Genomic DNA, 53,135 nt, shown 5'->3' on the forward strand with positions numbered 1-53,135 from the left:
TGCCGCCAGGCCAGGCGGTGCCGCCGCCCGGCAACGTGCAGTCGCAGCCGTTGGCGCCGCCGCCCGGCTCCACGGTCGCTCCGCCCGGCGTTGCCGTGCAGCCGCCGCAGCCCGGCGGTCCCGCCGTTGCCAACACGCCGCCCGGCGCCAATCCATTGCCGCCGGGACAGCGGCCCAAGGGCGCGCCGCAAGCTGCACCACAGGGCGCCGCGCCGCAGACGCCGGCCGCGCTGCAGCCGGGTGACGAGGTGGTGCAGGAGCCGCCTTCGACCAAGATCACCAACAAGAAGGCGAGCTTCTCCGGCCTCGACAAGATCACCGGACGCATCATCAATTTCGACGAGGATATCGGCGAGACCGTGCAGTTCGGCGCGCTGCGGGTGAAGACCGATGCCTGCTACACCAGGCCGTCGACCGAAGCCGCCAACACCGACGCCTTTGTCGAGGTCGACGAGATCACCTTGCAGGGCGAGGTGAAGCGGATCTTCTCCGGCTGGATGTTCGCGGCGAGCCCCGGCCTGCATGGTGTCGAGCATCCGATCTACGACATCTGGCTGACCGACTGCAAAGGGCCGGACCAGACCATCGTGACCGCCGCGCCCGATCCGCCGAAGGCGCCGACGCCGCCTCCGCCGCCGGCCCAGAAGCGCGCGCCGCCAAAGCAGGCCGCGCCGCGTCCGCCGCCGCAGCCGCTGCCGCAATATCAGCAGCAGCCGCCACCTCCGCCGCCCCAGCAGCAGCGGCCGGGCGGGTTGTTCGGCGGCCTGTTCGGAAACTGATCGCGTCCTGCGACGACCGCGGGACGCTCATCCCGATCAAGGCATCCGATTGATCGGGGCGAGCTGTCCGGCATGGCAGAAGCCCGAGCCATCGCGCCCTTCGGTCGCCGCGACACGCACCCAGCTCGACTTGCTCTCAAGGACCGTCACCGTCGATCCGCGGCGCAGAGATTTGAGCACGTCGGACCCTGCCGACGGCTGCGCGAACAGGCCGGCTCCAGGCTGCTCCACGAACATGCGCGACTGATTGATCCTGGTGAGGTCGTCCGCGGCGATCCACGGCCCCGAGCGATCGAAGAAGCCGAGGCTGGCGGCGTCGGCTCGGACCAGATTGACGTCGAGTGCAACATTGCCGCACGGCAGCTCCAGCGCATGCTGATAGAGCGTCCAGCCGGCATTGTTGTAGAAGCTCCTTGTGTCGGCCCATCCGGTGGAGCCTGGCAGCCAGAACTGCGTGGCGAGGCCGCGCTGTCCGAGCTCGTTGCAGATCTTGCCGGAGCCGTAGACGCCGACGTGGAGCGTCCCGCGCTGCCGGAACGCGTCGTTGACCGCCTCGAAATAGCTCAGGACCTTCGCGACGCTGCGGGCGTCCGGCCAATCGCCATCGACGCCGAAATAGACCGTGGTTCGCGCAGGCTGGCCAATCCGGCCGGCCTCGTCGAGCGAGAACAGGGCGTCCGTTCTGCCGCGCTCGGCCGTGAACGTCTGAAGGCTGCTGTTGTTGTATTGATACGCGATGCCCAGCGCGAGGCCGGCACCCAGGATCGCATCGGCCTCCGGTTTCGTGATGCGTTTGGTGGGCAGGCTCGGCTGGTAGCCCGCTGCGTAGTATCTGACGATCGCCTTGACGCCGCTTTGCTTGATGGCGGGAAGGGCCCGGGTGACGTCCTCCGACGAGTCGGCGATGGCTGGAAGCTGAAGCTTCGCGGCCGCCGACGTTGCAGCGGTTGCGCGATGGCCGAATGCCGAGACGGCAAGGCATCCCAACAGCGCATCGCGGCGCGTGAGGGTCGATGGGCCTTCTGTACTGCGGCGCATGTGCGTCTCACTTTTCATAGGGGCTTCCGGGCAGCAGCACGTGGTTCTGCACGGTCAGCCCAGTGAGTTGCCAAACGTCCGCGTAGGCGACGATCAGCGAGGGATAGATCGGGATATGGATATTGCCAACCTTGCCGCCGCCCAGCTGAAGCGTCTGGCTGCAATCGAAGTGCAGGTGCGTGGACGTTCCGCGATGCACGCCGCCCATCCAGTTTGAAACCCGCCCGAGCACGGTCACGCCCTTCTGGACGCGCTTGCCGACGATCCCGGCGGGATCTGTTAGCGGCGGGCCGCGATGATCGCGAGCGCGTCAGCACCCTTGACCGGTTGCGTGGCGTCGAGCTTGTGGAAATCCGCCGGCGCGCCCGATATCGCCTTGTCGAGCAGCGCGCGATAGCGGCGGCGCGAGATTTCGACCGCGCCGAACGTCTTCAGGTGCTCGGTCACGTATTGTGTGTCGAGCAGTTCGAAGCCGCCGGCGATCAGCCGGGCCACCAGATGCACCAGCGCGACCTTCGAGGCGTCGCGCACGGTGTGAAACATGCTTTCGCCGAAGAAGGCGCGGCCGAGGCTGACGCCATAGAGGCCGCCGACCAGATTGTCGTCCTGCCAGACCTCGACGCTGTGGCAATGGCCCGACGTGTACAGCCCGAGATAGAGATCGCGGATGCGCTTGTTGATCCAGGTGTCGTCGCGGCCGGGCTGCGGCGCGGCGCAACCGGCGATCACGGCCTTGAACGCGGTGTCGACGGTGACCGTGAACACGTCCGAGCGCACCGTGCGCGCCAGGCGGGAGGAGACGCGGAAGCCGTCCAGCGGAATCACGCCGCGCAATTCCGGCTCGACCCAGAACAGGGTCGGATCATCGGCGCTTTCCGCCATCGGGAAGATGCCGCAGGCATAGGCGCGCAGCAGCACCTCGGGTGTGATCTCGGAGGAAGCGGAGTCGCGTGACGTCATGCCACAGAGGATAGCAAAGCGCGGGCGGTCTTGCGATGGGGGCTGCCGCGGGGGCGCGACGTGTTGACCAAACGCGCCAGTTCCTCCACAAGCCGCGCCATTCGGCCGCAGTCACCCGAGACGGACTGCGCGACCGTGCTACATTGCAACAAAAACATGGCGGCGCCGCCCGGGACTTGGTTGGGCACTTGGCGGCTCGCATGCCCGACAATCAGGACACATTGAGGGGGACGCTGCATGAAGTCGTCATGGCGGACGTTTGCGCCGTTGCTGGTCTGGCTGGTGATCTATCTGGTGCCGGTGCCATCAGGGCTGAACGCCAATCAGTGGCACTATTTTGCGGTGTTCGCCGCCGTCATCACCGGGTTGATCCTCGAATCGATGCCGGTCGGCGCGGTGGGCCTGATCGGCCTGACGGTCGCCGGCGTCGGTGGCTATGTCGAGCCCGATCCGAACAAGTCGCTGCGCTGGATGCTCGGCGGCTTTTCCGAGAGCACGGTGTGGCTGATTGTCGGGGCCTTCGTGTTCTCGATCGGCTACCGCAAGAGCGGGCTCGGCCGAAGGCTCGCGCTGCTGCTGGTTCGCGGGCTCGGCCGCCGCACCATCGGGCTCGGCTATGCGGTGGCGTTCTCCGATCTCGTGCTGGCGCCGGCGACGCCGTCCAACACCGCGCGCTCGGGTGGCACCATCTATCCGATCGTCAGCAACATCCCGCGCATCTATGGCTCCGAGCCCGGTCCGACCGCGGGCAAGATCGGCACCTTCGTGATGTGGACGGCGTTCGCGACCACGGCGGTGACCAGCTCGCTGTTCCTGACCGCGCTGGCGCCGAACGCCGCCGCGCTCTCGATCGCCAAGAAGCTCGTCAACATCGAGGTCGGCTGGTCGCAATGGTTCATCGGCTTCGCGCCGCTCGGTATCCTCTTGCTGCTGCTGGTGCCGCTCTTGAGCTATTTGGTCTGCCGGCCCGAGATCAAGGAGAGCCCGGAGATCGTGACCTGGAGCGAGGGCGAGCTCGCCAAGATGGGGGCGCCGTCACGGCAGGAATGGATCATGGCGGTGCTGGTGCTGCTCGCGATGTTCCTGTGGATCTGCGGCTCCAACCCCAATATCAGCGTGCCGCTGCTCGGCTCGAACTTCATCAACGCAACCACCGTGGTGTTCGTCGTGATCTCGCTGATGCTTCTCACCGGCGTGATCGCGTTCGAGGACATCGTCGCGGAGAAGAGTGCCTGGGAGGTATTCTTCTATTTCACTTCGCTGCTTACGCTGTCGTCAGGACTGAACGAGATCGGCTTCATCAAATGGGTGGCCGAGGGCTACGCCAAGCCGCTCTCCGGCACCTCGCCGCTGGTCGGGATGATCCTGCTCGTCACCTTCTTCTTCTGGATCCACTATTTCTTCTCGAGCATCACCTCGCATACTGCGGCCGTGCTGCCGGTGGTGCTCGCGGTCGGCTCCAGCATTCCCGGCCTGTCGGTGCAGACCCTGATGCTGCTGTGCGTCTATTCGCTCGGGCTGATGGGCGTGATCTCGCCCTACGCCACGGGACCGGCGCCGATGTATTACGGCAGCGGCTATATCGGCAAAGGCGACTTCTGGAAATTCGGGCTGATCTTCGGCCTGATCTACTTTGCCGGATTGTTGCTGATCGTGTTGCCCTGGTTACAGTCGATCGGGTAAAATAGCCACAATCCAGCGTGAAACAGCGCTCGGCCGGGAAGGAGGGGCCATCCTTTCCGATTCTTAACGCGCTTTGTCAGAGGGAAGCGTTCAAAATGCTTCCTCGAATGTGGCGCGCGCGGATTTCAGGGGACACATAGAGCCGCGCGAGCTCGTTCGTGTTTCTTCGTGGGCAAGTTTATGGACCAGCATATCAAAGACCCGTCGATCGTCGCACCTGGACCCGTCAGGCGAGCGTCGCGTTGGCCGGGGTTTCTGACCGGATGTGTGGTGCTGGCGATACTCGCCGGCATCGTCTGGTGGACGCGGCAGCAGGCCGCACCGCCGCAGGCCGGCGGCGGGCGCAATGCCGGTCCGATGTCGATCGTGCCGGAGACCATCGGCAAGGGCGATATCGGCGTCAGCCTCAATGCCCTCGGTACCGTGACATCGCTCGCGACCGTGACGATCAGAAGCCAGATCAGCGGCTACCTGATGAAGATCGATTTCAAGGAGGGCGACGAGGTCAAGAAGGGTGACTTGATCGCCGAGATCGATTCGCGACCCTATGAGGCGACGCTGGCGCAGGCCAAGGGCACGCTGGCGCGCGACGAGGCGCAACTGAAGGGCGCCCAGGTCGATCTCACGCGCTATCAGGGCCTCGCCACCCAGAACGCTGTGCCGCACCAGACGCTGGATACCCAGGTCGCGCTGGTCGCGCAGTATCAGGGCACGGTGGAGGCCGACCGCGCCGCGGTGAAGTCGGCCGAAGTGAACTTGGCGTATTGCCGCATCGTGTCGCCGATCAACGGGCGGGTCGGACTGCGCCAGGTCGATCTCGGCAACTACGTGACGCCGGGCGACACCAACGGCCTGGTCGTGATCACGCAGCTCGAGCCGATCAGCGTGCTGTTCACGTTGCCGGAGGACAATCTGCAGGCGGTCGCGAAGCGGTTGAAGGAGGGCGCGGTGCTGCCGACGGCGGCCTATGACCGCAGCGGCGCCAACAAGCTCGCCGAGGGATCGCTGCAGACCTTCGACAGCCAGATCGATGCGACCACCGGCACGATCAAGCTGCGCGCCCAGTTCGAGAACGACAAGCGCACGCTGTATCCGAACCAGTTCGTCAACATCCGCCTCCTGCTCGACACCCACAAGGATGCCACCACGATGTCGACCGCCGGCATCCAGCGCGGCGTACCCGGCACCTTCGTCTATCTCGTCAATGCCGACAGCACGGTCTCGGTGCGGCCGGTCAAGCTCGGCGTCACCGACGGCGACCGCGTCGAGGTGCTGTCGGGGCTTGTGGCCGGCGATCGCATCGTGATCGACGGCGCCGACAAGTTGCGCGAGGGCGCCAAGGTCGTCGTGCGCTCCGCCGCCGATGCTGCGAACCCGGCCGGCGCGGCCAAGGGGACGGTGAGTGGCGCGGCAAATGGGGCTGCGAAGGGCGATAGCAAGGGCGGCGCCGATCCCGACAAGGCGGGAGGCGGCCAGCACAAGCGGTCCGAGGACGGGCAGACCAAATGAACCCGTCGCGGCCATTCATCCTGCGGCCGGTGGCGACGACCCTGATGATGATCGCCATCATGCTGTCGGGCATGCTGGCGTTCAGATTCCTGCCCGTCGCGGCGCTGCCGGAGGTCGACTATCCGACCATCCAGGTGCAGACCTTCTATCCCGGCGCCAGCCCTGACGTGATGACGTCGTCGGTGACGGCGCCGCTCGAGGTTCAATTCGGCCAGATGCCGAATTTGAACCAGATGAGTTCGGTGAGCTCGGCCGGCTCGTCCGTCATCACGCTGCAATTCGGCCTGTCGATCTCGCTCGACGTCGCCGAGCAGGAGGTGCAAGCCGCGATCAATGCCGCGGGCAATCTGTTGCCGTCGGACCTGCCGGCGCCGCCGATCTACGCAAAGGTCAATCCGGCCGACGCGCCGATCCTGACGCTGGGGCTGACCTCGAAGACGATGCCGCTGACCCAGGTGCAGGACTTCGTCGACACAAGGCTGGCGCAGAAGATCTCGCAGCTGCCCGGCGTCGGCCTTGTCAGCATCAGCGGCGGCCAGCGGCCCGCGGTGCGCATCCAGGCCGACATCCGCAAGCTCGCGGCCTATGGCCTCAACATCGACGATCTCCGCACCACGCTCGGCAACGCCAACGTCAACACGCCGAAGGGCAATTTCGACGGCGCGATGCGCGCCTACACCATCAACGCCAACGACCAGATCCGCAATGCCAGCGACTACCGCTCGCTGATCATCGCTTACAAGAACGGCTCGCCGGTCCGCCTCAGCGACGTCGGCAACGTCGTCGACGGCGCGCAGAACGACAAGCTCGGCGCCTGGATGAACGAGACGCCGGCGATCATCCTCAACATCCAGCGCCAGCCCGGCGCCAACGTGATCTCGGTCGTGCAGGGCATCAAGGACCTGCTGCCGCAGTTGCAGGCGACGCTGCCGGCGGCGATCGACCTCAACATCCTGACCGACCGTACCGTGACGATCCGGGCCTCGGTGCGCGACGTCGAATACGAGCTGTCGCTCGCGGTAATCCTGGTCGTGCTTGTCATCTTCGTGTTCCTGCGCTCGACCCGCGCCACGCTGATCCCGAGCCTGTCGGTGCCGCTGTCGCTGGTCGGTACGCTCGGGGCGATGTATCTATTCGGCTTCAGCTTGAATAATCTGTCGCTGATGGCGCTGACGATCGCGACCGGCTTCGTGGTCGACGACGCCATCGTCGTGATCGAGAACATCTCGCGCTACATCGAGGAGGGCGAGTCGCCGCTGGAAGCCGCGTTGCGCGGCTCCGAGCAGATCGGCTTCACCATCATCTCGCTGACGGTATCGCTGATCGCGGTGCTGATCCCGCTGTTGTTCATGGGGGACGTCGTCGGCCGCCTGTTCCGCGAATTCGCCATCACGCTGTCGGTGACGATCCTGATCTCCGCCGTGGTGTCGCTGACGCTGGTGCCGATGGCCTGCGCGAAACTCCTGAAGCCGGAGGCCATGTCGCGCGAAAACACCTTCCAGCGGCTCAGCCGCGAAGGCTTCGACCTTGTCATCGCGATCTACGCCCGGATGCTCAACTGGGTGCTGGATCGCCAGACCTTCGTGCTGCTGATCGCGCTCGCCACCTTCGGGCTGACGGCGTTGCTCTACGTCGTCATCCCCAAGGGCTTCTTTCCGGTGCAGGACACCGGCGTGATCCAGGCGATCTCGGAGGCGCCGCAATCGGTATCCTATGCGGCGATGGCCGAACGGCAGCAGCGGCTCGCCAGCGCGATCCTCAGGGATCCCGACGTCGAAAGCCTGTCGTCCTTCATCGGCGTCGACGGCACCAACACCACGCTCAACAGCGGCCGCATCCTGATCAATCTGAAGCCGCACGAGCAGCGTAAGGCCGGTGTTGCGACAGTGATGAACCGGATCAAGGCCAGCACGGCTGATCTGACCGGTATCACGCTCTACATGCAGCCGGTGCAGGACCTCACCATCGAAGGCACGGTGAGCCGGACGCAGTACCAGTTCATCCTGCAGGATGCCGATCCCAACGAGCTTGCGGAATGGACGCCGAAGCTGGTCGACAAGTTGCGTGAGCTGCCTGAACTCAGCGACGTCTCCAGCGATATTTCCGCGCAGGGGCTTTCGGTGTTCGTCGACATCGACCGCGACCAGGCGGCGCGGTTCGGCATCACGCCGGCGACGATCGACAACGCACTGTACGATTCCTACGGCCAGCGCATCGTCTCCACCGTGTTCACCAATTCGAACCAGTACCGGGTTATCCTCGAGGCCGACCCGTCGTTGCAGAATTCGCTGGATTCGCTGTCGTCGATCTACTTGCCGTCATCGGTCGGCTCGACGCCGGTGCCGCTGTCGGTCATGGCCAAGATGCGGGTGGAAACCGCGCCGCTGCAGGTCTCGCATCTCGGCCAGTTCCCGTCGGCCACGGTCTCGTTCAACCTCGCGCCCGGCGCTTCGCTCGGCAGTGCAGTAACGGCGATCAAGCAGGCGCAGGCCGATATCAACCAGCCGCTCGGCATGATCACGAGCTTCCAGGGCGCGGCGCTGGCGTTCCAGTCCTCGCTGTCCAACCAGCTGTTCCTGATCCTGGCCGCGATCATCACGGTCTATATCGTGCTCGGCGTGCTGTATGAGAGCTTCATCCATCCGCTGACCATCCTCTCGACGCTGCCCTCGGCCGGCATCGGCGCGCTGCTGGCGCTGATGATGGCCGGGCAGGATCTGACCATCATCGCGATCATCGGCATCATCCTCTTGATCGGCATCGTGAAGAAGAACGCGATCATGATGATCGACTTCGCGCTCGACGCCGAACGCAACGAGGGCAAGCCGCCGCGCGAGGCGATCTACCAGGCCTGCCTGCTGCGGTTCCGGCCGATCATCATGACGACCATGGCAGCAGTACTTGGCGCGCTGCCGCTGATGCTCGGCAGCGGTGCCGGCTCGGAGCTGCGGCATCCGCTCGGCATCTCGATCGTCGGCGGCCTCCTGGTGAGCCAGCTGCTGACGCTGTTCACGACGCCGGTGATCTATCTGTGGTTCGATCGCCTGGCGCTGCGGTTTGCCGGGCGGGCGGACGAGGTCGGCGAGGCGAGCGGGTCGCGTTGAGCCATGGGTCCGTCGACGCCATTCATCCGCCGGCCGGTCGCAACCACGCTGTTGACCTTCGGACTTGCGGCGGCAGGCATCGTGGCGTTCTTCAAGCTGCCGGTGTCGCCGCTGCCGGCGGTGGATTTCCCGACCATCTCGGTACAGGCGACGCTGCCCGGCGCCAGCCCCGAGGACGTCGCGACCACGGTGGCAAGCCGCTGGAGCGGCATCTCGGCCAGATCGCCGATGTGAGCGAGATGACCTCGTCGAGCTCGGTCGGGCAGACCCGGATCACGCTGCAGTTCAACCTCAACCGTGACATCGACGGCGCCGCGCGCGACGTGCAGGCCGCGATCAACGCGGCGCGCGCCGATCTGCCGACCAGCCTGCGCAGCAATCCGACCTACCGCAAGGTCAATCCGGCCGACGCGCCGATCCTGATCCTGACGCTGACGTCGGATACGCTGACCCGCGGCGACCTCTACGATGCGGCGTCCACGGTGCTGGCGCAGAAGCTGTCGCAGGTCGAGGGCATCGGCCAGGTCGTGGTGGGCGGCAGCTCGCTGCCCGCCGTCCGCGTCGATCTGACCCCGCAGGCGCTCTACAAATACGGCATCGGCCTGGAGGACGTGCGCGCGGCGCTGTCGAACGCCAACGCCCACAGCCCCAAGGGCGGCATCGATGTCGGCGACCAGCGCTACCAAGTCTACGCCAACGACCAGGCCAACAAAGCCAACGATTACCGGTCGCTGATCGTGGCCTACCGCAACGGCGCGCCGGTCCATCTCTCCGACGTCGGCGAGGTGGCCGACGGCGTCGAGAATCTGCGCAACGCCGGGCTTGCCGATGGCAAGCCGGCCGTGCTGGTCATCCTCTACCGCCAGCCCAATGCCAATATCATCTCGACCGTCGACCTCGTGAAGGCATTGATGCCGCAGCTGAAGGCCTCGGTGTCGCCGGCGATCGATATCGGCCTTGCGGTCGACCGTTCGACCACGATCCGCACCTCGCTCAGGGATGTCGAGCGCACCCTGATCCTCGCGGTGCTGCTGGTGGTCTTCGTGGTGTTCGCGTTCCTGCGCAGCGCGCGCGCCACCTTCATCCCGGTGGTCGCGGTCTCGGTGTCGCTGGTCGCGACCTTCGGGGCGATGTACCTGTTTGGTTACAGCCTCGACAATCTGTCACTGATGGCGCTGACGGTGGCGACCGGGTTCGTGGTCGACGACGCCATCGTGGTGCTGGAGAACGTCACCCGCTACATCGAGGAGGGCATGAGCCCGCTCGAGGCGGCCCTGAAGGGCGCCAACGAGGTCGGCTTCACCGTGCTGTCGATGAGCATCTCGCTGATCGCGGTGTTCATCCCGATCCTGATGATGTCGGGCATCATCGGCCGCCTGTTCCGCGAATTCGCCGTGACGATCTCGATCTCGATCGTGATCTCGCTCGCAGTCTCGCTGGCGACGACGCCGATGATGTGCGCCGTGCTGCTGCGGCCGGATACCGGTGGTCACGGCAGGCTCTATCAGTTCAGCGAGCGCTTCTTCGATGCGATGCTGGGGTTCTATCGACGGACACTGACCGGTGCGCTCGAGCATCCCCTGAGCATCGTGCTGATCTTCTTCGTCACGATCGGCCTGACCGGCTATCTCTACGTCGTGATCCCGAAGGGCTTCTTCCCGCAACAGGACACCGGGCGGCTGGTCGGCTCGATCCAGGCCGACCAGAGCGTCTCGTTCCAGCTGATGCAGCAGAAGCTCGCGCAGTTTGTCGGCATCATCAAGCGCGATCCGGCGGTGGAGACCGTGGTCGGCTTCACCGGCGGCGGGCAGACCAATTCCGGCTTCGTGTTCGTCTCGCTGCGGCCGCTTGACCAGCGCAAGCTCGGCGCCGACGGCGTGATCGCGCGGCTGCGCCGCGAGATGGCGGTGGTGCCCGGCGCGAGCCTGTTCCTGCAGGCGGTGCAGGACATCAGGGTCGGGGGCAGGGCGTCGAACGCGCAGTATCAGTACACGCTGCAGGGCTCGACGCTGGAAGAGCTCAATGACTGGACGCCGAAGATCGCGGCGGCGCTGCAGCGCGATCCGAACCTCGCCGACGTCAACAGCGACCAGCAGAACAAGGGCCTGGAGTCCGACCTCGTGATCGACCGCGACGCCGCGGCCCGGCTCGGCATCACGGTGAGCCAGATCGACAACACCCTCTACGACGCCTTCGGCCAGCGCCAGGTGTCGACGATCTATGTCGCGCGCAACCAGTATCACGTCATCATGGAGGTCGCGCCGCGCTACTGGCAGAGTCCGGAGACGCTGAAGGACGTCTACATCAGCACCTCGGGCGCATCGGTCGGCGGATCGCAATCGACCAACGCGGTGGCGGGCACCGTGGTGGCGGCGGGAACCTCGAGCGCGGCGAGTTCTGCCAACGCCCAGGCCGCGCGCAACCAGGCCACCAATTCGATCGGCTCGACTGGGAAGGGCGCGGCCTCGACCGGATCGGCGGTCTCGACCAACAGCGAGACCATGATCCCCCTTTCGGCGGTGGCGGCGTTCAGGCAGGGCGCGACGCCGCTGGCGGTCAACCACCAGGGCCTCCTGGTCGCCAACACCATCTCGTTCAACCTGCCGCCCAACGTGTCGCTGAGCACCGCGGTCGCCAGCATCGAGGCGACCATGAACCGGATCGGCGTTCCGGCGACGATCCGGGGCACCTTCCAGGCTCCGCCAAGGCGTTCCAGGATTCGCTCAACAACCAACCGTTCCTGATCCTGGCCGCGATCATCACGATCTACATCGTGCTGGGCGTGCTCTATGAGAGCTACGTTCACCCGCTGACCATCTTGTCCACATTGCCCTCCGCAGGTGTGGGCGCCTTGCTGGCGCTGATGGCATTCAAGACCGAGTTCAGTATCATGGCGCTGATCGGCGTCATCCTGCTGATCGGCATTGTGAAGAAGAACGCCATCATGATGATCGACTTTGCGCTGGAGGCGGAACGCGGGCGCGGGCTGGAGCCGCTCGAGGCGATCAGGGAGGCCTGCCTGCTGCGCTTCCGTCCGATCATGATGACGACGATGGCCGCGCTGCTCGGCGCCGTGCCGTTGGCGGTCGGGATGGGCGACGGCGGCGAGTTGCGGCAGCCGCTCGGCATCGCCATCGTCGGCGGCCTGATCCTGAGCCAGGTTCTGACGCTCTACACGACGCCCGTGATCTACCTCTATCTCGACCGGTTCCGCCTATGGGCCCTGCGCGTCCGCCACGGCGGCGCGATGCGGATGCCGGGCTCCTCACTTCAGCCGGGCGAGTAAATGCCGACAGGTGCAGCGTTGCGAAGTCTTGAAATCATGCGAAAGCCGGTCCGATTCCTGCGTGGGGCGGCGTTCGGCGGCCTGAGCCTTGGTCTCGGCCTCGGCCTGTCCGGCTGCATCCCCGGGGCGGAGAAGCCCGAGCTCAGCCTCGAAGTGCCGGCGACCTATCGCGCCGCCGCCAAGGGCGACGCCGACGCCGCCGTTCCGGCGCTCGCCTGGTGGCGCGGCTTCCGCTCGCCCGAACTGACCGGGCTGATGGAGTCAGCGCAGCTCTACAATCTCGATATCGCGGTGGCGATCGCCCAAATCGTGCAGGCCGACGCGCAGGTCGGCGTGTCCGGCGCCGCGCTGCTGCCGTCCCTCTCCGGATCGGCGAATGCCGAGCGTCAGAAGGTGGCGACGGGATCGAGTTCGTTGCTCGGCGGCAGCAGCGGGACATTCTCGCAGTACAGCCTGGGACTGAGCGCAAGCTATATCGTGGACTTCTGGGGCAAGAACCGTGCGACGCTGGCGGCGTCGGAGGAGAGCGCCACCAGCGCCCGCTACAATCGCGAGGTGGTCGCGCTGAGCACGATGGCGACGGTTGCCAACACCTATTTCCAGGTGCTGGCGGCGCAGGACCAGATCAGGGTCACAAGGCGCAATCTGGCGGCGGCCGAGCGTATCCTCGCGCTGATCAAATCGCAGTTCGCCGGCGGCACCGCCTCGCAGCTCGATCTGTCGCAGCAGGAGGCACTGGTCGCGACGCAGCGCGCGGCGATCCCGCCGCTCGAGGTGACGGTCGGGCAGAACATGGCCGCGCTTGCCCTGCTGGTGGCGCGCGCGCCGGCCGATTTCCAGGTGCGCGGCGGCTCCACGACGCAGATCGCGGTGCCGCGCGTGACGCCCGGGATGCCGTCGGAATTGCTCTACCAGCGGCCCGACATTCGCCAGGCCGAGGCGCAACTGGCGTCCTCCAATTTCAGCGTCGATGCGGCGCGCGCGGCGTTCTTCCCTCAGATCCAGCTCACCGGCACCACGGGCTTCCAGAGCGCGGCGCTGGCCTCGCTGTTCGCGCCGGGCGCCTGGTACTACACGCTGGCCGCCGGGCTGACCCAGCCGCTGTTCGACGGCTTCCTGCTGGAGAGCCAGCTCAAGCTCGCCAAGGGCCAGCAATTGCAGAACCTGCAGGCCTATCGCAAGGCGGTGCTGTCGGCCTTTGCCGATGTCGAGAAGGCGCTGATCGCCCTGCAGAAGTATACGCTGCAGGAGCGCTTGCAGTCCGACGTGGTGGCTAGCTCGCGCAAGGCGTTCGAGGTCGCCGAGACGCAGCTGCGCGGCGGCACGGTCAACCTCATCACGGTGCTGCAGGCGCAGCAGACGCTGTTCACGGCCGAAAACAATCTGGTCACGGTGCGGCTCAACAAGCTCTTGGCGGCGAGTAGCCTGTTCCAGGCGCTCGGCGGCGGCTGGACGCCGGCCGGCACGCTTGCGGCAGCAGTGCAGTGAGGTCGATGATGCAGCGGTTCGCCACACTCTTCGTCGTTGCCCTTGTCGTCGCGCTGGGAGCGCCGGTCGGCATGGCCCGGGCGCAGCAGCGGCCGCCCAACAGCGTTCCGCTCGCCTTCGGCATGAACGCCGACCAGGCCAGCCAGTCGCTCGGCGTGCCTTTGAACTATTTGCGCGGCACACCGGGCAATGAACTGTTCGTCGCGCTGCCCAATGTCAGGGGCAGCGTGCTGTCGCGGCGCAGCGACGGGCTCTATCTGCAATTCGGCAAGGGCCGCCTGATCGCCTGGAAGGGCGACTGGGGGACCACTCCGCCATGAGGATCTCCGCCATGATCGCCAGCAGAGCATTGATCGCCTGCGCTGCCGTCGCGCTCGGCACGGCTGCCGTATCGGCTCAGGACCGGCCGCTGCGCTACGGCAGCACCGGCGGCGCGTATTTCGACGGCAGGAATGACGACCGCGATTTCCGCAGCAACGGCTCGTTCCCAGGCAGCTTCGCCGCCGATCCCTTCAGCGCGGGCTTCGGCGCGGCAGGTCTGTTCGGCTCGACGCCATATCACTCGGCGCGGCCGTATCCGTCGCAGGTGATCTTCGGTGCACCGTGCCGGGATTGCCGCCCGCATCATCAGCGGCGACTGCGCGATCGGCCCGATTGAGATGCTCGGGAAGGGCCTGCGCCGTTAGCCCTTGCGCAGGAGATCTTCGATGATGCGCGGCTTCATCCAGCCGGCCTTGTCGATAATCTCACGGCGCAGGGTGTCCCTTTCCATCTCATAGTGCTCGTGCGCGACGTCGCGGCCGCCACCGGCGGGGATTCCGAACGTCTTGAGCAGCGTGTCGTGCTGCGCCTTCCACCCGATCACATGCTCGGTCATGGCTTGCGTCACCGCCGGGAGAAAGCCCGGATGGCCGGCCAGGCCGCATGCCTCCGTGGTCTGCGGATCGCCCGCCAGCATCATCACGTTCCACTCGTCGAAGCCGATCAGACCCATCTGCGCGTAGAGAAACGCGCCGTGCGGCCCGTCCCAGATCTTCTGATCGATGACCAGGAACGGTACCGCTTGGCAATGGCCGTGGCGCGCCGTCATGTCGCGGTTGAAGGCATCGGTGCGCTGCTGCAGCCGCTGGTTGGCCGCAGCGAACACGGCAAGGCGATTGTCGGCGGTCGGCGCAATGCCGCGTTCGTCATCCGGCGCGAAACCCGCGTCGCGCAGCATCGAGCCGATCCTCGGATCATCCCACTGCTTCTTGTGAAAAGTGGGGGCTGCGCCATCGGCATCGGGAGCCGCACGCACGGCCTCCTTGAGCTCGCTCAAGGTCTCCTGCTTCTTTCCGAAAACCACCCTGCGCCCGAACATCGCGTGCCGATCCTGCCAAGCTGGGCGAAAAGCATGGCGAACAAAGCCCAGATTTGTCTTAACCGGTCAGAGCAGCCGGCTGCGATTGAACAACAGGGTGACGCGCGCGTTAAGGCCACCGCGAAAAGTCGATCAATCCGCCCGCGGCCGCAGCCTAACTGGCTGCGGCGCTTGTCGACTTCACCGGCGCCGGGCTGACGCGCGCGAACCGCACCACGAAGCGGGTGCCGTTGTGGGTGGGGTCGCGCTCGACGCTGGCATCGAGCTTGGCGGCCATCGCCGCGACGATGCGCTGGCCCATGCCGGTGCCGCGCGGATCGGCCTTGTCGGAGAACCCCACGCCTTCATCGCTGATCGCAAGCTGGAGGTCGTCTCCCTGCGGCTTGAGCTCGACATGGATCGGCCCGGCGCCATCGGGATAGGCGTACTTCACCGCGTTCATCACCAGCTCGTTGACGATGATGCCGATCGCGACGGCGCGGTCGGGATCGATCTCGACCGGCTCGGCCTTCAGCGTCAGCCGCGACATCTTGTTGCCTTCGGCCGATCGCCTGAGGTCCTCGAGCAGCGCCTCGAGATACTGGTTCAGCATCACGGTCTTGAAATCGTGCGAGGTATAGAGCCGGCGGTGCACCTGCGCGACGGCGGCGACGCGGCCCATGGCGTTGGTGAGCGCCGCCTTGACGTCCTGCTGGCTCGCGGAATTGGCCTGCAGATGCAGCAGCGATGCGATGATCTGCAACGAGTTGCCGACGCGATGGTTGACCTCGCGCAGCAGCACCTCGCGCTCGGCGGCGAGCGCGGCGTAGCGGTCGCGGGAGGCGTGCACCTCGGCCTCGGCTTCGTCGCGCGCTTTCTGGATCTCCGCCCGCCGCACCGCGCCATTCACCGCGACCTGGAGCAGGGGGATGAACTCGCCCCTGACATCCTTGACCAGATAGTCGGCTGCGCCGGCCTTCAGCGCGGTGACCGCAATCGCCGAGTCCTGCGAGGCGGTAACGAACACCACCGGAGGGGCGTCGGGTATCTTGAGGATCCGCTCCAGCGTCTCCAGCCCGTCTAGGCCGGGCATGTACTGGTCGAGCGCGATGACGTCGATGCCGCCCTGGGCGAGCCGGTCGAGGCCTTCCTGACCGCTCGCGGCGTGCACGACCTTGTAGCCGGCGCGCGTTAGGCCGCGTTCGACCAGGCGCGCCAGCGTCGCATCGTCGTCGATATAGAGCAGTGTCGGCGTTGCGCTGGTCATGCGGAGGCTGGCGGCACCTGAATCACGGAAAAGAACAGGCCAAGCTGGCGAATGGCGTTGGCGAAGCTTTCGTAGTTCACCGGCTTGGTGATGTAGACGTTGCAACCGAGTTCGTAGCAACGCTTGATCTCCTGGGAGTCATCCGTCGTGGTCAGCACGACCACCGGCGTCGACTTGAGATACTTGTTCTCCTTGACCCGCTTCAGAATGTCGATGCCGGTCATGTCAGGCAGATTGAGATCAAGCAGGATGAGCAGGGCCTTGTTCTTGCGCTCGACCGCGCTGCCATCCTTGCCGAACAGGTAGTTCACGGCCTCTGTACCGTTGGTGAACGGGATGATCTCATTGTTGACACCTGAGCGCCGGATATTCCTCTCAATCAGGCGGGCATGGCCCTCGTCGTCCTCGATCATGATGATGGTGACTGGATCGCTCATGATGCTTTTTCCCGGTTCTTGCCTGACCATTTGATAGGCAGCGTGATCGTGAACGTGCTGCCGTTGTGAAGTTCCGATGCTACCGACATGGTGCCGCCCAGTCTGCGCACAAGTGCGCGGACATGGGCAAGCCCGATGCCCTGACCGGGCTTGTCCTGGGTTCCGGCGCGGCGGAACAAATCGAAGATGCGCTGATGGTCCTTCGGATCAATGCCGCGGCCATTGTCCGTAACCTCGAAGATCGCAAAGCCGAGCTTGGTGCGGCCCTCGATCACGATCTCGCCGGGGACGCCGTCCTTGAGGTATTTGAGCGCATTGTCGATCAGGTTGGAGAATATCTGCTCCAGCGCGAGGCGGTCGCTGACGATATTCGGCAACGCGCCGATCTGGACGGCCGCGTTGGCCTCGGCCGCCTGGTGCGCGACCGTTTTGACGATGCCCTCGATCAGCTCGCGGAGATCGATCCGCTCCGGCTTGAACTCGCGGCGGCCCTCGCGGGTAAGATTGAGGATCGCGCTGATCAGGCGGTCCATCTTGGCGATCGACGACTTGATGAAGCCGAGCGATTCGTTGAAATCGTCGGATAGCTGCCTGTCGGGGCCTTCGAGCTCGGGCTCGGCCACGTCGGTCGCATCTTCCGGCATCGCCGCGCCAGCGACGCGCTGCGATTGAGCGTTGCGATGCGCTTGAAGATGGTGCCGCGCAATTCCTCCAGCTCGCTGGTGAAGCCCATGATGTTGACCAGCGGAGAGCGCAGGTCGTGGCTGACGATATAGGCGAAACGCTGGATTTCCTCGTTGGCCTCGCGCAGGTCGGAGGTCCGCTCGTCAACGATGGTTTCGAGATTGACGTTGCTGTCGCGCAGCCTGGCTTCGGCCTCGTCGCGTGCCTTTGACGATTGCCGCAGCAGCATCACCGACAGGGCGGCGAGCGCCAGCACCATGCAGGAGCCGGCGATGGTGACCGAGGAGGCCAGCACCTGGGTCCGGTCCGCGGTCGCGGTGCGCGCTGCCAGCAGGCGATCCTCCTCGGCGCGCATGTCGCGGCCGATCCGGGTGATCGCCTCCACCGCATCGGTCGAGGTGCCCTTGCGCAGGACGTCGATGCTGGTCACGGCGTCGTTGTTTCTGACGCGCTCGATGCTGAGGGCGAACTCGGCGAGCCGTTGTTCGACCGCGGCCTTGAGCTTCGCGGCATTGGCGACCTGCACCGGATTATCGACGGTCGTCAACTGAAGATGGCTGAGCGCGGCCGGGAGTCCCGCCGCGGCCGACTGGTACTCGGTCAGGTACTGTGGTGCCGATGTCAGCAGATAAGCCCTGGTCGCGCTTTCGGCGCGCCGGATATCCAGCAGCAGGTTGGCAACCTGGCTCTCGACCTCCACGGTGTGGACGACCCAGGCGTTATCCTCGCGCGCCTTGTTGACCAGCAGGACGGACGCCACGCTGATCGCGACCAGCACGAAAAATCCCGCCGACAGCAGGAGGATTTGCAACGTGGATCGGCGTCGTGAAACTGGCGTCACGACGGTCTCTTTGCGGGATTGGGATTCAATGCGTCCCCGTGGAAAGCCAATAACCCTTTAATACGCTTGAACAGGGCTCGGGTTCCACGGAGTTCCGAACTATTTTGGAACGTCGGACGGCTGGCCGGCGAGGTACTGCTCCAGCCAGTGGATGTGGTAGTCGCCCTCGATGATGTCGGGCTCGCGTACCAGCGCGCGGAACAGCGGCAGCGTCGTCTCGATTCCGTCGACCACCATCTCGTCGAGCGCCCGGCGCAGTCGCATCAGGCATTCGCCGCGGGTCTTGCCGTGCACGATCAGCTTGCCGACCAGCGAGTCGTAATAGGGCGGAATCACATAGCCTTGGTAAACGGCGGAATCGATCCGCACGCCGAGGCCACCCGGCGGATGGAATTGGGTGATCCGTCCGGGCGAGGGACGGAAGGTTTGCGGGTTCTCCGCATTGATGCGGCACTCGATGGCGTGGCCGATGATCGCGATGTCGCTCTGCTTGGCCGGCAGGTCGCCGCCGGCGGCAATCCGGATCTGCTCCAGCACCAGATCGATATCGGTGATGCTTTCGGTGACGGGATGCTCGACCTGGATGCGGGTGTTCATTTCGATGAAATAGAACTCGCCGTCCTCGTAGAGGAATTCGATGGTGCCGACGCCGAGATACTTCATGTCCCGCATCGCCTTGGCGCAGGTCTCGCCGATCCTGGCGCGGGCGGCCGCTGCGAGCACGGGCGAGGGGCCTTCCTCCCAGACCTTCTGGTGGCGGCGCTGCAGCGAGCAGTCGCGCTCGCCGAGATGGATCGCGCCGCCGCGGCCGTCGCCGAGAATCTGGATCTCGATATGGCGCGGCTTCTGCAGGTATTTCTCCAGATAGACCGAGGCGTCGCCGAACGCGACTTGGCTTCGTTGGCCGCGGTGGAGAGCGCGAGCGCAAGGTCGGCCTCGGTGTGCGCGACCTTCATGCCGCGGCCACCGCCGCCGGCCGCCGCCTTCACCAGCACCGGGAAGCCGATCTCCTTGCCGATCGCCAGCGCGTCGGCCTCCGAGGTCACCGCGCCGTCCGAGCCGGGCACGACGGGAATGCCGAGGCGCTTGGCGGTCTTCTTGGCTTCGATCTTGTCGCCCATCAGGCGGATGTGCTCGGCCTTCGGCCCGATGAAGCCGAGATTGTGGTCGGCGAGGATCTCGGCGAAGCGCGCGTTCTCGGACAGGAAGCCGTAGCCGGGATGCACGGCGTCGGCGCCGGTGATCTCGCAGGCGGCCAGCAGCGCCGGAACGTTGAGATAGGAATCCTTCGACGGCGGCGGGCCGATGCACACGCTCTCGTCGGCGAGCCGCACATGCATGGCGTCGGCGTCGGCGGTGGAATGCACCGCGACGGTGGAGATGCCGAGCTCCTTGCAGGCGCGCAGCACGCGAAGCGCGATCTCGCCGCGATTGGCTATGAGGATCTTGTCGAACATCGCAGCGCCTGACGTTGACGGAAGCTATTCAATGATCACGAGCGGCTCGCCGAATTCGACGGGCTGGCCGTCCTCGACGAGGATCTGCGTCACGGTGCCCGCGCGCGGCGACGGGATCTGGTTCATTGTCTTCATCGCCTCGATGATCAGAAGCGTCTGGCCGGCGCTGACCTTCGAGCCGACTTCAATGAACGGCTTGGCGCCAGGCTCGGGCGCCCAATAGGCGGTGCCGACCATCGGCGAGGGCACGGCGCCAGGATGTTTCGCAAGGTCGGTCGCAGCCGCAACAGCAGGCGCCGCGACGACGGCGGGCGCGGCAACCGCGTGGACGGCAGCGGGCACGGATGCCGCGATGCTGATGTTGCGGGCGACACGGACGCGCAGGCCGGCACGCTCGATCTCGATTTCGGTGAGGTTGGTCTCGGCGAGCAGCAGCGCGAGCTCGCGAATGAGGGCGCTGTCGTCGCTCTTCGAATCGCTCTTGGACTTTACGGCTGATTTGTCGTCTGGCTGGCGCGCCATGTTGTTTGATCCGAAATCTCTGTCTGGTGACGGGGAACGTCAGGATTGACGATTAAGTCTTTGCCTTTGCATCGATCTTGGCACCGATTTTGGTGGCAAGGCCGATAATCGCAAGCCGGTAACCGTCGATGCCGAAGCCGCAAAGTGACGCGAAGGCGGCTTTAGCAGTGAACGAGTGGTCCCGGAAGCTCTCGCGGGCGTGGATGTTGCTGACATGAACCTCGACAGCGGGAATCCTCACCGCAATCAGCGCGTCATGCAGCGCGATCGAGGTATGGGAGTAACCGCCAGCATTGATGATGATGCCGACCGCCTTCTTGGCGCGGGCCTCATGGATGAAGTCGATCAGTTCGCCCTCGCGGTTGGACTGCCGGCAGTCGGCGGTCAGCCCGAACTGGCGTGCGGTGTCCGCGCACAGCTTCTCGACATCGGCGAGGGTGGCGTGGCCGTAGGTCTCCGGCTCGCGCGTCCCCAGCAGATTGAGGTTCGGGCCGTTCAGCACATAGATCGTTCCGGCAGCAGCCATTGCAGGGGTTCCGGCCAAGAGGTCCGACAAGAGGTCCGAGGGGTTCCGACGAGGGGTGGAGTGGGCCGGGTTATAGGTAACAACCGGCCGCAGGGGAAGCCTTTAGGTGAAATCGGAATGCCTTTAACGGCTTCCTCCGCGTTGTCAGGTAGCTGGTGTAACCTACGGAAATTGCTGGTTAACCAAACCTCGCGGAAGCCGCGCCGGGGTGGCGCTCCCGCCCCGCCATCCACCGCCGTGACGCGAGAGCCGGCCGAATGCAAAACCCCGCCCCGAATGGGGCGGGGTTGAGAGTCGGCGGGGGCCTCTCACGGCACTCCCGCACCGAGGCCGGCTTAGCCCTCGATGATGTAGACGATCTCGTGGGTCTCCGGCTGCACGATGATGTAGCGGCCGTGGACCAGGATGAACTCATAGCCGCGCCACTGCGGGTAGATCGTCACGACCCGCTCCGGCACTGGATAGAAGTGCACGTCAGTCGGGACGCGGGTGCCGACCGCCACGTTGAAGTTCACGTTGGTGACCTCGGTGACGTGCTCCGACTTGATCGCGGTCGAGATCTGGGTGCGCTTCTCGGCCGGCGGAGCCGCGGTGGCCGACGTCGCCGCGTTGCCGGTGGTGGTCTGGGTGCGGCTGGTGTCGTTGGTCTGGGCGCGATTGGTGTCGGTCGGGCTCTTGGTCTGGGCGTTCTGGTTGGTGGTTGCACCGCTCTTCTCGCGGCTCTCGGCGTTCATGTTGCCGTTCTTTTCACGACCCTCGGCTTTCATGTTGCCGCTCTTGTCACGCTCTTCGGCCTTCATGTTGCCGCTCTTGTCGCGGCCCTCGGCCTTCATGTCCTTCGAGCTCTCCTTGCCCTTGGTGGTCTCGTTCTCCGAGCTCATGCCCTTCGACTTTTGGGTATTTTCCTGGGCGCCCTTGGTGGCGGGGCCTGCCTTGTCGGACTCGGCGCCCTTCATGCCGGGCGATTCACCCTTCATGCCCGAAGAAGACTCACCGGTCGTCGAATGTTCGGAACCCTTCATGCCACCGGAATCATGCTGCATCGTGCCCGACGACGCGCCACCTGACGGTGCAGAGTGCTGCATGGTCGCGCCACCGCCGGCCCCGGATTCCTTGTTGGCGCCGCCCGCGCCCTGTGCATTCGCGAAACCGGTGCCGGCGAGCAAAGCCGCCGCAGCGACCGAAATCAGAAAGCGCTTAGACATCGAAATTCCTCCTCGTTTTTCAGCATTGCCCGCGCCGACAACAAAAGAGGAAGTGCGATGTTCCTGTTGATTTGCGGTTCCCCGCGCTTTGTTTCCTGTGTGAATGCGCGATGAACAGCGCGCGCTTCAACCGCAGGCCCAGTCGAACTCCATGCTCGCAAGATCGAGCTGGCCATTGCCGCCGCCGAAATTGAAGCCGCCGAAATGCTCTTCGATCTCGAGATAGGTCGCGCTGTATTTCGGCGTCCACTGATTGGGAAACATCGTGCCGCCGAGATGGTTGCGGCCGTGCAGCCGGTCGAGACCTTGCGCAGTGCCGGCCTCGCTATAGGGCGCGATGTAGTCGCCGAGCTCGCCCTTGTGCAGCAGATGATCGCGGGGCGGCTTGCCGACATTGGGATCGTCGTCACGCGGCGCGAGCGCGATGCCGTAGGCGTGGTGTCCGGTCTCCGGGATGCAGCCGAACAGGCGATACCAGTAGGTCTTCTCCAGCTCGTCGATCCGGGTACCGCGTCCGACATTGACGTCGAACGCCGTGCGCGCCGCGCCCTTCACGAGCCAGCGCGGCGGCGGATTGGCTTCCAGCAGCGGATTGTCGGCAAGCTCAGGTGGTTGGCAGAGCGGTCCTGCGAACTCGGCCTCGGTGAGCCAGATCGCCGCGAAATTGTGGTCGATGATATCCTTCGTCCGGAATTCCATCGGATGACGGTTCTGTCGATACGCGAAGTACGGCAACAGATTCAGATCGGACGGACGTTCGATGGTCTCGGCCGCCGCGAGATATTGCGCGACCGCATCGATCTCGACGGGTTCGTCGTACTGCTGATCGGCGAACATCGCGAGCGCGACATAGGCGTCGCCCTTGGCGCGATACTGCGTCGGGACGCGCAGCGTGAAGCAGTGCTGCATCGGAAAGCCGTCGTGCGGACTGAGCGGCCATTGCTCGCTGCGAATGCCTGATGGCAGGCCGTAGCACCAGCCGTGATCATGCTCGGAGCCGCGCTGCGGCGCGGTCTTCAGCAGCGTGAGGTCGTAGCCAAGGGTTGGCGGGGCGAGCGGCATCGCGTGCGGCTTCCGTTGTTGGTGACGGCCCTTGGTTGCGGCCAGCGCGGAGTTGGTTCGGTGACCGCAACAAAAATCCGGCTGCCTGGCAGCCGGATTTCGTTGAGTGAACGAGCTTCGTCGGGAAGGGGATCAGCAGGTCGCCTTGCCGCAGCGGGCAATGCCGATCTTCTCCTTGAGGCCGTCGACGCCGACCGCGCCGATCACGACCTGCTTGCCGATCACGTAGCTCGGCGTGCCGTTCATGCCCATGGATTCGGCGAGACGGAAGTTCTCCTCGATGGTCGCCTTGACCTCGGGGCTCGCCATGTCCTTCTCGAGCTTCGCCATGTCGAGGCCGACGTCCTTGGCAACTGCAAGGGCGCGCGCCTTGTCGGCCGCGCCGCGGCCGCCCAGGAGCTTCTGGTGAAACTCGAGATACTTCTTGCCGGTCGGATCCTGCATGCGCACGGCAACAGCGACCTGCGCGGCCTCGACCGAGCCCTGGCTCAGCACCGGGAACTCCTTCAGCACCACCTTCAGCTTCGGATCCGACTTCATCAGGTCGAGCATGTCGGACATCGCGCGCTTGCAGTAGCCGCAATTGTAATCGAAGAACTCGACGAAGGTGACGTCGCCGTCCTTGTTGCCGAGCATGACGCCGCGCGGCGAGTTGAAGATCGTGTCGGCGTTCTTGGCGACGCTCTGCTCATGCTTCTCGGCCTCGGCGGCGGCCTGCCGCTTGCTGAGCTCGTTCATTGCCTCTTCGAGCACCTCGGGATGCGCGATCAGGTAGTTGCGCACGATGGTCTCGATGTCGCCGCGCTGGGTGTCGTTGAAGCTCTGCGCGGACGCCGTCAGCGGCGCGGCGCAAACGCCTAGCGCGAGCAGGGCAGGGGCAAGAAAACGAAGCGCTGGCATAGACAAAATCCTTGTTCGAGGTGGCCCGAAATGCGGCATCGCCGTGGGCCGGTTTCGGTGATCGTTGTATGGAACTACGGTTTATTTCTAGTTGTTTTTCTGACCCGGCATCGGCTTGGCGCTCACAATGTCGTCAGCTTTGACCCAGCCGGGCGTGCCGATCGCGAACCGCGTCTTGGCGCGCGACGCCAGCTCCCGGGCGGTCTTGGCGTCGCCGCGGAGATAGGCGGCCTGGGCTGAGGCGAGGTCGGCCTGGGCGTAGTCGCCCTTGCGGCCATAGGCCATCGCGAGCTGGGTGTAGCCGAGCGGCGCCTCGGGCTCGCGCGCCACCGCGGCGCGCAGCATGTTGATCGCCTCGTCGGTGGTGGCCTTGTTGTCGGTGGCGACCAGCGCCTGGCCGAGCAGCATCTCGATCAGCGGCGAATTGCTGGAGAGCTGCACCGCGCGGCGCAGCGGCGCGATCGCCTCCGCCGGCCGGCCGCCTTCGAGCAGGGCCTGGCCGCGCAATTCGTAGAAATAGGGATTGTTGGGCTGGACCTGGATCAAGCCGTCGATCTGCGCGATCGCCGAACGCAGATCGCCGTGCAGATAGGTGGTGATCGCGCGGGCATAGCGCGCCGGCAGGCTGGTGTTGGACAGCGGGTAGCGGCGGTAGACGGTGTCCTGCCGCTCCATGAAGCCCGAGATCTTGGCGCGCATCATGTCGTGACGCAGCTGCAGCGCCGGATCGTCCTTCTTGTCCCAATAGGGGCTCGAGCGCGCCAGTTCCTCCAGCGCGGACACGCGATCGACCGGCATCGGATGCGACTGCAGATAGGGATCGGCGCCGCGCGCGGCGAACAGGCTCTCGTCGGTGAAGCGCTTGAACGTCTCGTACATGCCCCGGGCCGACTGCCCGGTCGCAGTCAGGAACTTGACCCCGGCGCGGTCGGCGTTTTCTTCCTGCTGGCGCTGATAGGACAATAGCGAGCGCTGGATGACCGATTGCGGCGCCGAGATCGCCGCCGCGCCGGCGCTGGAAAGGCCGTTGCCGGCGCCCCGGCCGCCCGCACCCGCGGCGAGCGCGCCGACGCCGAGCAGCATCGCGATGATCATCTGGGTCTGCGCCTGCGCCAGTTGCTCGCGCATCTTGGCAAGATGGCCGCCGGCCAGATGGCCCGTCTCATGCGCCAGCACGCCGATGATCTGGTTCGGCGTCTCTGATTGCAGCAGCGCGCCGTAATTGACGAAGATGCGGCGGCCGTCGGCGACGAAGGCGTTGAACGAGCTGTCGTTGATGATCACGATCTGGATATTCTGCTTCTCCAGACCGGCCGCGCGCAGGATCGGCCGGGTGTATTCGCGCAGCAGCTGCTCGGACTCGGTGTCGCGCAGCACCGGCGGGCCCTTCTGCTGGGCCCGCGCAGGGACGACGGGACCAACGGCGAGCGCGACCGCGGTCAGCAGGGCGGTCAGCTTGAAGGTCCGAGTGAGGCGGAACAGCATGGGCGATCTATCGGCGATGACGGGCCGCGCCGGAGCAAACGCGGGTTCCGGGGCCGGCCGGATCGTACGCGTGGCGCAGTCTGTTGTTTTTACAGTTCTTCTTCACGCGAACCGGGGATGCACTTGGGGTATTCACCTGGCCTGAAAGCGCTATAAGGAGCCACCGAATGCGGCCAGTCTGGGGCGGTCGCGGATGACGGGAACCCAAATCCGGCCGCGGCCGTGCAATAGCAGAAATCCATGCCTGAAGCGACAGCGAGAGACCGTGTGAGCAGCCTTTTGACAGCGTCCGGGCGGAGCGATGTTCCGCCGTTCATGGTGATGGACGTGATGGCCGCCGCGGCGCGAATCGAGGCCGCCGGCGGCCATGTCATCCATATGGAGGTGGGGCAGCCCGCCGAGGGCGCGCCGAAGCAGGCGATCGCGGCTGCGCAGGCTGCGCTTGCCGGCGGCCGGATCGACTACACCTCGGCGCTCGGGATTCCCTCGCTGCGCGCGCGCATCGCGCGGCATTACCGCGACACGTATGGCTGCGGGGTCGATGCCGAGCGCATCATCGTCACGACCGGCTCGTCCGGCGGCTTCATCCTGGCGTTCCTCGCGATGTTCGAGCCGGGCGACCGGGTCGCGGTCACCGTACCGGGCTATCCGCCGTACCGGCACATCCTGACGGCGCTGGGCTGCGAGCCGGTGCTGATCGAGACCTCTGGCGACACCCGCCATGCCTTGACCGGCGAGGCGCTGCTGGCAGCCCATCGCAAGGCGCCGCTGAAGGGCGTGCTGGTCGGCAGCCCGGCCAACCCGACCGGCACCATGATGTCGCGCGAGGCGCTGTCGAGCCTGATGGCGGCCGCCGACAGTGCGGGCATCCGCTTCATCTCCGACGAGATCTATCACGGGCTCGACTATGCGTTCCCCGCGGTGACGGCGGCCGAGCTGTCGCCGAATGCGCTCGTGATCAACTCGTTCTCGAAGTACTTCTGCATGACCGGCTGGCGGGTCGGCTGGATGGTGGTGCCCGAGGTGCTGGTGCGGCCGATCGAACGGCTGCAGCAGAACCTGTCGATCTCGGTGCCGACCCTGTCGCAGATCGCCGCCGAAGCCGCGTTCGAGGGCCGCGAGGAGATGGAGGCGATCAAGCGCGGTTATCAGGAGAACCGCCGCATCCTGATCGAAGGCCTGCCGAAGGCCGGGCTGACCAAGTTCCTGCCGGCCGACGGCGCGTTCTATCTCTATGCCGACGTCTCCGACTTCACCTCCGACAGCTTCGCCTTCGCCAGCGAGATGCTCGAGAAGGCGCATGTCGCGGCGACCCCTGGCGTCGATTTCGATCCGATCCACGGCCGCGCCTTCATCCGATTTTCCTATGCGCGTTCCGCGGCGGAGATGCAGGAAGCAGTTGCGCGGATCGCGCATTGGCTTAAATAGCCCGCAAACTTCAAGAGCCTTCCATCTTGTCGGTTCGATCCGCTTCGCAAGCGCCGTGCCTGTTTCGGCGCTGCGGCACGCGACAGATCGCCGCGGATAAACGGCAGGCCTCACACAGTTCCATTTGACTTGAACGGCCAAGTTGATCTTGCTATTTCCGCCATTTCTGAGGGGGAGTGACACATGGCAACGGCAACCGTTGCCACGGCTTCACCGGCGTCTGCCGGTGGCAAGCCGTGGTATAAGATTCTCTATGTCCAGGTCCTGATCGCGATCGTGCTCGGCGCGGTGGTCGGCGCGTTCTGGCCGTCGCTTGCCACCAACGACTGGATCAAGGCGCTCGGTGACGGCTTCATCAAGCTGATCAAGATGGTGATCGCGCCGATCATCTTCTGCACCGTGGTCTCGGGCATCGCGCATATCCAGGATGCGAAGAAGGTCGGCCGCATCGGCGTCAAGGCGCTGGTCTATTTCGAGGTCGTCTCGACCTTCGCGCTGGTGATCGGATTGCTGATCGGCAATCTGGTGAAGCCGGGTGCGGGCTTCGGCAGCGCGGCGGCGAATGCGCAGGCGGTCGCCAATTATGCCAAGCAGGCCGAGGCGCAGAAGAGCGTCGACTTCGTGCTGCATATCATTCCGGACACGGTGGTCGGCGCCTTCGCGCAGGGCGAGATCCTGCAGGTGCTGCTGTTCTCGGTGCTGTTCGGTTTCGCGATCATGGGCCTCGGCGAGCGCGGCCACACCATCCGCTCGTTCATCGACGACGCCGCTCATGCGGTGTTCGGCGTGATCTCGATCGTGATGCGGGCGGCGCCGATCGGCGCGTTCGGCGCGATGGCCTTCACCATCGGCAAGTTCGGCACCGGCGCGATCCTCAATCTGATGGGGCTGATCGCGACGTTCTATCTGACCGCCGCGCTGTTCGTGTTCGTGGTGCTCGGCATCATCGCGCGGATCGCGGGCTTCTCGATCTTCAAGTTCCTGGCCTATATCAAGGACGAACTCCTGATCGTGCTCGGCACCTCGTCCTCCGAGAGCGCGCTGCCGTCGTTGATGGAGAAGCTCGAACGGCTCGGTTGCTCGAAATCCGTGGTCGGGCTCGTGGTGCCCACGGGCTACTCGTTCAACCTCGACGGCACCAACATCTACATGACGCTGGCGACGTTGTTCATCGCGCAGGCGCTGGGCTACGACCTCTCGTTCAGCCAGCAGCTCACGATCCTGGTCGTGGCGATGCTGACCTCGAAGGGCGCCTCCGGCATCACCGGCGCGGGTTTCATCACGCTGGCCGCAACGCTTGCGGTGGTCGATCCGCGGCTGGTGCCGGGCATGGCGATCGTGCTCGGCATCGACAAGTTCATGAGCGAGTGCCGCGCGCTGACCAATCTGTGCGGCAACGGCGTCGCCTGCGTGATCGTCGCCTGGTGGGAGGGCGAGCTCGACCGCGACAAGCTCAACGCCAATCTCTCGCGGCAGATCGATCCGACCGACATGGAGACCGCGCTGACGACGGATTGATCCGCGTCCGCAGCTAGAACCGGTCCAGCCGATACGGCGAGGTGTCCACCGCGGATGCCTCGCCGTTCATCGTTTCGGCCAGCACCCGCGCCGTCGCCGGGCCGAGTGTGAAGCCCTGATGGCCGTGACCGAAGTTCACCCACAGTCCGCGATGGCGCGGCGCAGACCCGAGCACCGGCAGCATGTCGGTGGTGCAGGGGCGGGTGCCGAACCATGGCTCGGGTTCGACGCGGCTGCCGATCTCGATCAGTTGCCGCGCCGCAGCTTCGGCGTAGCCGAGCTGGATCGGCGTCGCCGGCGCATCGAGACTGGTCAGCTCCGCGCCGGTGGTGATGCGGATCCCCTTGGCCATCGGCGCCATCGCATAGCCGTTTGCAGTGTCGACCAAGGGCAGATCGAGCGAGCGGCCGCCCTGGTAGTGCATGTGGTAGCCGCGCTTGCGCACCAGCGGGATCCGGTAGCCGAACTTGCGCAGCAATTGCGGTGACCACGGACCCAGCGTCACGACGACGTTGGCGGCATTGATCCGGCCGCCCGTGGTGTCGACCGACCAGCCGGACGTCGTCTGCGCCAGCGTCTGCGCATCGCCGTGCAGCAGCGTGCCGCCGAGACGCTCGAACAAGCCGGCATAGGCGGACACCAGCCCGCCGGGATCCGACACGGTCCACGGCCCGAGCCAGTGGATGGCGCCGGGCAGGTCGTCGCGCAGCAATGGCTCCGCCTTGGCGAGTTCGCGGCCGTCGAGCACGCGAAACTGTACGCCGAAGTCGCGCCGGTTCTCTTCCGCGACGGCGATCGCCTGCTCAAGCGCTGTGGGGTCGCGGTGCAGCAGCCGATAGCCGGCGCGGCGGATCAGATTGTCGGCATGCGCGTCGCGGATCAGCGTATCGTGCTCCGCGGTGGCGTAGGCGATCAGGCGCGCCCAGGCGAGGGTGGCTTCGCGGTGTCGCTCCGGCGTCGAGTTCCACCAATAGCGCAGCAGCGGACCGGCGTGCCGCGGCAGCGAGGCCAGGCGGTAGCGCACGTCGTTGGTGCGCCCCATCGCGATCCTCGCCAGCGTGGCGGGATCGCGCGGCATCGGATAGGGCCGCACCGCCTCGCTCTGAATGATGCCGGCATTGCCGTAGCTGGTCTCGCGGCCCGGTTCCTTGCGGTCGACCAGCGTGACCGACCAGCCGCGGCGCTGCAAATGCAGCGCCGTGCTGACGCCCACCATGCCGCCGCCAAGAACGATCGCGCTTTGCATTGCATCCGTCTCCGTCAGGCTCCGTTACGCCTGACGAACGGATGACCTGTCCAATAAAAACGCCCGGCGTGAACCGGGCGTTTTGACTTGTCGCTGGCGCTAGTTGCCGCCGCCGAAACGTCGCGACCACCAACCCTTGCGGGCCGGCGCCTCGGCCGCTGCGGGCTCGGGCGCAGCAGCTGCGGGTTCAGGCGCGGGGGCAGTGTGCTCCGCCGGGCTCTGAGCCGGTGCCTCCGGTTGCGGGCTCGACGTGAAGCTGACCTTTTCGCGCACCGTCGAGCGGCGGCGCTGCGCGCGGTCGCCTTCGGCAGCCGTGTCGTCTGCGACGGGCGCTGCAACGGGTTCGGGCTCGCGCGCGGCGACCGCCTCAACAGGCGCGGCTTCAACCGGCTGCCATTCCGGCGGCGCGGCGATCAGCTCGGGCTGCACGAGCGAGGGCGCCGGCTCAGCGTCGTGGCTGTCGAAATCGGCGACCGCGTCGGCGGCTTCGGGCGCCGGCGCCGGGCTCAGCTCATCGGCGATCGATCCGGCGAGACCGTCATCCGGCCCGCCGCTGCCGCGCCGGCGGCGGCCGCCACGGCGTCCGCGGCGGCGCGGACGGCGATCGCCGTTGCCGGCCTGATCGTCGCGGGCTGCGCCCTGGCTTCGTCGCCTTCTTCCTCATCGCCTTCGGCATCGGATGCGGCTACCGCCTCGGTGCCTTCGGGCAGGACATGCATCAGATCGCCGTCCTCGCGCGGCGGCTGGGCGCCGTCACGCGCCTCGCTACCACCGCGTCCGCGGCGCCGGCGGCGGCGCTTGCGGCGCTGGCCGTCGCCTTCACCCTCGGCGGCGCCTGTCTCCTCGCCGGCCGCACGGTCGTCGGCGAGGCCTTCGGTCTCGTTGGTCTCAACCTCTGCCTCGTATTCGAACAGTTCTTCCTCGTCATCGGCCTCTTCGGCCTGCGAGGGCGCGGAGGCCGCCTGCGCCGCGAGCAGCGCCTTGGCGGCTTCGAGCGTATGGACCTGCTCGCCGCGGTCGATGATGTAGGATTGCTGGCCGTGCACCGTGGCGTCGGCGACGATCGACAGCGAGACGCGGAAGGAATCTTCGAGGTCGCGCAGATGGCCGCGCTTGTGGTTCAGCACATAGAGCGCGACGTCGGTGCGGGTGCGGACCACAAGATTGTGGGTCGCGCCCTTCATCAGGATCTCTTCGATGCCGCGGAGCAGCTGCAGCGCCACCGACGAGACCGAACGGACGTGGCCTGAGCCGCCGCATTGCGGGCAGGGCTCGGTCGAGCTCTCCAGCACGCTGGCGCGGATGCGCTGGCGCGACATTTCCAGGAGGCCGAAGTGCGAGATGCGGCCGACCTGGATCCGCGCACGGTCCTGGCGCAGGCAGTCGGACAGCTTGCGCTCGACCGCGCGGTTGTTGCGCTTCTCGTCCATGTCGATGAAGTCGATGACGATCAGGCCCGCGAGATCACGCAGGCGCAGCTGTCGCGCCACTTCTTCCGCGGCTTCCAGATTGGTCTTGAGCGCGGTGTCCTCGATATGGTGCTCGCGCGTGGCGCGGCCGGAGTTGACGTCGATCGAGACCAGCGCCTCGGTCTGGTTGATCACGATGTAGCCGCCGGAGCGCAGCTGCACGGTCGGCGAGAACATCGCGTCGAGCTGGCTCTCGACGCCCATCCGTGAGAACAGCGGCTGGCCGTCGCGATACTGCTTCACCGCGCGCACGTTCGCCGGCATCAGCATCTTCATGAAATCGCGTGCTTCGCGGTAGCCGGCTTCGCCCGCCACCTGAATCTCGTCGATCTCCTTGTTGTAGAGGTCGCGCAGCGAGCGCTTGATCAGCGAGCCTTCCTCGTAGACCAGGGTCGGCGCCTGCGACTTCAGCGTCAGGTCGCGCACCGTCTCCCACATCCGGATCAGGTACTCGAAGTCGCGCTTGATCTCCGGCTTGCTGCGGGAAGCACCGGCGGTGCGCAGGATGATCCCCATGCCCTCGGGCACGTCGAGGTCCTGGACCACTTCCTTCAGCCGGGAACGGTCCTGGGCGAGTGATCTTGCGGCTGATGCCGCCGCCGCGCGCGGTGTTGGGCATCAGCACGGCATAGCGGCCGGCGAGCGACAGATAGGTGGTGAGAGCCGCGCCCTTGTTGCCGCGCTCTTCCTTGACGACCTGCACCAGCATCACCTGCCGGCGCTTGATCACTTCCTGGATCTTGTACTGGCGGCGCGGGCGGAACGCGCGCTCCGGAACCTCCTCGAGCACATCGTCGCCGCCGACGGATTCGACGACGTCCTCTTCCTCGCCTTCTTCGCCGTCATCCTCTTCATCATCTTCACCGGCGTCGTCGCCAGGCACGGCCTCGGGCGCGGCCACTTCAGCGAACGCGGCATATTCGGCGACCGCATGCTCATCGGCCACGGCGTGGACTTCGTCGTCAGCCACATGCGGCGCGTCGTCGGCATGAGCAGCGTTTTCCTCGACCTGCTCCTCATGGGCCCGCTCGGGCTCGTGATTGACCTCGATGGGCTCGAAGGCCTCCGGCGCGGCAGATGCAACCGAGGCTTCGACCACCGCGACGACGGGATCGGTCGGAGCGTCGGCAGCCGGCGCCTCGCTCACGGCCGGGGCGTGGTCGTGGTCGTGCGCATGGTCATGGTCGTGGTGGTCGTGATCGTGGTCATCGTGGCCATGATCGTCATGAGCGTGGTCATGATCATGATCATGGTGATGCTCGTGGTCCTCGTGCTGCGCATGATCATGCGCTTCATGCTCGTGACCCTCGTGGGCGATCACGCCATGCTCGTGGTGCTCGGCATCATGTTCATGGTGCTCGGCATCGACCGGGTGTTCGGCCGCGGGCAGCGCCTGGGCGTCGCCGGCCCCCTCGATCACCTCGCTCTGGACACGGTCGCCATGGCCGCGGCGGCGGGCATTGCGATGGCGCGAGCGGCGGCGATGGCCGCGATTCTCGTGCTCTTCCTCGGCCTCGCGATGGGCGCGCTCGTCGGCTTCGATCAGCGCCTGACGGTCGGCGACCGGGATCTGGTAGTAGTCGGGATGGATTTCGCTGAAGGCCAGGAAGCCGTGCCGGTTGCCGCCATACTCGATGAAGGCAGCCTGCAGCGACGGCTCAACGCGCGTGACCTTGGCGAGGTAAATGTTGCCGCGCAGTTGTTTGCGCTGGGCGGTCTCGAAATCAAACTCTTCGACGCGATTGCCGCGGACCACGACGACCCGGGTTTCTTCCGGGTGGGTGGCATCGATCAACATCTTGTTGGGCATTTTGGAGCTCTTGACGGCGGCGGGCGCGGATCATGGCGCGCGCAAACTGCGCCGCCCGGTGACGCGACGGTCCACCTGATTCGGGGGTGAGGGGAAGGCCAAAACGCGTCTCGCGGCGCAGCGCCGGACGGGAACTCACCGGGATGATGCGACGGGCGAGGTTTTCACCTCGCGTCAGCGCGATCATTCGGGGGATCCTGGTCGGCAATACAGTCTGGCGCATTAAGCGTCGGCCCGTCTAAACATGTTGGCGGCGAAATTGACCGCCGTATCTTTTGCTGAAAGCCCCGTCCGGCGCCGAAGCGCCTGCCGGCCATCGCATATCGAGGCCCCAAGGGACCGGATAATCGGTTACGCCGTGTCTCAAACCGTCCCTCTGGCGAGGGAGTGTGTCTGGGACCGGACGCCGCTCGGGCTTGAATCCGCCACTCCGTGTCAGCCGCGCGCGGCGCTGGCTGGGGAGGGACCGGAAAAACACGGCGGGATCTTCGACTTGGAAGGTTCCACCGCTGCACCGGGAGGCTGAACGCGACACAACCGGGAGTACTAGCCGTCAGCATCCCGTACATACGTGGATTGACCGTCGCGCGCAAGCGAAGCGTCACGCCGCCGCAACACTCGGTTCTTTTCGCCTTGGCGTCATTAGGGTGCGATTAACCGTGTGGTTCTAATGCGGTAAGAAGCAGCTGGGAGGCTCCGAATCGGGTGGAGAACCGCGCAAAACACCTTGTTTTTCTGGGATGCGGGCTGTTGTGCGCTGCAGCATCGGTGTTTGCCGTGGCCAGCGCCCCGAGCGCAGCCGAAGGACCGCAGACCGGTCAGTCTGCGCCGCCCACAAGCGCGCCCGCCGCCACCTCGTCCGACGCCAGCACCCCGAATTTCCCGGTCGCATCCGGCGCCAGGCTCGCCGGCGACGACAAGCAGACCCGATTCATCCTCGATCTCGACCGCAAGATCGAGTTTCGCGCCTTCCCGCTGGCCGACCCGTACCGCGTGGTGGTCGACATCCCGCAGGTCAATTTCCAGCTCGCGGCCGGCACCGGCTCGGCGGCGCGGGGATTGGTGAAGGCGTTCCGCTATGGCCTCGTGATGCCCGGCGGCTCGCGGATCGTGTTCGACATGACCGGTCCGGTGAAAATCGCCAATTCCTACGTGCTCGACGCTGCCAATGGCCAGCCACCGCGGCTGGTGCTGGATTTCGAGCAGGTCGATCGCACCAGCTTCGTGCAGTCGCTCGCGCCGGAGAGCCGACCCGAATTGAAGCCGGCGATCTCCGAATCCACCACCGCGACCATTCCGGCCGTCACCAGCGCGGCGCTGCCGCCGCTTGCGACCACCGACGCGCGCCCGCTGATCGTGATCGATCCCGGTCACGGCGGCATCGACAACGGCACCCAGTCCGGCGACCAGACCGAGAAGAACCTAGTGCTGGGCTTTGGCCTTGCGCTGCGCGACCGGATCGAGAAGTCGGGCAAATATCGCGTGGTCATGACCCGGTCCGACGACACGTTCATTCCACTGAACGACCGGGTGAAGATCGCGCGCGCGCAATCCGCGGCGCTGTTCGTCTCGATCCATGCCGACGCCTTGCCGCGCCGCGAGGGCGATGCCCAGGGCGCCACGATCTACACGGTGTCGGACAAGGCCTCCGACGCCGAGGCCGAGCGGCTGGCGGAAGCGGAGAACAAGGCCGACGCCATCGCCGGCGTCAATCTGACCGACGAGCCGACCGAGGTCGCCGACATCCTGATCGACCTCGCGCAGCGCGAAACCAAGACCTTTTCCAATCGGTTCGCCCGTCTCTTGATGGACGAGATGAAGACCACGGTGCGGATGCACAAGCATCCGCTGAAATCGGCCGGCTTCCGGGTGCTGAAGGCTCCCGACGTGCCGTCCGTGCTGGTCGAGATCGGCTACGTCTCCAACAAGGGCGACCTCGAGCACTTGGTGTCCGAGAACTGGCGGAACAAGGCCGTCGGATCGATGGTCCAGGCGATCGACACGTTCTTCGCCAAACGGCTGGCAACTGCCGGACCGGCAAAGTGAAATCGGCAGTCTGAAAAGCCGGGGTCGTTGCCCGGAAGCCCTAGTTTGGCCACAGCGCCGACGGTATAGACAATGGACCGCAGGTCCGCAGAATCGACCATATTGTCCGGCGGCTCTTGTATTTTCGTGTGCGCTCGATGGCTCGCTGGGCCAAGGCCTCGTTGTGTGAGGTTTCGCACTTTTGGACAGGCGCTTCTGACGAATGAGCGCCGGAGGGTAGGAACGGAACGTCGATAATGCGCCTGCTCGTGCGGTTTTTGGGTTTCCTGTTCGCCGCTGGAACCGTCGTGTTCCTGGTCGGAGTCGCAGCCGTCGCCGGCGCCATCTGGCATTTCTCCAAGGATCTGCCCGATTACTCGCAGCTGCAGGACTACGAGCCTCCGGTGATGACCCGCGTGCACGCCTCTGACGGCGCGCTGCTCGGCGAATATTCCAAGGAGCGCCGGCTCTATCTGCCGATCCAGGCGGTGCCGAAGCTCGTGATCAACGCGTTCCTCGCCGCCGAGGACAAGAACTTCTACGAGCATGGCGGCATCGACTACCAGGGCATGGCGCGCGCTGCGATCCTCTACGCACAGAACTACGGCTCCAATCGTCGCCCGCAGGGCGCCTCGACCATCACCCAGCAGGTCGCCAAGAACTTCCTGCTGACCAACGAGGTCTCGTTCGCGCGCAAGATCAAGGAAGCCTTGCTGGCGATGCGCATCGAGCGCGCCTATTCCAAGGACCGCATCCTCGAGCTCTATCTCAACGAAATCTATCTCGGGCTCGGTGCCTACGGCATCGCGGCGGCGTCGTTGGTCTACTTCGACAAATCGGTCAACGAGCTGACGATCGCGGAAGCGTCCTATCTTGCCTCGCTGCCGAAGGCGCCGGCCGCGCTGCATCCGGTCCGCAACCGCGACCGCGCCATCGAGCGCCGCAACTATGTGATCGACCGCCTGCTGGAGAACGGCTGGATCAAGCAGGCCGATGCCGACAAGGCGCGCAAGGACCCGCTCAACGTCACCAGCCGCTCGAACGGCGCGCATATCTTCGCCGGCGAGTATTTCGCCGAGGAAGTCCGTCGCGACATTTTCGAGCGCTACGGCGAAAAGAAACTCTACGAGGGTGGCCTCTCGGTCCGCACTACGCTGGATCCCAAGATCCAGGTGATGGCGCGCAAGACCATGGTTGCAGGTCTCGTCAATTACGACGAGGCGCAGGGCTGGCGCGGCGCGCTCCACAAGCTCGACATTTCCGGCGACTGGGGCGTCAAGCTCGCCGACGTCAAGTCGCTCTCCGACATCTCGCCGTGGCGGATGGCGGTGGTGCTGGAGACCAGCGATCAGTCGGCGCGGATCGGCTTCCAGCCGGGCCGCGAGCTCGGCGGCGCGGTCAGCAAGGAGCGGCAGACCGGCATCATCACGATCGACGGCGTGCGCTGGGCGAAGACCAAGGGCAAGGCGCCGACGGCGGTGTCGCAGGTGCTGCAGCCGGGCGACGTGATCTATGCCGATCCGCTGGTGACCAAGGAAGGCACGGCGGTCGAGGGCCAGTATCGCCTGCGGCAGTTGCCCGAGGTCTCCGGCGCGATGGTGGCGATGGATCCGTGGACCGGCCGCGTGCTGGCGATGGTCGGCGGCTTCTCGTTCGACCAGAGCCAGTTCAACCGGGCGACGCAGGCCTACCGGCAGCCGGGCTCGTCGTTCAAGCCGATCGTGTATTCGTCGGCGCTGGACAATGGCTATACGCCGTCGACCACGGTGATCGACGCGCCGATCGAGATCGATCAGGGGCAGGGCGCCGGCGTCTGGCGTCCGGAGAACTATTCGACCGGCAAGTATTACGGCCCGACCACGCTGCGTAACGCGTTGCAGCGCTCCCTCAACACGGTGACGGTGCGCCTCGCACAGGACATCGGCATGCCGCTGGTCGGCGAGTATGCAAAACGCTTCGGCGTTTATGACGAGCTGCCGAACTATCTGTCGTATGCGCTCGGGGCCGGCGAAACCACCGTGATGCGCATGGTCACGGCCTATTCGATGTTCGCCAATGGCGGCCGCCGGGTGAAGCCGACCTTGATCGATCGCATCCAGGATCGCTACGGCCATACCATCTTCAAGCACGACACCCGCGAATGCCGCGGCTGCGACGCGCCCGGCGGCTGGAAGAGCCAGCCGGAGCCGCAGCTGGTCGACCGCCGCGAGCAGGTGCTCGATCCGATGACCGCCTACCAGATCACCGAGATGATGGAGGGCGTCGTCCAGCGCGGCACCGCGACCGTCGTGAAGGAGGTCGGCAAGCCGATCGCCGGCAAGACCGGCACCACCAACGACGAGAAAGACGTCTGGTTCGTCGGCTTCTCGCCGGACCTCGCGGTCGGCGTCTACATGGGCTACGACAAGCCGCGCAATCTCGGCCGCACCGCCACCGGTGGTCACGTGGCCGCGCCGATTGCCCGCGACTTCCTCAAGCTTGCGCTCGCCGACAAGCCGCCGACGCCGTTCAAGGTGCCGGCCGGGATCAAGCTGATCCGCGTCGACGCCAAGACCGGCATGCGCGCCGGCCCGGGCGATGGCGGCAACACCATCCTCGAAGCCTTCAAGCCGGGCACCGCGCCGCCGGAGAATTACTCGGTGATCGGGGTCGCCGATGCCGATGGCCGCAGCCCTGCGCCCGGCCCGCAGCCCTCGCAGAGTGGCGGCCAGCCCGACGGCGGCTTCTTCATGCGCCCGGGAACCGGGGGACTTTACTAGGGCGTTTTCGCGCGAAGCGGACACCGGCTCGTCTGAAGAACAGCCGTCAAAACAAAACGCTAGAGAGCCCCGTTCCGATGCAATCGTGGAAATGGCTCCAGCAGCCTACGAACGCAAATCGCCGGGATAGTGCGGCCAAGCCGATTGCGCTTTGCCGCGCCGCTCGCTACATCCCCCGGAACCTTTTCGCCAACACCTGAAAGACCATGCGCGCGGAAATCGAACGCCTTGTTGAAGAGATCAAGCAGTCAGTCGGGCTGCTGAGGAGGCATCTTTGACGTCGAACAATCGACGGCACGCCTCGCTGAGCTGAACAAGCTCGCAGAAGATTCCAATCTCTGGAACGATCCCCAGAAGGCCCAGCGGCTGATGCAGGAGCGCACCTCGTTGGAGGACGCGCTCTCGGGCATCGGCAAGGTCGAGCGCGAGCTCGAGGATCAGGTCGGCATGATCGAGCTCGGCGAGGCCGAGAACGACGCCGGCGTGGTCGCTGAAGCCGAGAAGGCGCTCAAGGACCTCAAGAAGGAGGTTGCCCGGCGCGAGCTGGAAGCGCTGCTCTCGGGCGAGGCCGACAAGTTCGATTCCTATCTCGAGGTCCATGCCGGCGCCGGCGGCACCGAGAGCCAGGACTGGGCGCAGATGCTGCTGCGCATGTACACGCGCTGGGCGGAGAAGCACGGCTTCAAGATCGAGTTCCTCGAAGAGTCCCAGGGCGAAGAGGCCGGCATCAAGTCCGCCACGATCCAGATCTCCGGCCATAATGCCTATGGCTGGCTGAAGACCGAGGCCGGCGTGCACCGCCTAGTGCGCATCTCGCCGTTCGATTCCAATGCGCGGCGGCATACCTCGTTCTCGTCGGTGCAGATTTTCCCTGTGATCGACGACAGCATCAAGATCGAGATCAAGGAGTCCGACGTCCGCACCGACACAATGCGGTCGGGCGGCGCCGGCGGTCAGCACGTCAACAAGACCGAGTCGGCGGTGCGCCTCACGCACATTCCGACCGGCATCGCCGTGGTCTGCCAGGCCGGCCGCTCCCAGCACAAGAACCGGGCGCAGGCCTGGGACATGCTGCGTGCGCGGCTTTACGAGATCGAGCTGAAGAAGCGCGAGGAGCAGGCGGCTGCCGATCAGGCCGCCAAGACCGACATCGGCTGGGGTCACCAGATCCGCTCCTATGTGCTGCAGCCCTATCAGATGGTGAAGGATTTGCGCACCGGCGTGCAGACCTCCGACACCTCTGGGGTGCTCGACGGCGATCTCGATGAATTCATGGCGGCGACCCTGGCGCAACGTGCCTTCGGCACCGGGCCCGGCTCCGTCGAGGATGTGGATTAGCCCATGCCGCGCGTCGCTTTCATCGGATTGGGACGCATGGGCCACGGGATGGCGGCCCGCTACCTCGATGCCGGCTTCACGGTTGCGGTGTGGAACCGCAGCAAGGCCAAGGCCGAGGACCTGATCGCCCGCGGCGCGCTGTGGGCGACCTCGCCGGAGGATGCGGCGATCGATGCTGATGCCGTCGTGACCATGGTCGCGGACGATGAGGCATCGCGCGCCGTCTGGCTGACCAGGGATGGTGCCGCCGCCACGATGAAGGCCGGCACGCTCGCAATCGAGTGCTCCACGGTCTCCTATCAGCACACGCTCGATATGGCGCGCGAACTGCAGAGCCGCGGCCTGATCTACATCGATTGCCCCGTCACCGGCCTGCCGGAAGCGGCAGCCGCCGGTAAGCTGACGCTGCTGGTGGGCGCAGACAGTGCCGACCTCGACAAGGCACGGCCGTTCCTCGCGCCGATCGGCAGCACGATCCGCCATTTCGGCGCGGTCGGCACCGGCACCGTGTTCAAGCTGATCAACAACCTGATCGGCGCGGTGCAGATCGCGAGCCTCGCCGAGGGCGTTGCGATCGCCGAGCAGGCCGGTCTCGACATGAAATTGGTCGCCGAAGCGCTCGGGACCGGCGCGATCGCCAGCCCGCAGGTGATCCGCCACAGCAAGCGGATGGTCGAGCGCAATTTCTCCGGCGCATCCTTCACTGCGGCGCTGCGCCACAAGGATGCGGAATATGCCGTGCGGCTCGCCGAGACGCTGCTGCCCGGCGTGCCCGTGAGCCGCGCCGCGCTCGCCGCCTACGACAAGGCGAGGGCTCATGCCCCCGACGGCGACGAAGGCCAGATGATCGAGATCGTGTCGCGGCCGAAATAGGCAGGGCCGCCATTCACGGAAATCGGGTGGGAATTGTCGCGGCGTCGCGTTAGTCAGCTGTGCCCGCGCTGACGAGAGCCCGACATGCCTTCCACCGACAGCAGGATCGATCGCCGCGACTGGGGCCTGCTTGGCCTGCTGTCGGTGCTCTGGGGCGGCTCGTTCTTCTTCAACGGCGTGATCCTGCGCGAATTGCCGCCGCTGACGCTGGTGCTGCTGCGCGTCATGCTCGGCGCGATCATCCTGCTGCCGCTGCTGCGAGCCGCGAAGATCGAATTCCCGCGCGGCGCCTCCGCCTGGGCGCCGTTCTTCGCGATGGGGCTGTTCAACAACGTGCTGCCGTTCTCGCTGATCGTGTTCGGGCAGACCTATATTCCGAGCGGGCTGGCTTCGATCCTCAACGCGACGACCCCGCTGTTCGCGGTGATCATCATGGCAACGGCCGGCGAGGAGAGGCTGCAGGCGCGCCGCGTCGCGGGCGTGGTGGTCGGACTCATCGGGGTCGCGATCCTGCACGGCGATGCACTCGGCTTCGAGAGCCGCCAGGGCATCGGCATCCTGCTGTGCCTCGCCGGCGCCTTCAGCTACGGCATCGCGGCGCTGGTCGGGCGGCGGCTGCCACAGCGCGTGCCGCCGCTCGGCACGGCGACATTCCAGATGATGACATCGGCAGTGATGATGGCGCCGATCGCCGCCGTGGCCGATCGGCCCTGGCTGCTGCCGATGCCGCATTCGACCACGTGGCTCGCCGTGCTTGGGCTCGCGGCACTGTCGACGGCGCTGGCCTACATCGTGTTCTTTCAGATCCTGCAGCGCTCCGGCGCGACCAATGTGATGCTGGTGACGCTGCTGATTCCAGTCACCGCGATGCTGCTCGGCTACCTCGTCCTCGGCGAGCCGATCGCGCTGCGCGAGATCATCGGCGCGCTCGTGATCTCAAGCGCGCTGCTGCTGATCGACGGGCGTGTGCTGAGCTGGTTCAGCCGCGCGCCTGCTTCCACGCCGCATACCATCCGGTAAAGCGTCCGCTGTCGCGCTCGCCGCCGTGCCAGGCGGCATAGGCGGTGCCGTCATCGGCGACCAGCACCACGGCATCGAGGCCCTTGGAGCGGCGCAGCGTGTCCATCGCCTGCGCCGGGGTCTGCGCGATCGGGCCTGCGACGTTGAACGACGTGTTGACCGACATTTCGACGCCGATATGGCGGCCGAGCGCCTTCAGATAGGCGTAGGTGAGGGGATCGTCGGCCTCGCGCACGATCTGGATGCGGCCGGTGCCGTCGGCGTGAACCACGGCCGGAATTCTGGCCCGCGCTTCCGGCTTCGAATGCGCCGTGAGCACCATGTAGTTGTAGGCGTTGTAGTCGCCGTCGGATGCGCCGTCTTCCAGCTCGAAATAATCGCGTGCGGCTTCAAGCGTCGCCATCGGCGCCAGCGGCCGGATCGCCTCGCGGTACTTGACGCGCTCGTTGAGCCGCTCGCGCACCTCGGCATCGCAGGGGTTGGCGAGTATCGAGCGATGGCCGAGCGCGCGCGGGCCGGTCTCGGCCGCGCCCTGATAGATCGCTATCACGCCGCCCTGCGCCACCATGCTCGCCATCAGATCCGCAACCGCATCGCGCCCCTCCGACGTTGCGACGTTGCCGATCGCGGTCGAGGCTATGTCGTCGGCGTTGAGCGCCTCGGTGATGTCGGCGTTCGAGGGCGGCAGGCCGCAATAGAACGCATGCGACAGCGGCGCGCCGCGCGGCGCTCCCGCCATATGCGCAAACAGCCATGCGGCGCCGATCGGCACGCCGGGATCGCCGGGCACCGGTGGGACCCACATGTGCAGCCGCGTCTTGCGCTGCTGCGCGCGTCGAACCACGCTTCGTCAAAATGCTCGAGCAGCCGCATGTTGCCGAGCGCGTTCAGCGCCACGCCGCCGGTCAGCACCAGGCGATCGGTGCCGGTGATGCGCAAGAGGTGATCGATGACATGGATCATCGCATCCTCGAACACCAGCTGCGTCGCGGCGGCCTTGTCGACGCGATCCTTGGTGTCGGGGCGGTGATTGATGTCCTCGACGCGCAGCACGGCGTCGGGATTCCAGAGCTGATCGGGTCGCAGCGGCGGACCGAGGATGTCGATCAACGGCTGCTTGTACGGATTGTCGGCGGGATCGGCATACCAATTGGCCATCGCACGATTGAGCTGCACGCTGCCGTCGGGGCCGAGCTGCAGCACGTCCTTCAATCGCTGATAGTACGGATTGGTGGCGCGGTTCATGTCGCCCCAGGCGGCGGCGCCCATGTAGCGGCCCTCGCTGGAGAGCCAGGTCCAGCCGCCCTGGCTCGACGAGATCACGGTGTAGAAGGCGCCGAGCGAATCGAACAGGCTTTCGTTGCAATAGAGCTGCTCCATCTCGCCGTTCTCGGCGACATAGAGCGAGATCGAGCCGAGATCGCCGGTGCCGTCGAGCACCGCGATCGCGACGCGCTCGCGCAGATCGGCGAACGGCGAGGCGGTGAACGAGTACCAGGCGTGATTGTCGTGATGCGGCATGCAGATCAGCGGCAGTTGCTCGCCGAGCCCGTACATCCTGCCGAGCCTGCGCGAGATGCGCCGCACCTGGTCCATCTGTCGCAGGTTGATGGCGGGCGCGATCGGCGCGCGCAGCAATTTGATGCTGGCCGGCGCTTCCTCGAGCGAGGTGCGGATCAGCATCGACAGCAGTGCCGGATAGTCCCATGTCGTGACGAAGGCCGCGATGTCGCCGATGTCGCGGCCCATGCGCTGCAGCACCTTGCGCATATCCTCGAGCGCGTATTGCGGAAACTCGTTGGTATGTTTGTTTCCGGAAAAGCGCTCTTCCTCGTTGTTGACGATCAGGCGCGGGCCGTCCTTCTGGGTGACCTCGACCAGCGCGACGCCGGTGTTGTGCGTGCCGGGGCAGGCGAGGCCCGCGATATAGACGGTCTCGCCGCGCTGCAGCCTTTCGCGGATCGAGGCGATCGTGGCTTGCGCGAACTCGCCATTGACCTTGTGCAGGCCGCGACCAGCCAGCGCACGTTCGCTGAAGCGGCGCGTGATTTCATAGCCCGCAGCCGCAATACGCGGATGCCGCGGACCGGTACGAATGTCCGGTTTACGCAATCAGAACGCCTCGACTCGTGATCCCCAGATCGACCTTCAATCATAAATAGCGCCAGGCAACAATGCCGTTTCGCCCAACGGAAAAACCCGGCGCTTGCCAGCGTATGCGTCTCTTGCGAGACTTGCCGTCAAAACCACGACAAAAATCGGGAGAAAACGATGCCGGCTCGTTCTGGATATATTGGCGCAATCGCGGCCTTCGCAAGTGTGGCGCTGCTCGCGACCTCGGCCCACGCCCAGAAGAAATACGATCCCGGCGTGACCGATACCGAAATCAAGATCGGGAACATCATGCCCTATAGCGGCCCGGCGTCGTCCTACGGCGTGATCGGCAAGACCGAGGCCGCGTTCTTCAAGATGATCAACGAACAGGGCGGCATCAACGGCCGCAAGATCAACTTCATCAGCTACGACGATGCCTATTCGCCGCCCAAGGCGATCGAGCAGGCGCGCAAGCTGGTCGAGAGCGACGAGGTGCTGCTGATCTTCCAGGCGCTCGGCACGCCGTCCAATTCGGCAATCATGAAATACATGAATGCCAAGAAGGTGCCGCAATTGTTCGTCGCCTCCGGCGGCACCAAGTTCGGCGACCCCAAGAATTTCCCCTGGACGATGGGCTTTCAGCCCAACTACCAGAGCGAGGGGCGCATCTATGCGAAATACATTCGCGACAAGTTTCCAAACGGCAAGATCGCGGTGTTCTGGCAGAACGACGATGCCGGCAAGGATCAGTTCAAGGGCCTGAAGGACGGGCTCGGCGACAAGGCGGGCATGATCATCGCCGACAAGTCCTACGAGGTCTCCGATCCCTCGATCGATTCGCAGATCGTCGCGCTGCACGATTCCGGCGCCGACATCTTCTTTTCATGGGCGGCGCCGAAGGGATCGGCGCAGGCGATTCGCAAGGTCGGCGAACTCGGCTGGAAGCCGAAATTCTTCCTCGCCAACACCGCGACCTCGGTCGCCTCGGTCTTGAAGCCGGCGGGGCTCGAATATTCCAAGGACATCATCTCGACGGCCTATCTGAAGGACCCGACCGATCCGACCTGGGACAAGGATCCTCCCGTCGTGAAATGGCGCGCGTTCATGGACAAATATTATCCCGACGGCGACAAGGGCAACGCCAACAACCTCTATGGCTATGTGCAGGCCGAGGCCATGGTGCAGGTGCTGAAGCAGTGCGGCGACAATCTGACGCGCGAGAACGTGATGAAGCAGGCCGCCAATTTGAAGAACTTCCACTCCGACCTGATGCTGCCGGGCGTCATGGTCAACACCTCGCCGGACGACTACTTCCCGATCGAGCAGATGCAGTTGATGCGGTTCAACGGCGAGGCTTGGGAGCTGTTCGGCGACGTCATCACGGGCGAGGTAGGTCACGACGCGACACGGTAGGAGCTCGCTCCTGAGAAGGACCCGGCTCGCGCCGACACACCGCTGTCGTCCCTGCGAAAGCAGGGACCCATAGCCACAGGCGCGTGTTATTGAAGTGAGCTGGGACTCCAGCGCTGTGCAACAACAGCCATTTGTGGTTATGGGTCCCGGGTCGCGCTTCGCTTGCCCGGGACGACATCGAGCTTGTTGCGCGGTCGTGGGTTCAAGGCGCAGGTCATCCCCGGCACACCGTGGCGGCGTCCGCCAGGATCTTCTCCGGCCGGCGGGCACGGAGCGCCATGCCGCCGGCGACGCCGACGCCGATCACGTACATCCAGCCTTCGTGAAAATCGGACAGGTGCGAATTGAGCAGGGAGCTGGTGATGTTCTGCACCACCACGGCGAGCCCGACCCAGCTCACGAGATTGCGGCCGGCGAACAGCCTGACGTGGCTGGCCCACATCGCGTAGAGCAGCAGGATGCCCAGGAGCCCCGACTGGACCCCGACATTGAGGGTCTGGTTGTGCGGGTTGTTGATCACCTCGGCCTGAAGGCCGGTTTTCCCGGCTGCATCCCGGGTGAACAACTGCTTGATCGAGCCGGTGCCATGGCCGAGCAAGGGTGCCTCGCCGATGAACTTCACCGACTTCCGCCAATAGGTCAGGCGCTGCGCGGTGGAGGCGATGCCCGAAGTATCCTGCGCGCGATACTCGATGCCGACATCGGCGATGCGTTGGCGCAGATAGGGTGACGTCGTCCAGACCACGAGGCTCGTGACGGCGACCGCGGCGAACAACAGGCGTGTGGCGCGCCGGGACAGATGCAGCGAGGCGAACAGGACCAACAGCACCGGCATGTAGACCAGCGCGGTCCGCGCCGAGACGACGTAGAGCATGTTGACGACGAACAGCAGCATCAGCGCGATGGCGCCGGCGGCGAGGCGCCACTGTCGGGCCCGCAGGGCCGTCAATGCCGGCAGCGCCAGCGCGAAGGCGCAGAGCGCGAATTCCTGGCTCTGGTCGAGGTAATTCTTGACCGGCACGCCGTCGGAGGCGGTGTGCGCGAGCTTGAGCTGCGGCAGCGCCAGCACGATCCAGGACAGGATCATCAGCAGCGTGCACGACAGCAGGAAGGCCAGGAACACCCAGAGCCCGCGCTGCGAGCGCTGGAAGTAGCCGAGCAGGAACGGCAGCAGCAGCAACTTGCTGAGCGGCTTGATGCCCTGGAGCCGTTCGGCCCAGCCGGTCTCCGACCACGCCACGCCGATCACCGCGAGCGCTAGCAACGCAACGGGCAATGCAAAGGCAGGCCGGGCGAGGTCGAGAATGAACTGCTCCCAGTCGACGGTCGGGATCACGGCGACCAGCCACAGCAGCATGAAAATCGCGAGCAGCGACGTCGACCATGGCAGCGAGGCTGCGGCCAGCACGATCAGGATGTCGGTCGCACGGACATAAGCTGTCGATCCGGACCAGGTGCGAACGCGGTCGCGCCAGCGCATGGCGGGCGCGACGGCGGCATCGATCGCGTGGAGATCGGTGGTCATGACGGGCTACACGGTGGCGCCATTGAATGCCGCCATCGCGGCAGAGGCCGCGGGCACCGAGGTCATCGTCTCCGTGGCGACCCGATGCGACAGCAGGTCGCGCGCCTGGGTGTGGTGGCCGAACCGTTCGGCGAGCTCGGCCCGGTGCTCGCGGATCCGGTCGCGCCACTGCTCCTGCTGCGCCAGAACCCGGGTCACCGAGGCGCCGATGGACTCGATCGAGAACGGGTCGAAGTAGTCGGCGAGATCGCCCGCGACCTCGCGGAACACGGCGATATCGGAGCACAGCACCGGCGTGTTGGCGGCCAGCGCCTCGATGATCGGCACCCCAAAACCCTCGGCGAGGCTCGGCATGATCAGGCCATGCGCGTCGGCGATCAGCGCGGCTTTCTCGTATTCCTCGACATAACCGGAGAAGCGGACGTTGGGCGGCGCATGGCGGGTCAGGGTGGGGTCCCCGGTGTAGCCGATCACGACGAGATCGGCCTGCGGCAGCTTGCGGAACGCGCGGATGACGGCGGCGAGGTTCTTGCGCGGTTCGGCAGAGACGATCACGACGAAGTAGGGCCGTCTGCTGCTTGCGCCAGCCATCGCCAGCGGCGGCGCTGACGTGTCGAATTTTGTGCGGGGGTAGACCACCCGCGCCGGCAGATGCGCGAATTGCGGAAGCAGGGCGCGGAACCGGCCGAGGCTGTAGTTCGAGACGAAGGCGAGCTCGTCGGCCTGTTGCAGGCTGGTGAACAGACGCGACAGGAACAGCCGCGTCGCGACGTCGCTGAGCTTGAGGTCGGTCAGCGGCAACAGGTCGTGCACGACGCAGATCACCTTGGCGCCGCGCTTGCGCTGGATCGCCACCCGCGTCGGCGTATCGATGAGAATGACGTCATAGCCGCGCGCATCGACGCGGGGCGGCGGCAGCCGCAGCAGCGCCGATGTGTCCTGATAGCTGTAGAAGCCGGGTTCGAGCAGGAAATCGCCGAACAGCCTGAGATGGCGCAGATCGGTCGGGATGTATTCGAGGCCGTCGGCATGGTTTTCGATCAGGCTGACGCCGGCAGGCAGCAAATGCAGCGCGCGCAGGAAGCTGACCGCGAATTCCAGCGAGGTCGCGGCGCGGAGCTTGCTGCGGAACCACTCGATGGTGCGGCGCAGGCCGCCGCTGCTGCGCATCACCGGCGCATTCATGTCGGCTTCGTCGAGGAAGCGATAGAGCGCGAGCAGCTCGATCAGCCGCGATCCGTCGGGCAGCAGCCTTGTGCGCTGCTGACGGCGGCGCAGCTTGCGATAGCGGCGCGTGGTCTCGACCAGCAGCGTCAGCTCGTGGCCGTCGCCGGCCAGCGAGCGGATCAGTTCGCGCGTGAAATGGAAGATGCCGCGCTTGTGGTTGGGTTCGCCGAGCGCCTCGCTGACGACCAGGATCTTTGTCATGCGCTAATTTCTCTGAGCTCGAGGTGATGCGGGACGGGTGCATCCAGCGCGACGGTGCTGGCGATGCGACCGTGATCGAGGTTGATGATGCTGTTGCAGGTCCGGCGCAGCAGCGCGTGGTCATGCGAGGCGATGATCACGATCGCCGCGGTCTCGACCATCTTGCGCAGCCGCTGCTCTGCCTTGGCCGAGAAATTCTCGTCGACCACGCTGAGCCATTCGTCGAGCAGCAGGATGTCGGCGGGAAATGCGGTCGCGGTCGCGAACAGCACGCGCATCAGCATGCCCGAGGAGAACATGCGCAGCGGCAGCCGCTGCATGCGCTCTTCCAGCTCCGTGAAGGCCCAGATCTCTTCCAGGATCGCCGGCGTCGGCTTGCGGCCGGAGATCCGCAGCAGCAGGCTGATATTGTCGGCGGCGACGAAATCGAGATTGACGCCGGCGCCAAGGCCGAGCAGCGGCACGATATTGCCTGTTATCTCGACCTTGCCGCTGGTCGCCGGAAAGACGCCGGCGATCAGCCGCAGCAGGGTGGACTTGCCGGAGCCGTTGGGCCCCGCGAGGCCGATCCGAGCGCCGGCCTCTGCCTCAATCGAGATGCTGTCGATCGCGCGGATGATGCGCATCTCGCTGCTCTGACGGAACAGGCTCCCGAGCAGGCGGCGCTTCAGCGAGAAGTCGTAGGCGCCGTACAGCGGATAATCGAGGCAGACGTCGCGGAGGTGAATGCGTGCCATGCCTAGATCCAGAACGCCGCTTTGCGCAATTGAGTGATGGTCACGACCGCGGCGGCCGCGAGCGCGGCAAGGCAGGCCAGCACGTAGATCACGCTGGTCATCGCGACATGACCTGACGCCAGCGGATCGCGCCAGACCGCGAACAGATGGGTCAGCGGATTGAGCCGCATCACCGTGGAGCCGCGATCGATCATCTCGGGCGTCCAGATGATCGGCGAGGCCAGGAATGCCAGCGTCAGCGAGGACTCGATGATCGGCTTGATGTCGCGGTAGCGGGTCGCCAGCGCGCCGAGCACGAGGCTCACGCCGAGGGCAGCGATGACGAACAGGACGAGGCCGGGCAGGGCGGCGATGGCGCCGCCGACATCCCTCGGCGTCAGCGCGAGCCACAGGACCAGCGGCACCACCGCGTTGTGGGCCGCGAACAGCGCCTGGCGGAAGGTACATTGCAGCAGGAAGATCACCGGCGGCAGTGCGCGATCCTTGATCAGGCTGGCCGAGCCCTGCAGCGCGGTGGTGGCGTCGAGCACGACGCTGTTGAGGAAGGTCCAGGCGGTGAGGCTCGCCGCCAGCATCGGCAGCCGCGCCACTGCGCTGGCGTTGGAGAGATGGCCGATGACCGAGCCGAGCACGGCCACCATGATCGCCATCTGGATCGACATCCAGAAGGGTCCAAGGAGGGAGCGGACGTAGCGATGGCGTACGTCAGACCAGGCCAGCGCGGCGGCGATCTGGATCGCGCCGACGAAACCGGCCGTTTGGGGACGCGGGGCTGGGGCTAATGACCCTGCGTCCTTTGCGGTGGCCTCTTCGGAAACGACCTTGCGGTACACCGTCTCCACTCCCTCCTTGAAGGCTGTTGTCGAGTATTTCGTCAGTGCGCGATGCCGTGCGGCCTGCCCCATGCGGCGGCGCCGCTCCGGATCGTTGATCAGCGTCTCGATGGCGTCGGCAAGCGCGGTGGGATCGCCGGGCGGCACCGTGATGGCCTCGAGGCCGTCGCGGGCGACATGGGGGACGCCGGTGTCGAGCGCGGTGTTGACGATCGGACGGCTCGCCGCCATCGCCTCGAGCTGGGCCAGCCCGAAGGTTTCCGCATTGGTCACCGACGGCATCACGAAGACGTCGGCGATGCGCAGCAGCTTGACGCGTTCGCTCTCGGACACCGAGCCGAGCAGTCGGACGCGGTCCTGCAAGCCGTAGTCGCGGATCAGCTGCTCGAGATGGTCGCGCTCGCGGCCCTCGCCGACGATCCAGACCTCGAAATTGCGGGCGTGGGCCGATCGCACCAGGACGTCGAAGCCCTTGTAAGGCACCAGCCGGCCGCAGGCGAGCACGAGGCGGCCGCGGGCGTTGACGTCGTCGCTGTGCGCGGCAGGCCGGTCGTATTTCTCGACATCGACGCCGAACGGAACGGCGTGGCACTTGTCGGAAAACTCCTGCAGCAGCGGTGTGGTTTCGATCAGCACCGGATCGGAGACGATGATCGCGGACGCCCGCCGCAAGGTTCGCCGCATCATCGGCTCGACCAGGAAGCGCAATGCCGCGTGCGAGACGATGTCGGCGTGCCAGTGCACGACCAGCGGACGGGTGCGGCCGAGCCCGAATGCGAACACGAGGTCGGCGAGCGGGAAGGGCGCGTGCAGCGCCAGCAGATCGTGTTCGGCGATGCGGCGCCACAGCCGCCACGGATAGGTCGGCGCGGCCGGCAGCGACAGCACGTCGCCGAACGAATGCACGCGCTCGACGGCCACGTCATTGACCACGATCTGCCGCTCGCCGCCGGAGCGCGAGCAGACCAGCACGGCAGCGTTGAACGTGTCCTTCAACCCGGCGCAGATGTCGCGGATCACCGTCAGCGTGCCGCCGAACAGGTCGGGGTAGTAGACCTTGAAGATGTGCAGCACCGACGGACGCCGGGTCGGCTGCTGGTTGAGAACCATCATGGGCGGCTCGATCCGGATCATGCTGCGTACAGGGCGACGACGAACGGCAGCGCCAGCGCGGTGAAGAATACCGCCGAACGCAGCAGTGCCGGAAACACCGGCTCGATCGGACCGCAGGCCGCCCGCGGCGTGAACGAGAATGCCTGCGGCGTGAAGCAGAACGGCGCCTGCGCGGTGAAACGGGGGGTGATGGCGGCGAACCGAGCGGATTCGGGGTCGCGGGCCGAACGAAGAGACATTGCGTCGGATTCCCTGCTGAATGGATTTCTGGATACGTGGGAAAATTTCACACGTCAATGGCGTCGGGACTAAAATGTGGGATTATGTCCCACGTAAGGCGGTGGGACAACTTTTTTGGGAGGAGGGACTTGAGGGAATTCGGAACGCATGACGGCGCGCGGTCGCGCCGCGACTGCGCGGGCGATCGGGCGAATGCGGGAGTTGCTGGCGGAGCCGTCAGGCCGGCTCGGCGGTGCTGCGTTCGGTCGGCTGCTGCAATTGGCGCCTGATGGCCGGGATGTCGAAATGGATCCGCTCGGGCAGCATTGCGGCCGCCGGCCGCTGCAAATCCTGCTCGATGACGACACGCTTGCCGCCATCCGATGTCAGCGCGATCGAGATCGAATTTGCGCGCGGCTCTGTGATGAGGCCGGCATGCGCGCGGCTTGCATATTCGCCGGCGCGCAGGCCGCCGAAGCCGAACGCGAGCAGGCGGCCATAGATGTACAGCGCCAGCAGGTCGGTTTCGTCGAAGCGGCGCGGCGTTCCGGGCACCACGCCCGGCAGGCAGGGATAGCCGCCCGCCATCACTGTCGACACGAACTCCTCGTAAGGAACCTGGGCGATCCGGCAGGCTTCCGCGATCGCAAGGTCGAATCGGGGTGATGTCATGGAGCGGTCCGTATTGGCGGCTGTGCCGGGCCACCGTGACAGCCGCGCCCGCCAGCGGGCGTTGTGTCCGGAGGTGACTTTGTTTCCCATAAGTGGGAAAATGTCACACGTCAAGTGAGGTGGGATTGTATCCCACGCAGGGGACGGCTAAAAGTTAGGCATGAATGCCAAGGCCCCGAAGTCGAAGGTGGGATCGCCTGCGCCGATCGCCGCAGCGAAGCTGCACGCGCCGCTCGCGCGGATGCTGCGCCCGCTGGTGCGGCTTTGCATCCGCGGCGGCATGACCTTCCCGGCGCTGACCCAGCTGCTGCGCGAGCTCTATGTCAATGTCGCCGAACACGACTTCGCGCTCGAGGGCAAGGAGCAGACCGACAGCCGCGTCAGCCTGCTGACCGGCATCCACCGCAAGGAGGTGGCGCGGCTGCGCGGCGCGGGTGCGCCGGTCAACGCGGTGCCGGCGACGCTGTCGCGTACCAGCGCGATCATCGCGCGCTGGCTGGCCGCGCCCGAGTTCACCGACGCGAAGGGCGATCCGCTGCCGTTGCCGCGTACCGCAGATGGCGGCGCACCGTCGTTCGAGACGCTGGTCGAATCGATCACGAAGGACGTGCGGCCGCGCGCGGTGCTGGACGAATGGCTCGACCGCAAACTCGTCACCATCAATGACCGCGACCAGATCATGCTGGTCGAAGAGGCGTTCGTGCCGCATGGCGACGACGACCGCAAATGGCACTATCTCGGCCGCAATCTGCACGACCATGTCGCAGCCGCCGAGATGAACGTGTCCTCCGCGGCACCGCGCTTCCTCGAACGCGCGGTGCATTACGACGGACTGTCGGCCAAGCTCGCCAAGCGGCTCGAGGGCCGCTCGCGCGAACTTGCGATGGAGGCGCTGAAGGTCGCCAACCGCGAGGCCAACCGTGCTTTGGCCAAGGACAAGGGCGGCGACTACCGCTGGAATTTCGGCATCTACATCTATCGCGAGGGACCGGACGGTCCCGTCGATGACGATTCAGACGAAAGCGGCGCGACATGAGCGGCCCCATCATCTCGCGCCGCGCGCTGCTCGCCGCGTTCTGGCTCGCCGGCACGTCGCTCGCGGGTGCTCAGGTCAAGAAGCGTGGCAACGATCAGGGCATCGGCGGTACCGGGATCACCGGCTCCGACCAGGGCATCGGCGGCACCGGCATCGTCGGCGTGATCCAGCGGTTCGGCTCGATCTATGTGAATGGCGAGCGCGTCGCCTATGCGGCTGACGTGCCGGTTCGGATCGACGGCGAGACGGCGAACGCCAAGGCGCTGCGGATCGGACAGCTCGCGCGCGTGGTGGCCGAGCGCGATGCCGGCGGCACGCTGTCGACCAAGCGCATCGACGTGGCGAGCGAAGTGACCGGGCCGGTGGAGCAGATGAAATCGGGCGAGCTGACGGTGCTCGGCCAGAAGGTCGCCTGGAGCGGCCGCGACAGCTGGCTGAAGGTCGGAGCGCATGTCGCCGTGTTCGGGCTGCGTCGCACCGACGGCGTCGTCGTCGCGAGTCTGGTGCAGGAGCGTCATGACGCTGTGATGCGCGTCGCCGGGCCGCTCGAGCACGATCGCGCAGGGACTTTAAGGATCGGCGGGCTCAAGCTCAGCGGCGTCGACGCGGCGCTGGCCGGCCAGCGCGTACAGGCCGAGGGCCATGTCGCGCAGGGCGTGATGCAGGTCTCGCGCAGCCGCGCCGACGACTTCTCCGATCTTGCCGGCGCGAAGCGGCTGCTCATCGAGGCCTATGTGCGGCGGGTCGGCAATGATCTGCAGCTCGGCTCCGGCTTTGTCGCACGCGACCACTCGCGGTTTGCGCCGGCGGCCGATACGCGCGTGGTCGTCAACGCCCAGCTGACGGGCACCCGCGAGCTGCGCGTCGAATCGGTGCAATCGGTTGCCAAGTTCCCGGGCTCGTCGGTGAGGAGCCCCGGCACGCCGGGCCGCGGCTCGGGTGGCGGCGGCTCCGGGCCGGGAGGTGGATCCGGACCAGGCGGACGGGTGGTCCCGGTGGCGGCCGGG

38 protein-coding genes and 4 pseudogenes are annotated in these 53,135 nt (G+C 65.9%); 18 read left to right on the plus strand and 24 right to left on the minus strand.

Annotated elements, in window-relative coordinates:
- A partial coding sequence (locus tag ALC15_RS36085) for a DUF2155 domain-containing protein (RefSeq protein WP_050631392.1) occupies nucleotides 1-779 on the plus strand: 779 nt, incomplete at its 5' end.
- 36 nt (nucleotides 780-815) lie between these two features.
- On the opposite strand, the gene ALC15_RS36090 is transcribed toward ALC15_RS36085, so the two are convergent.
- Genes ALC15_RS36090 through aat form a run of 3 tightly spaced genes read right to left on the minus strand, consistent with a single transcriptional unit; the run spans nucleotide 816 to nucleotide 2,777 of the window.
- The gene (locus ALC15_RS36090) at nucleotides 816-1,817 is read right to left on the minus strand and encodes a glycoside hydrolase domain-containing protein (protein ID WP_162240540.1); all 1,002 of its coding nucleotides are present in this window, start codon (nucleotides 1,815-1,817) and stop codon (nucleotides 816-818) included.
- 7 nt (nucleotides 1,818-1,824) lie between these two features.
- Nucleotides 1,825-2,055, minus strand: coding sequence for a hypothetical protein (locus ALC15_RS36095; RefSeq protein WP_094194332.1), 231 nt, complete (start codon nucleotides 2,053-2,055; stop codon nucleotides 1,825-1,827).
- A gap of 41 nt (nucleotides 2,056-2,096) precedes the next feature.
- The gene (gene aat, locus ALC15_RS36100; protein WP_050631395.1) at nucleotides 2,097-2,777 is read right to left on the minus strand and encodes a leucyl/phenylalanyl-tRNA--protein transferase; all 681 of its coding nucleotides are present in this window, start codon (nucleotides 2,775-2,777) and stop codon (nucleotides 2,097-2,099) included.
- 237 nt (nucleotides 2,778-3,014) lie between these two features.
- Here aat and ALC15_RS36105 point away from each other — a divergent pair, with 237 nt between their 5' ends.
- The 7 genes and pseudogenes from ALC15_RS36105 to ALC15_RS36135 all read left to right on the plus strand — a co-directional run bounded on the left by ALC15_RS36105 (nucleotide 3,015) and on the right by ALC15_RS36135 (nucleotide 14,505).
- Nucleotides 3,015-4,460, plus strand: a complete 1,446-nt coding sequence (locus tag ALC15_RS36105) for a DASS family sodium-coupled anion symporter (protein ID WP_050631396.1) — start codon at nucleotides 3,015-3,017, stop codon at nucleotides 4,458-4,460.
- Between the two features lie 270 nt (nucleotides 4,461-4,730).
- Nucleotides 4,731-5,969 (plus strand): MdtA/MuxA family multidrug efflux RND transporter periplasmic adaptor subunit, encoded by a 1,239-nt coding sequence (locus ALC15_RS36110; RefSeq protein ID WP_244486414.1) that lies wholly within the window; start codon nucleotides 4,731-4,733, stop codon nucleotides 5,967-5,969.
- Nucleotides 5,966-9,073 carry an MdtB/MuxB family multidrug efflux RND transporter permease subunit gene (locus ALC15_RS36115; protein ID WP_050631397.1) on the plus strand — a complete coding sequence of 1,036 codons (3,108 nt, stop codon included), beginning with the start codon at nucleotides 5,966-5,968 and terminating at the stop codon, nucleotides 9,071-9,073. Before ALC15_RS36110 ends, ALC15_RS36115 begins: the two co-directional genes overlap by 4 nt.
- A gap of 3 nt (nucleotides 9,074-9,076) precedes the next feature.
- Nucleotides 9,077-12,359: pseudogene (locus tag ALC15_RS36120) on the plus strand (efflux RND transporter permease subunit).
- A gap of 36 nt (nucleotides 12,360-12,395) precedes the next feature.
- Nucleotides 12,396-13,847, plus strand: a complete 1,452-nt coding sequence (locus ALC15_RS36125) for an efflux transporter outer membrane subunit (RefSeq protein ID WP_050631398.1) — start codon at nucleotides 12,396-12,398, stop codon at nucleotides 13,845-13,847.
- A gap of 8 nt (nucleotides 13,848-13,855) precedes the next feature.
- Nucleotides 13,856-14,167 (plus strand): hypothetical protein, encoded by a 312-nt coding sequence (locus tag ALC15_RS36130; RefSeq protein ID WP_050631427.1) that lies wholly within the window; start codon nucleotides 13,856-13,858, stop codon nucleotides 14,165-14,167.
- A gap of 11 nt (nucleotides 14,168-14,178) precedes the next feature.
- Nucleotides 14,179-14,505 carry a BA14K family protein gene (locus ALC15_RS36135; RefSeq protein ID WP_244486415.1) on the plus strand — a complete coding sequence of 109 codons (327 nt, stop codon included), beginning with the start codon at nucleotides 14,179-14,181 and terminating at the stop codon, nucleotides 14,503-14,505.
- A 24-nt stretch (nucleotides 14,506-14,529) separates the two neighbouring features.
- Here the strand turns inward: ALC15_RS36135 and ALC15_RS36140 are convergent, their stop codons facing one another.
- The 11 genes and pseudogenes from ALC15_RS36140 to ALC15_RS36190 form a co-directional block, all read right to left on the minus strand.
- A complete protein-coding gene (locus tag ALC15_RS36140) occupies nucleotides 14,530-15,207 on the minus strand; it encodes a hypothetical protein (RefSeq protein WP_050631400.1) in 678 nt (225 codons plus the stop codon).
- 154 nt (nucleotides 15,208-15,361) lie between these two features.
- Complete coding sequence (locus ALC15_RS36145) at nucleotides 15,362-16,453, minus strand: sensor histidine kinase (protein ID WP_050631401.1); 1,092 nt, start codon at nucleotides 16,451-16,453, stop codon at nucleotides 15,362-15,364.
- Nucleotides 16,450-16,890, minus strand: coding sequence for a response regulator (locus ALC15_RS36150; RefSeq protein ID WP_050631402.1), 441 nt, complete (start codon nucleotides 16,888-16,890; stop codon nucleotides 16,450-16,452). The genes ALC15_RS36145 and ALC15_RS36150 overlap by 4 nt, the downstream gene beginning before the upstream one ends.
- Nucleotides 16,887-18,415: pseudogene (locus ALC15_RS36155) on the minus strand (sensor histidine kinase). Before ALC15_RS36155 ends, ALC15_RS36150 begins: the two are co-directional and overlap by 4 nt.
- A gap of 99 nt (nucleotides 18,416-18,514) precedes the next feature.
- Nucleotides 18,515-19,872: pseudogene (gene accC, locus ALC15_RS36160) on the minus strand (acetyl-CoA carboxylase biotin carboxylase subunit).
- Nucleotides 19,873-19,896: 24 nt separating this feature from the next.
- On the minus strand, nucleotides 19,897-20,394 hold the full coding sequence (gene accB, locus ALC15_RS36165) for an acetyl-CoA carboxylase biotin carboxyl carrier protein (RefSeq protein WP_050631403.1): 498 nt from the start codon (nucleotides 20,392-20,394) through the stop codon (nucleotides 19,897-19,899).
- A gap of 52 nt (nucleotides 20,395-20,446) precedes the next feature.
- On the minus strand, nucleotides 20,447-20,920 hold the full coding sequence (aroQ, locus tag ALC15_RS36170) for a type II 3-dehydroquinate dehydratase (RefSeq protein ID WP_050631404.1): 474 nt from the start codon (nucleotides 20,918-20,920) through the stop codon (nucleotides 20,447-20,449).
- A gap of 335 nt (nucleotides 20,921-21,255) precedes the next feature.
- Nucleotides 21,256-22,125 (minus strand): DUF1236 domain-containing protein, encoded by an 870-nt coding sequence (locus ALC15_RS36175; protein ID WP_050631405.1) that lies wholly within the window; start codon nucleotides 22,123-22,125, stop codon nucleotides 21,256-21,258.
- 126 nt (nucleotides 22,126-22,251) lie between these two features.
- The gene (locus tag ALC15_RS36180) at nucleotides 22,252-23,187 is read right to left on the minus strand and encodes a hypothetical protein (RefSeq protein ID WP_050631406.1); all 936 of its coding nucleotides are present in this window, start codon (nucleotides 23,185-23,187) and stop codon (nucleotides 22,252-22,254) included.
- Between the two features lie 132 nt (nucleotides 23,188-23,319).
- Nucleotides 23,320-24,087, minus strand: a complete 768-nt coding sequence (locus ALC15_RS36185) for a DsbA family protein (protein WP_050631407.1) — start codon at nucleotides 24,085-24,087, stop codon at nucleotides 23,320-23,322.
- A gap of 87 nt (nucleotides 24,088-24,174) precedes the next feature.
- Entirely contained in the window at nucleotides 24,175-25,572 is a 1,398-nt protein-coding gene (locus ALC15_RS36190) for a M48 family metalloprotease (protein WP_050631408.1), read from the minus strand.
- A 240-nt stretch (nucleotides 25,573-25,812) separates the two neighbouring features.
- Between ALC15_RS36190 and ALC15_RS36195 the strand changes: the two genes are divergently transcribed.
- Both ALC15_RS36195 and ALC15_RS36200 read left to right on the plus strand, forming a co-directional pair.
- On the plus strand, nucleotides 25,813-27,000 hold the full coding sequence (locus ALC15_RS36195) for a pyridoxal phosphate-dependent aminotransferase (protein ID WP_050631409.1): 1,188 nt from the start codon (nucleotides 25,813-25,815) through the stop codon (nucleotides 26,998-27,000).
- 183 nt (nucleotides 27,001-27,183) lie between these two features.
- The gene (locus tag ALC15_RS36200) at nucleotides 27,184-28,518 is read left to right on the plus strand and encodes a dicarboxylate/amino acid:cation symporter (protein ID WP_050631410.1); all 1,335 of its coding nucleotides are present in this window, start codon (nucleotides 27,184-27,186) and stop codon (nucleotides 28,516-28,518) included.
- A gap of 13 nt (nucleotides 28,519-28,531) precedes the next feature.
- Here the strand turns inward: ALC15_RS36200 and ALC15_RS36205 are convergent, their stop codons facing one another.
- Together ALC15_RS36205 and ALC15_RS36210 are read right to left on the minus strand one after the other, a co-directional pair.
- Nucleotides 28,532-29,764, minus strand: a complete 1,233-nt coding sequence (locus ALC15_RS36205; RefSeq protein ID WP_050631411.1) for an NAD(P)/FAD-dependent oxidoreductase — start codon at nucleotides 29,762-29,764, stop codon at nucleotides 28,532-28,534.
- A gap of 99 nt (nucleotides 29,765-29,863) precedes the next feature.
- Nucleotides 29,864-33,043 (minus strand): annotated as a pseudogene (locus ALC15_RS36210) (Rne/Rng family ribonuclease).
- A gap of 705 nt (nucleotides 33,044-33,748) precedes the next feature.
- Here ALC15_RS36210 and ALC15_RS36215 point away from each other — a divergent pair.
- The 5 genes from ALC15_RS36215 to ALC15_RS36235 all read left to right on the plus strand — a co-directional run bounded on the left by ALC15_RS36215 (nucleotide 33,749) and on the right by ALC15_RS36235 (nucleotide 41,058).
- Nucleotides 33,749-35,089: an N-acetylmuramoyl-L-alanine amidase gene (locus tag ALC15_RS36215; RefSeq protein ID WP_050631412.1), complete on the plus strand. Its 1,341-nt coding sequence runs from the start codon at nucleotides 33,749-33,751 to the stop codon at nucleotides 35,087-35,089.
- Between the two features lie 236 nt (nucleotides 35,090-35,325).
- A complete protein-coding gene (locus tag ALC15_RS36220; protein WP_050631413.1) occupies nucleotides 35,326-37,827 on the plus strand; it encodes a penicillin-binding protein 1A in 2,502 nt (833 codons plus the stop codon).
- A 206-nt stretch (nucleotides 37,828-38,033) separates the two neighbouring features.
- Nucleotides 38,034-39,165, plus strand: a protein-coding gene (prfB, locus tag ALC15_RS36225; protein ID WP_106939930.1) for a peptide chain release factor 2 whose coding sequence is annotated in 2 segments (ribosomal slippage) — nucleotides 38,034-38,102 and nucleotides 38,104-39,165 — 1,131 coding nt in all. Because the reading frame shifts where the segments join, the coding sequence is not laid out codon by codon here.
- Nucleotides 39,166-39,168: 3 nt separating this feature from the next.
- Nucleotides 39,169-40,038: an NAD(P)-dependent oxidoreductase gene (locus ALC15_RS36230; RefSeq protein ID WP_050631414.1), complete on the plus strand. Its 870-nt coding sequence runs from the start codon at nucleotides 39,169-39,171 to the stop codon at nucleotides 40,036-40,038.
- An 84-nt stretch (nucleotides 40,039-40,122) separates the two neighbouring features.
- Entirely contained in the window at nucleotides 40,123-41,058 is a 936-nt protein-coding gene (locus tag ALC15_RS36235; protein ID WP_050631415.1) for a DMT family transporter, read from the plus strand.
- Here the strand turns inward: ALC15_RS36235 and ALC15_RS45240 are convergent.
- Together ALC15_RS45240 and ALC15_RS36245 are read right to left on the minus strand one after the other, a co-directional pair.
- Nucleotides 41,018-41,797 (minus strand): carbamoyltransferase C-terminal domain-containing protein, encoded by a 780-nt coding sequence (locus ALC15_RS45240; protein WP_050631416.1) that lies wholly within the window; start codon nucleotides 41,795-41,797, stop codon nucleotides 41,018-41,020. The genes ALC15_RS36235 and ALC15_RS45240 overlap by 41 nt on opposite strands.
- Nucleotides 41,695-43,170 (minus strand): carbamoyltransferase N-terminal domain-containing protein, encoded by a 1,476-nt coding sequence (locus ALC15_RS36245; protein ID WP_050631417.1) that lies wholly within the window; start codon nucleotides 43,168-43,170, stop codon nucleotides 41,695-41,697. Before ALC15_RS36245 ends, ALC15_RS45240 begins: the two co-directional genes overlap by 103 nt.
- Nucleotides 43,171-43,329: 159 nt before the next feature.
- Between ALC15_RS36245 and ALC15_RS36250 the strand changes: the two genes are divergently transcribed.
- A complete protein-coding gene (locus ALC15_RS36250) occupies nucleotides 43,330-44,565 on the plus strand; it encodes an ABC transporter substrate-binding protein (protein WP_050631418.1) in 1,236 nt (411 codons plus the stop codon).
- A 214-nt stretch (nucleotides 44,566-44,779) separates the two neighbouring features.
- Here ALC15_RS36250 and ALC15_RS36255 read toward each other — a convergent pair whose 3' ends face one another.
- From ALC15_RS36255 to ALC15_RS36280, 6 genes are all read right to left on the minus strand, one after another.
- Nucleotides 44,780-46,090 (minus strand): O-antigen ligase family protein, encoded by a 1,311-nt coding sequence (locus ALC15_RS36255; protein WP_050631419.1) that lies wholly within the window; start codon nucleotides 46,088-46,090, stop codon nucleotides 44,780-44,782.
- A gap of 6 nt (nucleotides 46,091-46,096) precedes the next feature.
- Nucleotides 46,097-47,518, minus strand: a complete 1,422-nt coding sequence (locus tag ALC15_RS36260; protein ID WP_050631420.1) for a glycosyltransferase family 4 protein — start codon at nucleotides 47,516-47,518, stop codon at nucleotides 46,097-46,099.
- The gene (locus ALC15_RS36265; protein ID WP_050631421.1) at nucleotides 47,515-48,255 is read right to left on the minus strand and encodes an ABC transporter ATP-binding protein; all 741 of its coding nucleotides are present in this window, start codon (nucleotides 48,253-48,255) and stop codon (nucleotides 47,515-47,517) included. The genes ALC15_RS36260 and ALC15_RS36265 overlap by 4 nt, the downstream gene beginning before the upstream one ends.
- A gap of 2 nt (nucleotides 48,256-48,257) precedes the next feature.
- Nucleotides 48,258-50,198 (minus strand): glycosyltransferase, encoded by a 1,941-nt coding sequence (locus tag ALC15_RS36270; RefSeq protein ID WP_430649222.1) that lies wholly within the window; start codon nucleotides 50,196-50,198, stop codon nucleotides 48,258-48,260.
- A 20-nt stretch (nucleotides 50,199-50,218) separates the two neighbouring features.
- A complete protein-coding gene (locus tag ALC15_RS36275) occupies nucleotides 50,219-50,440 on the minus strand; it encodes a hypothetical protein (protein WP_050631422.1) in 222 nt (73 codons plus the stop codon).
- A gap of 217 nt (nucleotides 50,441-50,657) precedes the next feature.
- Complete coding sequence (locus tag ALC15_RS36280; protein WP_128089676.1) at nucleotides 50,658-51,092, minus strand: hypothetical protein; 435 nt, start codon at nucleotides 51,090-51,092, stop codon at nucleotides 50,658-50,660.
- 160 nt (nucleotides 51,093-51,252) lie between these two features.
- Between ALC15_RS36280 and ALC15_RS36285 the strand changes: the two genes are divergently transcribed.
- Together ALC15_RS36285 and ALC15_RS36290 are read left to right on the plus strand one after the other, a co-directional pair.
- Nucleotides 51,253-52,128, plus strand: a complete 876-nt coding sequence (locus tag ALC15_RS36285; RefSeq protein ID WP_050631424.1) for a DUF6502 family protein — start codon at nucleotides 51,253-51,255, stop codon at nucleotides 52,126-52,128.
- Nucleotides 52,125-53,135: DUF5666 domain-containing protein (locus tag ALC15_RS36290; RefSeq protein WP_050631425.1), on the plus strand; the 1,011-nt coding region annotated here is incomplete at its 3' end. The genes ALC15_RS36285 and ALC15_RS36290, both read left to right, overlap by 4 nt.

This window comes from Bradyrhizobium viridifuturi, from assembly GCF_001238275.1.
Lineage (GTDB): Bacteria > Pseudomonadota > Alphaproteobacteria > Rhizobiales > Xanthobacteraceae > Bradyrhizobium > Bradyrhizobium viridifuturi.

Bases quoted from the DNA above. Each gene is read 5' to 3' on its own strand.
- aroQ (WP_050631404.1), bottom strand. From the start codon at position 20,920: ATGGCTGCTGCCGGAACGATCTATGTGCTGAACGGCCCGAACCTCAAT.
- ALC15_RS36135 (WP_244486415.1), top strand. From the start codon at position 14,179: ATGATCGCCAGCAGAGCATTGATCGCCTGCGCTGCCGTCGCGCTCGGC.
- ALC15_RS36230 (WP_050631414.1), top strand. From the start codon at position 39,169: ATGCCGCGCGTCGCTTTCATCGGATTGGGACGCATGGGCCACGGGATG.
- ALC15_RS36275 (WP_050631422.1), bottom strand. From the start codon at position 50,440: ATGTCTCTTCGTTCGGCCCGCGACCCCGAATCCGCTCGGTTCGCCGCC.
- ALC15_RS36280 (WP_128089676.1), bottom strand. From the start codon at position 51,092: ATGACATCACCCCGATTCGACCTTGCGATCGCGGAAGCCTGCCGGATC.
- ALC15_RS36090 (WP_162240540.1), bottom strand. From the start codon at position 1,817: ATGCGCCGCAGTACAGAAGGCCCATCGACCCTCACGCGCCGCGATGCG.
- ALC15_RS36285 (WP_050631424.1), top strand. From the start codon at position 51,253: ATGAATGCCAAGGCCCCGAAGTCGAAGGTGGGATCGCCTGCGCCGATC.
- ALC15_RS36145 (WP_050631401.1), bottom strand. From the start codon at position 16,453: ATGACCAGCGCAACGCCGACACTGCTCTATATCGACGACGATGCGACG.
- ALC15_RS36270 (WP_430649222.1), bottom strand. From the start codon at position 50,198: ATGGTTCTCAACCAGCAGCCGACCCGGCGTCCGTCGGTGCTGCACATC.
- ALC15_RS36180 (WP_050631406.1), bottom strand. From the start codon at position 23,187: ATGCCGCTCGCCCCGCCAACCCTTGGCTACGACCTCACGCTGCTGAAG.
- ALC15_RS36150 (WP_050631402.1), bottom strand. From the start codon at position 16,890: ATGAGCGATCCAGTCACCATCATCATGATCGAGGACGACGAGGGCCAT.
- ALC15_RS36115 (WP_050631397.1), top strand. From the start codon at position 5,966: ATGAACCCGTCGCGGCCATTCATCCTGCGGCCGGTGGCGACGACCCTG.
- ALC15_RS36185 (WP_050631407.1), bottom strand. From the start codon at position 24,087: ATGCCAGCGCTTCGTTTTCTTGCCCCTGCCCTGCTCGCGCTAGGCGTT.
- ALC15_RS36255 (WP_050631419.1), bottom strand. From the start codon at position 46,090: ATGACCACCGATCTCCACGCGATCGATGCCGCCGTCGCGCCCGCCATG.
- ALC15_RS36250 (WP_050631418.1), top strand. From the start codon at position 43,330: ATGCCGGCTCGTTCTGGATATATTGGCGCAATCGCGGCCTTCGCAAGT.
- ALC15_RS36125 (WP_050631398.1), top strand. From the start codon at position 12,396: ATGCGAAAGCCGGTCCGATTCCTGCGTGGGGCGGCGTTCGGCGGCCTG.
- ALC15_RS36205 (WP_050631411.1), bottom strand. From the start codon at position 29,764: ATGCAAAGCGCGATCGTTCTTGGCGGCGGCATGGTGGGCGTCAGCACG.
- ALC15_RS36195 (WP_050631409.1), top strand. From the start codon at position 25,813: ATGCCTGAAGCGACAGCGAGAGACCGTGTGAGCAGCCTTTTGACAGCG.
- ALC15_RS36220 (WP_050631413.1), top strand. From the start codon at position 35,326: ATGCGCCTGCTCGTGCGGTTTTTGGGTTTCCTGTTCGCCGCTGGAACC.
- ALC15_RS36105 (WP_050631396.1), top strand. From the start codon at position 3,015: ATGAAGTCGTCATGGCGGACGTTTGCGCCGTTGCTGGTCTGGCTGGTG.
- ALC15_RS36265 (WP_050631421.1), bottom strand. From the start codon at position 48,255: ATGGCACGCATTCACCTCCGCGACGTCTGCCTCGATTATCCGCTGTAC.
- ALC15_RS36190 (WP_050631408.1), bottom strand. From the start codon at position 25,572: ATGCTGTTCCGCCTCACTCGGACCTTCAAGCTGACCGCCCTGCTGACC.
- ALC15_RS36235 (WP_050631415.1), top strand. From the start codon at position 40,123: ATGCCTTCCACCGACAGCAGGATCGATCGCCGCGACTGGGGCCTGCTT.
- ALC15_RS36175 (WP_050631405.1), bottom strand. From the start codon at position 22,125: ATGTCTAAGCGCTTTCTGATTTCGGTCGCTGCGGCGGCTTTGCTCGCC.
- ALC15_RS45240 (WP_050631416.1), bottom strand. From the start codon at position 41,797: ATGGCGGGAGCGCCGCGCGGCGCGCCGCTGTCGCATGCGTTCTATTGC.
- ALC15_RS36200 (WP_050631410.1), top strand. From the start codon at position 27,184: ATGGCAACGGCAACCGTTGCCACGGCTTCACCGGCGTCTGCCGGTGGC.
- ALC15_RS36260 (WP_050631420.1), bottom strand. From the start codon at position 47,518: ATGACAAAGATCCTGGTCGTCAGCGAGGCGCTCGGCGAACCCAACCAC.
- accB (WP_050631403.1), bottom strand. From the start codon at position 20,394: ATGGCGCGCCAGCCAGACGACAAATCAGCCGTAAAGTCCAAGAGCGAT.
- ALC15_RS36130 (WP_050631427.1), top strand. From the start codon at position 13,856: ATGCAGCGGTTCGCCACACTCTTCGTCGTTGCCCTTGTCGTCGCGCTG.
- aat (WP_050631395.1), bottom strand. From the start codon at position 2,777: ATGACGTCACGCGACTCCGCTTCCTCCGAGATCACACCCGAGGTGCTG.
- ALC15_RS36140 (WP_050631400.1), bottom strand. From the start codon at position 15,207: ATGTTCGGGCGCAGGGTGGTTTTCGGAAAGAAGCAGGAGACCTTGAGC.